General features: G+C 68.6%; 46 protein-coding genes and 1 pseudogene (1 of these 47 running past the window's edge). 28 read left to right on the top strand and 19 right to left on the bottom strand.

Annotated elements, in window-relative coordinates:
- Positions 1–701: 701 nt before the first annotated feature.
- Positions 702–2,735, bottom strand: coding sequence for a cellulase family glycosylhydrolase (locus ACFO8M_RS14390; RefSeq protein WP_387976514.1), 2,034 nt, complete (start codon positions 2,733–2,735; stop codon positions 702–704).
- Between the two features lie 278 nt (positions 2,736–3,013).
- Positions 3,014–3,787, bottom strand: a complete 774-nt coding sequence (locus ACFO8M_RS14395) for an AraC family transcriptional regulator (protein ID WP_387976517.1) — start codon at positions 3,785–3,787, stop codon at positions 3,014–3,016.
- Between the two features lie 243 nt (positions 3,788–4,030).
- Here ACFO8M_RS14395 and ACFO8M_RS14400 point away from each other — a divergent pair, with 243 nt between their 5' ends.
- From ACFO8M_RS14400 to ACFO8M_RS14450, 11 genes are all read left to right on the top strand, one after another.
- Positions 4,031–4,996, top strand: a complete 966-nt coding sequence (locus ACFO8M_RS14400) for a glycoside hydrolase family 43 protein (RefSeq protein WP_387976520.1) — start codon at positions 4,031–4,033, stop codon at positions 4,994–4,996.
- A gap of 162 nt (positions 4,997–5,158) precedes the next feature.
- The gene (locus ACFO8M_RS14405) at positions 5,159–6,148 is read left to right on the top strand and encodes a LacI family DNA-binding transcriptional regulator (protein WP_387976522.1); all 990 of its coding nucleotides are present in this window, start codon (positions 5,159–5,161) and stop codon (positions 6,146–6,148) included.
- A gap of 169 nt (positions 6,149–6,317) precedes the next feature.
- Entirely contained in the window at positions 6,318–7,271 is a 954-nt protein-coding gene (locus ACFO8M_RS14410; protein WP_387976525.1) for an ABC transporter permease, read from the top strand.
- Positions 7,272–7,285: 14 nt separating this feature from the next.
- On the top strand, positions 7,286–8,245 hold the full coding sequence (locus ACFO8M_RS14415) for a carbohydrate ABC transporter permease (protein WP_387976528.1): 960 nt from the start codon (positions 7,286–7,288) through the stop codon (positions 8,243–8,245).
- Positions 8,246–8,342: 97 nt separating this feature from the next.
- The gene (locus tag ACFO8M_RS14420; RefSeq protein ID WP_387976531.1) at positions 8,343–9,986 is read left to right on the top strand and encodes an ABC transporter substrate-binding protein; all 1,644 of its coding nucleotides are present in this window, start codon (positions 8,343–8,345) and stop codon (positions 9,984–9,986) included.
- Positions 9,987–10,067: 81 nt separating this feature from the next.
- The gene (locus ACFO8M_RS14425; RefSeq protein WP_387976534.1) at positions 10,068–12,494 is read left to right on the top strand and encodes a glycoside hydrolase family 2 protein; all 2,427 of its coding nucleotides are present in this window, start codon (positions 10,068–10,070) and stop codon (positions 12,492–12,494) included.
- 207 nt (positions 12,495–12,701) lie between these two features.
- A complete protein-coding gene (locus tag ACFO8M_RS14430; RefSeq protein ID WP_387976537.1) occupies positions 12,702–13,931 on the top strand; it encodes an alginate lyase family protein in 1,230 nt (409 codons plus the stop codon).
- A gap of 96 nt (positions 13,932–14,027) precedes the next feature.
- Positions 14,028–15,794 carry a glycosyl hydrolase family 28 protein gene (locus tag ACFO8M_RS14435; protein ID WP_387976540.1) on the top strand — a complete coding sequence of 589 codons (1,767 nt, stop codon included), beginning with the start codon at positions 14,028–14,030 and terminating at the stop codon, positions 15,792–15,794.
- Between the two features lie 241 nt (positions 15,795–16,035).
- Positions 16,036–16,344: a twin-arginine translocation signal domain-containing protein gene (locus tag ACFO8M_RS14440; RefSeq protein WP_387976543.1), complete on the top strand. Its 309-nt coding sequence runs from the start codon at positions 16,036–16,038 to the stop codon at positions 16,342–16,344.
- A 104-nt stretch (positions 16,345–16,448) separates the two neighbouring features.
- Complete coding sequence (locus tag ACFO8M_RS14445; RefSeq protein ID WP_387976545.1) at positions 16,449–18,218, top strand: glycosyl hydrolase family 28 protein; 1,770 nt, start codon at positions 16,449–16,451, stop codon at positions 18,216–18,218.
- A 5-nt stretch (positions 18,219–18,223) separates the two neighbouring features.
- A complete protein-coding gene (locus ACFO8M_RS14450) occupies positions 18,224–21,619 on the top strand; it encodes an alginate lyase family protein (protein WP_387976548.1) in 3,396 nt (1,131 codons plus the stop codon).
- A 94-nt stretch (positions 21,620–21,713) separates the two neighbouring features.
- On the opposite strand, the gene ACFO8M_RS14455 is transcribed toward ACFO8M_RS14450, so the two are convergent.
- A complete protein-coding gene (locus tag ACFO8M_RS14455; protein ID WP_387976551.1) occupies positions 21,714–23,408 on the bottom strand; it encodes a hypothetical protein in 1,695 nt (564 codons plus the stop codon).
- 286 nt (positions 23,409–23,694) lie between these two features.
- The gene (locus tag ACFO8M_RS14460; RefSeq protein WP_387976553.1) at positions 23,695–24,426 is read right to left on the bottom strand and encodes a FadR/GntR family transcriptional regulator; all 732 of its coding nucleotides are present in this window, start codon (positions 24,424–24,426) and stop codon (positions 23,695–23,697) included.
- A gap of 428 nt (positions 24,427–24,854) precedes the next feature.
- Between ACFO8M_RS14460 and ACFO8M_RS14465 the strand changes: the two genes are divergently transcribed.
- Positions 24,855–26,513: a cellulase family glycosylhydrolase gene (locus ACFO8M_RS14465; RefSeq protein ID WP_387976555.1), complete on the top strand. Its 1,659-nt coding sequence runs from the start codon at positions 24,855–24,857 to the stop codon at positions 26,511–26,513.
- Here ACFO8M_RS14465 and ACFO8M_RS14470 read toward each other — a convergent pair.
- The gene (locus tag ACFO8M_RS14470; RefSeq protein ID WP_387977446.1) at positions 26,510–27,049 is read right to left on the bottom strand and encodes an HAD-IA family hydrolase; all 540 of its coding nucleotides are present in this window, start codon (positions 27,047–27,049) and stop codon (positions 26,510–26,512) included. The genes ACFO8M_RS14465 and ACFO8M_RS14470 overlap by 4 nt on opposite strands.
- Before the next feature lie 207 nt (positions 27,050–27,256).
- On the opposite strand from ACFO8M_RS14470, the gene ACFO8M_RS14475 reads away from it, so the two are divergent.
- A complete protein-coding gene (locus ACFO8M_RS14475) occupies positions 27,257–30,070 on the top strand; it encodes an FtsX-like permease family protein (RefSeq protein WP_387976557.1) in 2,814 nt (937 codons plus the stop codon).
- A gap of 66 nt (positions 30,071–30,136) precedes the next feature.
- Entirely contained in the window at positions 30,137–32,101 is a 1,965-nt protein-coding gene (locus ACFO8M_RS14480) for a hypothetical protein (protein WP_387976560.1), read from the top strand.
- A gap of 66 nt (positions 32,102–32,167) precedes the next feature.
- On the opposite strand, the gene ACFO8M_RS14485 is transcribed toward ACFO8M_RS14480, so the two are convergent.
- Together ACFO8M_RS14485 and ACFO8M_RS14490 are read right to left on the bottom strand one after the other, a co-directional pair.
- The gene (locus ACFO8M_RS14485) at positions 32,168–34,219 is read right to left on the bottom strand and encodes a beta-galactosidase (RefSeq protein WP_387976562.1); all 2,052 of its coding nucleotides are present in this window, start codon (positions 34,217–34,219) and stop codon (positions 32,168–32,170) included.
- An 87-nt stretch (positions 34,220–34,306) separates the two neighbouring features.
- Positions 34,307–35,701 carry an FAD-binding oxidoreductase gene (locus tag ACFO8M_RS14490; protein WP_387976564.1) on the bottom strand — a complete coding sequence of 465 codons (1,395 nt, stop codon included), beginning with the start codon at positions 35,699–35,701 and terminating at the stop codon, positions 34,307–34,309.
- A gap of 279 nt (positions 35,702–35,980) precedes the next feature.
- On the opposite strand from ACFO8M_RS14490, the gene ACFO8M_RS14495 reads away from it, so the two are divergent.
- Both ACFO8M_RS14495 and ACFO8M_RS14500 read left to right on the top strand, forming a co-directional pair.
- On the top strand, positions 35,981–36,484 hold the full coding sequence (locus tag ACFO8M_RS14495) for a hypothetical protein (RefSeq protein WP_387976566.1): 504 nt from the start codon (positions 35,981–35,983) through the stop codon (positions 36,482–36,484).
- Positions 36,485–36,559: 75 nt separating this feature from the next.
- On the top strand, positions 36,560–37,729 hold the full coding sequence (locus tag ACFO8M_RS14500) for a thiolase family protein (RefSeq protein ID WP_387976569.1): 1,170 nt from the start codon (positions 36,560–36,562) through the stop codon (positions 37,727–37,729).
- Here the strand turns inward: ACFO8M_RS14500 and ACFO8M_RS14505 are convergent, their stop codons facing one another.
- The 8 genes from ACFO8M_RS14505 to ACFO8M_RS14540 are packed head-to-tail and all read right to left on the bottom strand — an operon-like array spanning position 37,730 to position 43,527.
- Entirely contained in the window at positions 37,730–38,545 is an 816-nt protein-coding gene (locus ACFO8M_RS14505; RefSeq protein ID WP_387976572.1) for an IclR family transcriptional regulator domain-containing protein, read from the bottom strand. It lies immediately after the preceding gene.
- A gap of 9 nt (positions 38,546–38,554) precedes the next feature.
- Positions 38,555–38,935, bottom strand: coding sequence for a 4-carboxymuconolactone decarboxylase (gene pcaC, locus ACFO8M_RS14510; protein ID WP_387976575.1), 381 nt, complete (start codon positions 38,933–38,935; stop codon positions 38,555–38,557).
- Positions 38,936–38,945: 10 nt separating this feature from the next.
- On the bottom strand, positions 38,946–39,704 hold the full coding sequence (pcaD, locus tag ACFO8M_RS14515; protein ID WP_387976578.1) for a 3-oxoadipate enol-lactonase: 759 nt from the start codon (positions 39,702–39,704) through the stop codon (positions 38,946–38,948).
- A complete protein-coding gene (locus ACFO8M_RS14520) occupies positions 39,701–40,759 on the bottom strand; it encodes a lyase family protein (protein WP_387976581.1) in 1,059 nt (352 codons plus the stop codon). The genes pcaD and ACFO8M_RS14520 overlap by 4 nt, the downstream gene beginning before the upstream one ends.
- The gene (gene pcaG / locus ACFO8M_RS14525) at positions 40,752–41,255 is read right to left on the bottom strand and encodes a protocatechuate 3,4-dioxygenase subunit alpha (RefSeq protein ID WP_387976584.1); all 504 of its coding nucleotides are present in this window, start codon (positions 41,253–41,255) and stop codon (positions 40,752–40,754) included. Before pcaG ends, ACFO8M_RS14520 begins: the two co-directional genes overlap by 8 nt.
- Complete coding sequence (gene pcaH, locus ACFO8M_RS14530) at positions 41,252–41,962, bottom strand: protocatechuate 3,4-dioxygenase subunit beta (RefSeq protein WP_387976587.1); 711 nt, start codon at positions 41,960–41,962, stop codon at positions 41,252–41,254. The genes pcaG and pcaH overlap by 4 nt, the downstream gene beginning before the upstream one ends.
- Before the next feature lie 15 nt (positions 41,963–41,977).
- Positions 41,978–42,721, bottom strand: coding sequence for a CoA-transferase subunit beta (locus ACFO8M_RS14535; protein WP_387976590.1), 744 nt, complete (start codon positions 42,719–42,721; stop codon positions 41,978–41,980).
- Positions 42,718–43,527, bottom strand: coding sequence for a CoA transferase subunit A (locus ACFO8M_RS14540; RefSeq protein WP_387976592.1), 810 nt, complete (start codon positions 43,525–43,527; stop codon positions 42,718–42,720). Before ACFO8M_RS14540 ends, ACFO8M_RS14535 begins: the two co-directional genes overlap by 4 nt.
- 249 nt (positions 43,528–43,776) lie before the next feature.
- On the opposite strand from ACFO8M_RS14540, the gene ACFO8M_RS14545 reads away from it, so the two are divergent.
- From ACFO8M_RS14545 to ACFO8M_RS14585, 9 genes are all read left to right on the top strand, one after another.
- Positions 43,777–45,222 carry an aldehyde dehydrogenase family protein gene (locus ACFO8M_RS14545; RefSeq protein WP_387976595.1) on the top strand — a complete coding sequence of 482 codons (1,446 nt, stop codon included), beginning with the start codon at positions 43,777–43,779 and terminating at the stop codon, positions 45,220–45,222.
- A gap of 31 nt (positions 45,223–45,253) precedes the next feature.
- The gene (locus ACFO8M_RS14550; RefSeq protein WP_387976598.1) at positions 45,254–46,243 is read left to right on the top strand and encodes an ABC transporter substrate-binding protein; all 990 of its coding nucleotides are present in this window, start codon (positions 45,254–45,256) and stop codon (positions 46,241–46,243) included.
- Entirely contained in the window at positions 46,240–47,043 is an 804-nt protein-coding gene (locus ACFO8M_RS14555) for an ABC transporter permease (protein WP_387976601.1), read from the top strand. The genes ACFO8M_RS14550 and ACFO8M_RS14555 overlap by 4 nt, the downstream gene beginning before the upstream one ends.
- The gene (locus ACFO8M_RS14560) at positions 47,040–47,801 is read left to right on the top strand and encodes an ABC transporter permease (RefSeq protein WP_387976604.1); all 762 of its coding nucleotides are present in this window, start codon (positions 47,040–47,042) and stop codon (positions 47,799–47,801) included. Before ACFO8M_RS14555 ends, ACFO8M_RS14560 begins: the two co-directional genes overlap by 4 nt.
- Positions 47,798–48,604, top strand: coding sequence for an ABC transporter ATP-binding protein (locus ACFO8M_RS14565; RefSeq protein WP_387976607.1), 807 nt, complete (start codon positions 47,798–47,800; stop codon positions 48,602–48,604). The genes ACFO8M_RS14560 and ACFO8M_RS14565 overlap by 4 nt, the downstream gene beginning before the upstream one ends.
- Positions 48,605–48,609: 5 nt before the next feature.
- The gene (locus tag ACFO8M_RS14570; protein ID WP_387976609.1) at positions 48,610–49,788 is read left to right on the top strand and encodes a 4-hydroxybenzoate 3-monooxygenase; all 1,179 of its coding nucleotides are present in this window, start codon (positions 48,610–48,612) and stop codon (positions 49,786–49,788) included.
- Positions 49,789–49,945: 157 nt separating this feature from the next.
- Complete coding sequence (locus tag ACFO8M_RS14575; protein WP_387976612.1) at positions 49,946–50,845, top strand: O-methyltransferase; 900 nt, start codon at positions 49,946–49,948, stop codon at positions 50,843–50,845.
- A 428-nt stretch (positions 50,846–51,273) separates the two neighbouring features.
- Positions 51,274–51,798, top strand: coding sequence for a hypothetical protein (locus tag ACFO8M_RS14580; RefSeq protein WP_387976614.1), 525 nt, complete (start codon positions 51,274–51,276; stop codon positions 51,796–51,798).
- Between the two features lie 227 nt (positions 51,799–52,025).
- Positions 52,026–52,472: a VOC family protein gene (locus ACFO8M_RS14585; RefSeq protein WP_387976617.1), complete on the top strand. Its 447-nt coding sequence runs from the start codon at positions 52,026–52,028 to the stop codon at positions 52,470–52,472.
- A gap of 52 nt (positions 52,473–52,524) precedes the next feature.
- Here the strand turns inward: ACFO8M_RS14585 and ACFO8M_RS14590 are convergent.
- Both ACFO8M_RS14590 and ACFO8M_RS14595 read right to left on the bottom strand, forming a co-directional pair.
- Positions 52,525–52,647 (bottom strand): annotated as a pseudogene (locus tag ACFO8M_RS14590) (IMP dehydrogenase); the annotation flags it as partial.
- A gap of 13 nt (positions 52,648–52,660) precedes the next feature.
- Positions 52,661–53,542 carry an aldo/keto reductase gene (locus ACFO8M_RS14595; RefSeq protein WP_387976620.1) on the bottom strand — a complete coding sequence of 294 codons (882 nt, stop codon included), beginning with the start codon at positions 53,540–53,542 and terminating at the stop codon, positions 52,661–52,663.
- Positions 53,543–53,720: 178 nt separating this feature from the next.
- On the opposite strand from ACFO8M_RS14595, the gene ACFO8M_RS14600 reads away from it, so the two are divergent.
- Together ACFO8M_RS14600 and ACFO8M_RS14605 are read left to right on the top strand one after the other, a co-directional pair.
- Positions 53,721–53,903, top strand: a complete 183-nt coding sequence (locus ACFO8M_RS14600) for a hypothetical protein (RefSeq protein ID WP_387976623.1) — start codon at positions 53,721–53,723, stop codon at positions 53,901–53,903.
- 207 nt (positions 53,904–54,110) lie between these two features.
- Positions 54,111–54,569 (top strand): hypothetical protein, encoded by a 459-nt coding sequence (locus tag ACFO8M_RS14605; protein WP_387976625.1) that lies wholly within the window; start codon positions 54,111–54,113, stop codon positions 54,567–54,569.
- 7 nt (positions 54,570–54,576) lie between these two features.
- Here the strand turns inward: ACFO8M_RS14605 and ACFO8M_RS14610 are convergent, their stop codons facing one another.
- Positions 54,577–55,821 (bottom strand): endo-1,4-beta-xylanase, encoded by a 1,245-nt coding sequence (locus ACFO8M_RS14610; protein ID WP_387976628.1) that lies wholly within the window; start codon positions 55,819–55,821, stop codon positions 54,577–54,579.
- 168 nt (positions 55,822–55,989) lie between these two features.
- Here ACFO8M_RS14610 and ACFO8M_RS14615 point away from each other — a divergent pair, with 168 nt between their 5' ends.
- Positions 55,990–57,540, top strand: a complete 1,551-nt coding sequence (locus ACFO8M_RS14615) for a hypothetical protein (RefSeq protein WP_387976631.1) — start codon at positions 55,990–55,992, stop codon at positions 57,538–57,540.
- Between the two features lie 11 nt (positions 57,541–57,551).
- Here ACFO8M_RS14615 and ACFO8M_RS14620 read toward each other — a convergent pair whose 3' ends face one another.
- Positions 57,552–57,671: the 3' end of an AraC family transcriptional regulator gene (locus ACFO8M_RS14620; protein WP_387976634.1), read on the bottom strand. Its footprint extends 825 nt past the window's final position; only the last 120 of its 945 coding nucleotides appear in the window; the start codon falls outside the window, past its right edge; its stop codon occupies positions 57,552–57,554.

Genomic DNA, 57,671 nt, shown 5'->3' on the forward strand with positions numbered 1-57,671 from the left:
ATGCGCCGCGGCGTTCAACAGCGGCACGCCAGGGCCGTGCATGAGACGGGCCCTGCCCGGGGCGGCCTGCGCGGTATCAGCCCCCGGGGAGCGAGCAGCCCGACAACCCGAAGCCGTGAAGGCCGAAGCCGGAAGCCGGAAGCCGGAAGCCGGAGGGCTGGGGTTGGAGAGCAGCAGCCGGGAAGTGGAGGTCGGCAGAGCGAAGCCGCAGGACCGAGACCGGAAGGAGATACGAAGGCCATGACGAACCCGCCGCGCCCGCCGCGCTCCAACCCGGTCGATGCCGACCGGCAGGCGCCGCGAGCCGCCAAGCACCCCACCACAAGGCACTCGGCGCGCTCCGAGACGACCGGTGCGGCCGAGCCGAGCCGAGCGCCCACCGCGGGCCGGAGCCTGACCGAACCGACCGTCGCCGACCGCCCGAGCCTCGACCCGAGCCAACCCGGCCACGGTCACGCCCCCGACACGGCCGCCCCGCTTCCCGTCGCTGACCGCCCGAACCCCCACCCGAGCCAACCCGGCCACGTCTCCGTACCGCTGTTCCGCCAAGCGCCCCACGCCTACCAGCCGGGGCAGGGGCCGGGGCCGGACTCGACAACCCGCCCACAGCCCGAACCGAACGCCATTGCGGCTAGGCCCGGCAGCGCGGGCAGCGGCCCCGACACCGTCCTGGGTCGGGGCCGCATCCCCCTGAGTGCAGATCAGCCAGTGGTACCGGTGACGGTGCCTCCGGATTCGGTCACGTAGTAGGTGTGGGTCGCCCCGCTCCAGTAGTAGAGCGTGAGCTTCACCTGCCTGTCTTCCTGGACGTCATTGAAGAACTTGCTGCCGAGGTCGAGCTTGTTCGCCGCGTAGTCCGGCTTGAAGCCCTCGCCCCACTCCTTCCAGGAGGTCCATTCGATCGGTCCGGCATTGCTCCCGTCGTCGGTGTAGACCGCCTGCATGGTCTTCATCGTGTCGCCCTTCCACTCGGTCGGGATCGCGAAGGTGTCCGCAGCGCCGGTGGCGTTCGCGATCGTCGGAGTGTCGTAGCTGATCAGGCTGATCCGCCACGGCTGGCCCGCCGAGAAGTCCGCGTGCAGGTCGGCCTTCTTGCCGTACTCGCGGTCACCGAGCAGCAACGTCAGCAGCGAGGCCTTGATGGTGAGCTCGCTGCCCGAGATGGTGTAGTCGGTGCCCTCGGTCAGCTGCGTGTCACCGTGCCGCAGGCCCTCGAACTCGAGACCGTTGAGCTCCAGCGTGACCGTCTCGTCCGTGATCTCACCGGACTTCTCGATGAACACCTGGTCGGTCTCGGCCGTGCCCGAACGCGTGGTCCAGGCCGCTTGGTACATGCCCCAGTACTCCGCGTCCCGGAACTGGAGGCCTGGGCGGTCGTAGCCGGGGACGCAGTCCCACAGCATGGTCGTGAGGCCCGCTTCCCGCGCGTAGTAGCCGGCGTACTCCAAGAACTTGAGGATCTCGCCGCGTTCGACCTTGCCTTCGACGTTCCCGCCGAGGAGGCTGTACTCGCCGATGATCACCGGGATGTCGTTCTCCACGAACGCCTCGTGCACGTTGTCGAACGTTTCGTGGATGTTGTCCTTGGTCACCTGGTCGAACGTGGGACTCCCGGCGAGGTTCATCGCGAACGGCCAGAACCCGTAGAAGTGGATGGTCGCGGCCACGTTCGGGTCGTTCAGGTCGGTGAACGTCTGCGTCAGCTCCTCGACCGGGACCTGGTCGCCGCTGGTGTGCAGCGTAGGCAGGACCACCAGGCGCTCGGCGTTGCCGCCGCCCGAGGCGCGGATGACCCCGTGGACCTGCTTGTTCAGCTCGTCGAGGTACTGGTACTTCTCCTCGTCCGTGGCGTCGTAGAACTGCGGCTCGTTGATGCCTTCGAACACGAGCTCCGGCGGGTAGTCCTTGAAGCGCTCGGCGATCGCGGTCCACACCGCCTCGTTGCGGGCGAGGATCTCCTCCCGGTTGGTCTTCATGTCCGCCTGCCAGATCCACGAGTCGTGGTGGGTGTTCACCATGACGTACAGGTCCGCTTCGAGCGCCCAGTTCACCACTTCCTCGACACGGTCGAGGTATGCCGGGTCAATGGCGTAGTCAGGGCCTTCGCCCTGGTGCTCGTCCCAGGTGACGGGGAGGCGGAGGCTGTTGAAGCCCTCGTTCTTGACTTCCTGAACGAGTTCCTGGTCGATCGGGGCGTTGCCCCACGAGGTCTCGTCGGGGATCGCGTCGAGCGAGTTGCCGAGGTTGAAGCCCGGCTGCATCGCGGCGACGGTCTCCATCGCAGTGAGCTCCGCGCTCGGTTCGTCGGAGGCGACGGTGCATGCCTCCCCGTTGAGGGTGAACTCGGTCGGGACGGTGTTGCCGTCCGAAGTGGTGCCGGTGAACCCGAACCGGGTGGTCTCCCCGGCGGCGATCGTCTTGTTGTGCTTGACGTTCTTGGCGGTGGCCTGGCCGTCCGAGGCCTTCACGCTGGCGTTCCAGGCGTGGGTGAAGTCCTGCTCGGCGGGGATGCTCCACTTGAGCTTCCAGCCCTTGACGTCCTCGCCGAGGTTGGTCACGTCGACGTCGGCGGTGAAGCCGCCGTCCCATTCGCTCTTGACCTGGTAGTCGACTTCGCAGCTCTCGGCCGATTGCGCGACCGCGGGCAGGACGACGCCGAGTCCGGCAGCCAGGGCGGCGACGGCGGTGGTGATCAAGGCGATCCGCCGTCGATTTCGATGTTCGGTGACTTGCATGGCAAACCTTTCTAACCATGTAAATAAATAGATATGTACAAACAAACCCGGGCTCTGTCGCCTCCCGAACGAGGCGGGGGCGCCGTGGTACGGGTTCGTTTTCGACCGGAGTCCAGTCGCTGATGTGCCGCTGAAAGGTCTGATGACCTACGGCAGCGCAAAGCATGGCAGACGACGGAAACCGTCGCAAGAGGCCAGGCTCGCCGGAACCACGCCGTGCCGACCGTCGAGGGGCCGCAAGTCGGTCTGATGAAAATGGGCAACGCAAGCGTCGGCGGTCAACGCCTGGCCGCCTCGCGCAAGGCCCGGGGCGAGGCGCCGAACTCGCGGTGGCACGCCTTGTTGAACGCCTGGAGGGCCGGGATGCCGACCGACGCGGCGATCGCGGGGATCGAGAGCGTCGACTCGCGCAGCAGGTGGCCGGCCCGCGCCATCCTGCGATGGCGGATGTACGCGACCAATGTGGATCCGGTGGCCTCCTTGACCAGCAGGGTGAGGTGGTTGTGGGAGACGCCTGCGGCGGCCGCGACCTCGGGGACCGTGATCGGCCGCGGCAGGCGCTGCTCGATGTAGGCGAAGGCCGCGGCCACCGCGGGGTGGTCGCCGTCCCCGGGTTCGTTCGGCTGCAGGCGAACCGTCCGCCACAGCGCGGTCCACACTTCGGCGGCCGCCTGGGCGGGGGACTCCGCGACGGTCGCGATCGCCTGCCAGAACATCTCGGCGAGCGCAGGGCCGGCGGAGCCCGAGTCCTGGATGAGCGGCAGGGTGTGCGGCGTTCCCCGCGGCGAGGGCCGAAGGTGCACGTAGAGGTGCTCGGAGCGGCCCCGGTGGTGATAGTGCACCTCGGTGGCGGCGGGTATGAGGCTGACGCGGCCGGGCGTGATGCGATGGGCGGACCCGTCGACCTCGAGATCCGCCTCGTATTGATAGAGGTGGAATTGCCACAGGTCGGGCAGCCGGAAAGGATCGTCGGGGCCGTTCAGTCCGTGGATGGCGAAGCCCGCGTTCACCACTTCCGGAGGCTCGTCGAGGCAGATGGTCACGTTGCGCATCCTGAAAATCAACCACCAATATAGGAGAGAGTCCACCTGAATTCGGCCTCAAAACCGGTTCGCCGGCCAGTCGATCATCGTGAAAACAAACAACAAGTCAGTGAATTTCGACAAGGGTGACGGCCGGGTGGGCCGCATCCTGAGGGGCCGCTCGCCCGCTTGCGATCGGGCGGTCACCACAGTACCGTGAACCTTCACGGAAATCGAGACCGACGAACCTCATGGAAGACCTGGTGCAGACCGATGAACTCCAGCCGATCGCCGCGACCCGAATACGCGGGATACCTCTACGTCCACTTCAAACGCGAATCGGCCGACGGCGAGCAGATCCACTTCGCCCTGAGCGCCGGGAACGACCCGTTGCGCTTCGACGACCTCAACGGCGGCAAGCCGATCCTCCACTCCACCAAGGGGGAACGGGGCGTCCGCGATCCGCACATCGTCCGCTCCCCGGCCGGCGACCGGTGCTTCCTCATCGCCACCGACCTGCGGGTGCACGCCAACGGCGACTGGGATCAGATGCAGCGCCGAGGCAGCCGCTCGATCATGGTCTGGGAGTCCCAGGACCTCGTGGACTGGGGGGAGGGCCGACTCGTCGAGGTCGCACCGCCCGAAGCGGGGAACACCTGGGCACCGGAGGCGGTCTGGGATCCCGAGCAGGACGCGTACCTCGTCCACTGGTCGTCGAAGCTCTACGGCGATGCCGAGCACGGTGGCGAGAGCTACAACCGGATCATGTACGCCACCACGAAAGACTTCCGCGAGTTCTCCGAGCCGCGGATCTGGGTCGATCGAGGCTGGAACACCATCGACGCCACGGTGATCGGGCACGAGGGCGTCTACTACCGCTTCCTCAAGGACGAACGCAGCCGCGGTGGCCAAGCGCCGCAAGGCAAGTCGGTCTTCTCCGAGACCGCGGGATCGCTCACCGCGGACGACTGGAAGCCGCTGGCCGAAGGCATCGGCCTCGACGCGATCTCCCAGGGCGAAGGGCCCCTCGTCTACAAGTCGAACACCGAGGAGCGGTGGTACCTCTGGATCGACGAGTTCACCTCGGAACGTCGCTACGTGCCGTTCGAGACGACCGACCTCGCCGCCGGACGGTGGACGCAATGTGAGGAATACCGACTCCCGAAGGACCCCTGCCACGGCGTCGTGCTGCCCGTCACTTCCGAGGAGTATGCGCGGCTCAGCACCGCTTGGGATTGAGCGGCACCGGAAAGGACCTTGTCATATGCGGCTGGTATCGATACCGTGAACCTTCACGAATTCGGAGTCCCGCCTATCGCGGTGCGGCGCGTCCACGACGTCACGTTCGCCCGCGCCGCAGGCGGCCAATAGCATGAGCGTGTGCAAGGGAATGGTGGCCCAGTGGGCAAGCGCGTGACGATCCTCGATGTCGCTGCAGCAGCCGGAGTCTCGCGGCAGACGGTGACGCGGGCGATGAACGACATGGGGGACATCAGCGAGTCGACGCGGCGGAAAGTCCTCGATGCCGCCGAGCGGCTCGGCTACCGGCCGAGCCGGCACGCCCGGAGCCTGGTCAACCGGCAGAAGACCCACGCGCTGGGGCTCGTGGTGGCCTCCCTGCGCAACCCCTACTTCACCGACATCGCCGCGGACATGCTCTCGGAGGCGGCCGCTCGGGGATGGCAGTTGATGATCGCCGCCTCGGAAGGCGACGCCGTCGAAGCCCTCCAACTGCTCTCCAGCCAGGTCGATGTGGTCGCCGGCCACTTCGGGCAATCCGATGCCGAACTTCGCGATGCCGCCCACGGGCTGCCGATCGTCCGCCTCGAGACGCGGAGCGAGCTGCCCGGCGTCCACTCGGTCGAGATCGACATCGAGTCCGGGATCGTCGACGCGGTCCGCGCCCTTCGTGAGCGCGGTGCCAAGCGGTTCGGCATGGTGGACTCGGCCTATACCGAACGTATTCACGGGGCCTATGAGCCCACGCCCAAACGGGAGTGGTTCGAGGCGGCGGTCGGCGACCAGATCGCCGGCGTCGTCGTGGGGGAGGAGTCGATCTCCGGCGGCGGCCGCGCGTTCGCGGAGCTCATGCGCCTGCACCCGGACGTCGACGCGGTGCTCATGTTCAACGACCTGATGGCGCTCGGCGCGGTGCAGAGCGCGCACGCGATCGGTGTCGCCGTTCCCGGCCGGGTGCGCATCATCGGCGTCGACGGTCTCGCGCTCGGCGACGCGGTCGACCCGCCGCTCACCACGATCTCCCTCGACCAGCAGAGTCTGGCGTCGAACACCCTCGACATCGTCGAGGTCCTCGCTAAGGCGGATTTCGGCCGGATCGCCCCGATTCATCGCAGCGTCCGCTCGAAGATCCTGTGGCGCGAGTCCGCCTGACCTTAAAAAACCTCGCTTCAGGCGCTTGACAAGATCGAGCTCGATCTCTACCGTGAACCTTCACGGGCATTCCCGTGAAGGTTCACGGAACGGTTCGCGAAGGAGCGATGGTGCAGTTCATGAACGGGAAGCGCCGCCATACGGCGAGCAGGACGACGGAGGCGGACCGGTGACCGCGGCAGTGGAAGCGGGAACCGCGGCGGCCCTTCGTGAGCGGCGCCGGAAGACGCGGAAGCGGAACCTGCGGCGGCATTGGCAGCTCTACGTGCTGCTGGTTCTTCCGGTGGCGTACTTCGTGATCTTCCAGTACATCCCGATGGCCAACAACGTGATCGCGTTCAAGGACTACAACGTGGTCGACGGGATCTGGGGTTCGCCGTGGGCCGGGTTGGACCACTTTGAGCGGTTCTTCGCGAACCCGGTCGCGTGGGACCTGATCCGGAACACGCTGATGCTGAGCCTCTACGGCTTTCTGGCCGGGTTCCCGATCCCGATCATCATCGCCTTGGCGCTCAACGAGGTTCGGGCGCGGTTCTTCAAGCGGACCGTCCAGATGGTCACCTACGCACCGCATTTCATCTCGACGGTCATCGTCGTGTCGATGTTGATCCTGATCTTCTCGCCCCGGATCGGGTTCATGGCCAACGTTCTCGGCTTCTTCGGCATGGACTCGAACCTCCTCGCCGACCCTGACGCGTTCCGCAGTGTCTATGTGTGGAGCGACATCTGGCAGACCGCCGGGTACTCCGCGATCATCTACATGGCCGCGCTCGCCGGGATCGATCCGACCCTGTACGAGGCCGCCCGCCTCGACGGAGCCAGTCGCCTGCAGAAGATCTGGCATGTCGACTTGCCGGGCATCGCGCCGACGGTCGTCGTGGTGATGGTCCTCAGCGTCGGCAGTGTCATGGCGATCGGGTTCGAGAAGGCGTTCCTCCTGCAGAACCCGCTCAACCTCTCCACCTCCGAGATCATCGCGACCTACACGTACAAGATCGGCCTGCTCAACGCCGACTTCAGCCTCGCGACGGCGATCGGGCTCTTCAACTCCGTCATCAATCTCATCCTGCTCCTGGCCGTCAACACCGTGTCCAAGCGCGTGACCGGCAACGGCCTGTGGTGAAAGGAGCCCCTGCAATGACACTCACAACCGCTACTCGGGCCGAGCCCGAGGCCGCTCCCAAGACCAAGGCCCGCAAGCCGAAACGCCGCCGCGCCACCCAGGTGCAGGACACCCCCGTGGACCGGATCTTCATGGTCGGCGTCTACATCCTCCTGACGACCTTCCTGTTGATCGTCCTGATCCCGCTCATCAACATCGTGGCCAGCTCGTTCTCGAGCCCGGCGGCGGTGTCGGGCGGGCGGGTGTTCCTGTGGCCGGTCGACTTCAGCCTCTTGGGTTATGAGGCGGTGCTGGGCAACGATGCGATTCTCACGGGCTTCGGGAACTCGCTGTTCTACGCCGTGGTCGGGACGCTCGTCAGCGTCACCCTCACGGTGATGATCGCGTATCCGCTCTCGCGCGTTGAACTGGTGGGCCGCAAGGTGCTCATCGGCGGCGTGCTGTTCACGATGCTGTTCTCGGGCGGGCTGATCCCGTCCTACATGGTCGTCCGTGCCCTCGGCCTGCTGGACACGCGCTGGGCGATGATCCTGCCTGCCGCGATCGGTGCTTGGCAGGTGCTGATCGCGATGACCTTCTTCCGTTCCTCGATCCCGGGGGAGCTGTACGAGGCGGCCCAGCTCGACGGCGCCTCAGACCTGCGCTTCCTGTGGACGGTGGTGCTGCCGCTGTCGAAGCCGCTGCTGGCGGTCATCGCGCTCATGTACGGCATCGGGCAGTGGAACTCGTACTTCTCCGCCTTGATCTACCTGCGCAGCGAGGAGCTCTATCCACTCCAGCTGGTGCTGCGGAACATCCTGGTCCTCAACAACAGCGGCGGAGCGGACCTCGCGAACCAGATGGAGGCCAAGCAGGTCGCCGACCTGATGAAGTTCTCGCTCATCGTCGTCTCGACGGTGCCCGTCATGCTCGTCTATCCGTTCGTGGCCCGGCACTTCACCAAGGGCGTGATGCTCGGCTCCGTCAAAGGCTGATTTACGGCTCGCAAGCTCCGCCGAGGCCGGCTAGAGCGCCGCCCCCATAGTTCTCCCCTCAAGCCCATCAACTCCTCACATTGAAAGGCAGTCAACGATGACCAGCAGATTCGCCCGAGCGGCGGCGGCCGGAGCGGCATTGGCCGTGTCGGCCAGCGCGTTCGCCGCGTGCTCCTCGGAACCGGAGACCACTCCGGACGACGTGATCACCATCTTCGCCCCGCAGGGTGCCGACGGGGATATGGACGACAACGCGTTCACGAAGGTGATCGAGGAGAAGTTCGACGTCGACCTCCAGTTCGAGACGACCACCTACGACGGCGCCGCGGCCGGTGAGAAGCGGCAGATCTCCCTCGCCAGCGGCGACTACCCGGACGCCTACATGCTCGTCCCGTGGGTCGACCAGTTCACCAACGAAGAGCTCATCAAGCTCGGCGGCCAAGGCGTCCTCGTGCAGCTCGACGACCTGATCGGCGAGGACACGCCCAACATCGCCGCCGCGTTCGAGGATGAGCCCGACTACAAGAGGTCGGCGACGGCCTCGGACGGGAACATCTGGGGGCTGCCCCAGTGGAACGAGTGCTTCCACTGCTCGTACGGCGTGAAGCTGTGGATGAACTCGGCCTGGCTCGACACCTTGGGACTCCAGCAGCCGACCACGCCTGAAGAGATGCGGACGGTCCTCGAGGCGTTCAAGACCCAGGACCCCAACGGGAACGGCAAGGCCGACGAGATCCCCCTCTCCGGGGACCTCGGCGGCACGGTCCTCCAGTACCTGATGAACCCGTTCGTCTACACGTCGGGCCTCAGCGCTGACGGCACCTCTCCGGTTTCGCTCGCGGCCGTCGACGGCAAGGTCGCGCTGCAGCCGACCCGCGATGAGTGGCGGACCGCCATGGAATATGTCAGCTCCCTGTACGCGGACGGCCTGATCGACGAGGGCACGTTCACGCAGAACGGCGAGGCGCTCTACGCCAAGGGCAACAGCGCGGAGGGCGTGATCCTCGGATCGGTCGCCACGCTGCACCCTGCGGTCTTCGTCGACCTCGCCGCTCCTGACGGGCGCGGCGCGCAGTACGACGCGGTCCCGCCGCTGACCGGACCGAACGGCAGCGACACGTCCTGGAACGGTTCCGGTGCCGCCGGCGGCGCGTCCTTCGTGATCACCAACCGCGCCAGCGAGGCCAAGCAGCAGAAGCTCATGCAGATCATGGACTTCATCTACTCGTATGAAGGCCACATCCAGGGCGAGTTCGGCGTCGAAGGCGTCAACTGGGCTCCGCCTGCGGAGGGCGACGTGCCCCTCGACGAGACCGTGGAGCCGCTCTACGAGATGCTCACGCCGCCGGAAGGCGAGGGCTTGAACAACTCCTGGGGCGCGATGACGCAGTACTTCAGCGACGAAACGTTCCGCGGCGGCCAGATCGTCTCGACCGACATCTACGACCCGTCCGGCTACGAGCGCCGCCTGTTCGAGGCCACGAAGCTCTATGAGGGCCACGAGTCCGATGAGGCGTTCCCGCACTGGGACGTCTCGGTCACCGGTGACACCCGGTCGGAGCTGGCGACCATCCAGACCAATGTGGAGAGTTTCATCGTCCAGGCGGGCGCGGAGTTCGCTACCGGCGTCCGCGACATCGAGAGCGACGAGGACTGGGCCGAGTTCCAGCAGAACCTCACCGACCTCGGCGCCGACCGGTACGTCGAGATCTACCAACAGGCCTGGGACGAAACCAAGTAGTCCCGCCGCATTCCGAGGCGGGCCGCTTCTGAGAGGGCGGCCCGCCTCTTGAACACCCATGTGCTGAGAGGTCCCGACCGTATGATCCGCGAGCAGCGCTTCATCAACGACGACTGGACGTTCGCCTACGGCGAACATCCCGGGGCGGAGGACGAACTCCCCGGCCCCGACTGGTACGACATCGGTCTGCCGCACTCCTTCGACCTGCCCGACTTCCGCGAGCAGCGGTTCTACGTCGGCCACGGCTGCTACCGCAGGCGCGTCGACGTGCCGGAAGCGTGGCTCGGCCAGTGGATCGCCCTGGAATTCCTCGGCGTCTTCCAGGTTTGCGAGGTCTTCGTGAACGGCCGCCTGGTCGGCCGCCACGAGGGCGGGTACACGCCCTTCACTGTGGACATCTCGGACGCGGTCGTCGCCGGGGCGAACGAGGTCTTCGTCCGGGTCGACAACATCTGGAACCCGCGCCTGGCACCGCGTGCCGGCGACTACAGCTTCGCGGGCGGCATCTACCGCGACGTGAGCCTGATCGTCGCCGACCGCGTGCGAATCGACTGGTACGGCATCGATGTCACCACCCCCGAAGTGAGCCGCGAACGCGCCACCGTCGCCGCAGCCATCGAGGTCGTCAACGACGAGCCGGAGCCGGTCCACGTCAATGTGGCGGCGGTGCTCTCCGATCCCGAGCGCACGGTCGCCTCGCTGCCAACCGTGCGCCGAGTGATCCCGGCCAGGTCGCGCGCGGTGGTCGAACTCGAAGGGGCCGTTGCATATCCGCTGCTGTGGCACCCCGACCAGCCGCACCGCTACAAGGTGACGGCCTCGATCTCGGTCGACGGGATCGCGCGGGATTCGCAGAAGGCCTCGTTCGGTGTGCGCTGGTTCGAGTTCACCGCCGATCGCGGGTTCTTCCTCAACGGCGAGCACCTCGACCTTCACGGCGCCAACGTGCACCAGAACCGCGGCGGTTGGGGCGACGCCGGGACGCGCGCGTCGATCCGCCGCGACGTCGGGATGATCAAGGACCTGGGGATGAACATCATCCGCGGTTCCCACTACCCCCACCACCCCTACTTCGCTGAAGAGTGCGACCGCCAGGGCCTCCTGTTCTGGTCCGAGCTGCATTTCTGGGGCATCGGCGGTGAGAACGTCGAAGGTTACTGGTTCGCCAGCGCCTACCCCGTGAACGAAGCCGACGAGCCGGAGTTCGAGGAGAGCCTGCGCAGGGCCTTGCGGGAGATGATCCGCACCCAGCGCAACCACCCGAGCATCGTCACCTGGAGCATCGGGAACGAGGCGTTCTTCAGCGACGACCGAGTGATCGGCAAGGCGAAGGCGCTCACGAGCGAACTCGTGGAGCTTGCGCACGAACTGGATCCGACCCGTCCCGCGGCAGTCGGTGGCGCGCAGCGCAAGGGTTTCGACGTCCTGGGCGACATCGCCGGGTACAACGGCGACGGTGCGGAGCTCTTCCTCGACCCGGGCATTCCGAACCTCGTGGCGGAGTACCACGGCGTCCGCGGACAGGGGCCGGGGGAGTACGAGGTGCAGTGGGAGCACGGCGTCGAGACCGACTATCCCTGGCGCTCCGGCAAGATCTTCTGGTGCGCCTTCCACTACAAGTCGGTGGCGGACGGCGCCGGCCTCCAGGGCTTGGCCGACTACTGGCGGATGCCCCGGCGTTCGTACCACTGGTACCGGGAGCGCCTGCGCGGCATCGCGCCGCCCGCCTTCCCGGAACCGGGGACCGCGGTCGCGCTGCGGCTGACCTCCGACACCGAGATGATCCCGACCGACGGCACCGGAGATGCCCGGCTGCTGGTCGAGCTGGTCGACGGGCACGGCGTGCGCGTCGTCGACGACCGGGCCGTGCAATTGACGGTGCTCGAAGGGGAGGGCGTGTTCCCTTCGGGGCGAAGCATCACGCTGTCGCCCGAGACCCACAGCCTGTGGGACGGAGCGGGAGCGATGGAGCTGCGCTCGTATGCGCCTGGGCCGCAGCGGATCCTGGCGACCGCCGAGGGGCTGGCCGCGGCCGAGCTCGTCGTCGTGGCGACCGGTCCGCGCAAGGCGCGGCGCGCGAGGCGGCTGCCGCCGCCCGCGCCGTGGGTGACCGAGCCGCCGAGCGGGCAGGGGGAGACCTCATTGGCCGCTTACCGGCCCGTCTCGGTGAGCAGCGCCGAGCCGCTCCATGAAGGCGGGAGTGCCACCGCCACCGGCAGCGGTACGTATTGGCGGGCGGCGAACCGCGAGCCGGGCGAGTGGCTCTGCGCGAATCTCGAGTTCCCTTATGAGATCAGCCGTATCGAGGTGGTCTTCGCGGAGCCGCCGGCGCAGCCGTGGCTGCTCGAGACGAGCGCGGACGGGCACCTGTTCGCGTCGCTGCACGCCGCCGAACCCGAGGCCGACGAGCTCGGGGCGTACCTCGAATTTCCGCTCCGGACCGCGCGTTTGGTCCGGATCTCGTTCCCGGAGAAGCCGATCGACATCGAGGAGATCCGCGTGTACTGAGTTCGCAGCGACTCCGACCAGGGGCGGGGCAGGTCTCGGACCCTGCCTCTGGTCGGCTGTGCGGAAATGTCCACTATCGTATTCTTTTATTGAAATATGTAGATATTGCATGTTATGATTCAGATGAAGGAACACGCTTCACCGTGAACCTTCACGAACTCGCGGTCGCATTCCCCGGCATCGCACCGCATGGCGCAAAGGAGCACCATGTCCGACAACCACAGGAACGAATCGCGCCGAGGCGCGGCACTCGGGCGGCGAAACCTCTTGCGAGGAGCCGTCGTCGCGGGAGGCCTCGCGGTCGCCGGCGTCGCCGGCCTCGGCATCGCCCAGGCCCAGAACGGCGCCCACCCCGGACTCCTCCACACCCAGGCCGATCTCGACCGTATGCACCAGAAGGTCTACGCCAACGCCGAGCCCTGGATCTCGGGCTGGAACAAGCTGATCGCCAACAAGCACTCCTGGCCGGACTGGAACCCCAACCCGCAGACGGGCATCTACCGCGGGTCCGGGTGGTCGGAGAACTACCACCTCTTCTACAACGACATCCACGCCGCTTACCAGAACGCGCTGCGGTGGCGGATCACCGGCACCACCACCCACCGCGACTGCGCCGTGCGGATCCTCAACGCCTGGTCGGGGACGCTCCAGGAGATCAACGGCTCGGCCGACCGCTGGCTGGCCGCCGGCATCTACGGTTACCAGGCGGCCAACGCGGCCGAGCTGGTCCGTGACGCCCCCGGCTTCGACCGCGGGCGGTTCCAGTCGATGCTGCGCAACATCTTCTACCCGATGAACGAGGACTTCCTCGTCCGGCACAACGGCGCCTGCATCACCAACTACTGGGCCAACTGGGACCTGTGCAGCATGGCCTCGATCATGGCGATCGGCGTCTTCAACGATGACGACGCGCTGTTCGACCGCGCCGTCGACTACTTCTGGAACGGCGCCGGCAACGGGTCGATCAACAAAGCGATCCCCTTCATCCACGGCGCCCTCGCCCAGTGGCAGGAGTCGGGCCGCGACCAGGGGCACACCATCATGGGCATGGGCCTGATGGGCTCGATCATGGAGATGGCCTGGAACCAGGGCGTCGACCTGTACTCGGCGCGCGACCACGCCTTCGCCAGGACCGCCGACTACGTGGCCCGCTACAACCTCGGCTACGACGACCTGCCGTTCACCAAGTACACGTGGGGTTCCGGTGTCAACTGCAGCTACAACGAGCACACGGTGATGGGCGCGGGCGGCCGCGGCCAGGTCCGGCCGGTGTGGGCGCGGGTCTACGGCCACTACATCTCTCGGTGGGGCTTCACCCTGCCGAACCTGAAGCGGATGGTCGAGCAGAGCGCCGCCGAAGGCGGTGGCGGCGACTACGGCACCACCTCCGGCGGCTTCGACGATCTCGGATTCGGCACGCTCACGCACAGGCGCTGACCTCCGATCCACAGTGGCCTTCGGCCGCGATCACAAGCGGGGCCGGATCCGGTCCGGCCCCGCACCCTTCAATCCCCTTGCAACGAATGAGGAATCATGACTGAGAACCCTGCAAACCCCATCCTGTCCCGCCGCACCGTGCTCCAGGCGACCGGCGCCGCCGCCGTTGCCGGCTATCTGGCGACCGCCGGCAGTCCCGCTTCGGCCCAGGAGGCGCCCGCGAACGCGATCGTCACCTACCCGGTCCCGGAGGGGATCGCGCAGAACGGCAGCTTCGAGGTGAGCGTCCGCAACGGCCAGAGTGACTGGCAGCGGCTCGGCGTCTACAACACCCGCCTGAAGATGATCGACGCCACGACCGGCGCCGGCCCCCTCCACAACTCCGCTGTGGCCTACTTCGACTTCTCGGGCGAGGTCGAGGTGAAGGTGCGATACACCAAGGGCGCCATCGAGGAGGCGCGGATCCGCCCCCTCTCCTACGGCATCGAACCGGTCGAGGAGGACGACACCCTCGAGTTCACGCTCACCGAACCCCGCAAGATCGTCGTCGAAGTCAACGGCGAACCGTACGACTGCCTGCACCTCATCGCGCACCCCATCGAGACCGACGTGCCCGACCCCGAGGACCCATCCGTCGTCTACTTCGGACCCGGCGTGCACACGGGCGAGGCCGTCGCGGTCGCGAGCGGCCAGACCGTCTACATCGCCGGCGGCGCGGTCGTCAAGCGCAACATCACCTTCGACAACGTGGAGAACGCGACGCTGCGCGGCCACGGCATGATCTACGGGGTCCAGTGGGGCGCGGCCCCCGTCAGGAACTCGAAGAACATCCTGATCGACGGCATCACCATCATGAACAACCCCACGGGCAACGCGCTCGACATCGACGAGTCCGAGCAGGTCACGGTCCGCAACCTGAGCTACTTCAGCTCCGGCAGATGGGGCGACGGCATCGACGTCTTCTGCAGCAGCGAAGTGCTCCTTGAAGGCCTCTTCATGCGCAGCTCGGACGACTGCATCGCCCTCTACGCCCACCGCAACGAGTGGTACGGCGACGTCCGGAACATCACGATCAGGGACTCCTCGCTCTGGGCGGACGTGGCGCACCCGATCAACGTCGGAACGCACGGCAACACCGACGCGCCGGAGGTGCTGGAGAACATCACCATCAGCAACATCGACATCCTCGACCACCGCGAGCCGCAACTGAACTACCAGGGCTGCATCGCGCTCAACCCGGGTGACAGCAACCTGATCCGCAACATGCGCATCCAGGACGTCCGCATCGAGGACTTCCGGTGGGGCCAGATCATCCACATGCGCGTCGCCTACAACAAGACCTACAACACCTCTGCCGGCCGCGGCATCGAGTCGGTCTTCATCAAGAACCTCAGCTACGACGGGGACAACGCCGGGACCGCGATGATGCTGGGCTACGACGCCGACCACGGCATCAAGGACATCGTCTTCCAGAACTTCACCGTCAACGGCAAGCTCATCGCCGACAACATGCGCAAGCCCGGATGGTTCAAGACCTGGGACATGATCCCCATGCACGTGAACGAGCACGTGACCGGCCTGCGCTTCCTCGACTCGGCCACCGCCCCGTCCACGACGGCGCCGACCCTCGTCGCCGCCGACGCCCTGGTGACCACCGCGGGAGCGCCGACGCTCTACACGATCAGCGCGACCGGCTTCCCCGAGTCGTTCGCCGCCTCGGGCCTGCCCGACGGGCTCGCGGTCGACCCGACCACCGGCGTCGTCTTCGGGGCCCCGACCAAGGCCGGCACGTACGAGGCGGTCGTCAGCGCCGCCAACGCGAGCGGGACCGCCGACAAGACCGTCACCATCACAGTGCAGTAAGTGGAGCATCGATTACACGGTAAGGCGATGCGCCGCAGGATCGTCCGTCCAGGGGCGGGTCGAGTTTCGGGCCCAGCTCCTGGACGGCCTGTGCGCAATTGTTGAGTATCGGAATTTCTCATTGAACTATGCTCGTGAATCCGGTACGATCTCCCTCGGCGGAACGTGTTCCAACACGATCCGTCGCAGGTACGCGGTGGCATTCCCCGGCATCGCTCGCCGCATGGCGCAGGGACGCACCATGCCATTCGATCAGCACCACGAGCCGCGCCTCCGCGCGGGCCTCGACCGACGCGACCTCTTCAAGGGATCGACCGTCACGGGCGGCCTCGCCGCGATCGGTACCTCCGGTATCGGTGCCGCGCACGCGCAATCCGGCGCCCACTCAGGGATGCTGCGTGCCCATGCCGGCCTCGACCGCATGGGACAGCAGGCTCTCGCCAAGGAAGAGCCCTGGATCTCGGGCTCGAACAAGCTCATCGCCGACTACGGCACCACGTCAGGCGGATTCGACGATCTCGGATTCGGGACGCTCACCCATACGCGCTGACTTCCGGCACCCATCTCCAGCGACCTTGCGCCGCAACGTCAGGCGGGGCCGGACCCGATCCGGTCCCGTGCATCTCCACTCCCCGAATTGAAGAATGAGGAACGATGACACACAACCCTTCCAGCCCCGCTCTGTCCCGGCGCACCGTCCTCGCGGCGAGCGGTGCCGCCGCCGTCGCCGGATACCTGGCGACCGCGGCGGGCCCCGCCTCGGCCCAGGGTGCGACCGCCGAGGAAACCCTCGTCACCTACCCCGTCCCGGACGGCATCGCGCAGAACGACAGCTTCGAGGTGCGCGTGCGCACCGGGAACGGTGATTGGCAGCGGCTCGGCGTCTACAACACCGTCCTGAAGATGATCGACGCGAACACCGGTGCCAGTCCCCTGCACGACTCCGCTGTGGCCTACTTCGACTTCTCCGGCGAGGTCGAGGTGAAGGTGCGATACACCAAGGGCGCCATCGAGAAGGCGCGGATCCGCCCGCTCTCATACGAGGTCGAGCCGACAGTGGACGACGACACGCTCAAGTTCACGATCAGCGAGCCCCGCAAGCTGGTCATCGAGGTCAACGACGAGGTCTTCGACTGCCTGCACTTGATCGCCAACCCCATCGAGACCGACGTGCCCGACCCCGAGGACCCGTCCGTCGTCTACTTCGGACCCGGCGTGCACACCGGTGAGGGGGTCGCGGTCGCGAGCGGCCAGACCGTCTACATCGCCGGCGGCGCGGTCGTCAAGCGCAACATCCGCTTCAACGGCGTCGAGAACGCCACGCTGCGCGGCCGCGGCATGATCTACGGGGTCGACTGGGGTGCGGCCCCGGTCGAGAGCTCGAAGAACATCCTGATCGACGGCATCACCATCATGAACAACCCGACCGGCAACGCGTTCAACATCGCCGAGTCGCAGCAGGTGACGGTCAAGAACCTGAACTACTTCAGCTCCGCCCGGTGGGGCGACGGCATCGACATCTACAGCAGCAGTGAGGTGCTGATCGACGGCGCCTTCATGCGCAGCTCCGACGACTGCATCGCGATCTACGCGCACCGGTGGGACTACTACGGCGACGTCCGCAACGTCACCATCCAGAACTCGGTGCTGTGGGCGGACGTGGCGCACCCGATCAACATCGCCACGCACGGCAACTCCGACGAGCCGGAGGTGCTGGAGAACATCACCATCAGCAACCTCGACATCCTCGACCACCGTGAGCCGCAGTTGAACTACCAGGGCTGCATCGCGCTGAACCCGGGCGACAGCAACCTCGTGCGCAACGTCCGGATCCAGGACGTCCGCATCGAAGACTTCCGGTGGGGCCAGATCATCCACTTCCGGGTGACCTACAACAAGACCTACAACACCTCGATCGGCCGCGGCATCGAGTCGGTCTTCGTCAAGAACCTGAGCTACGACGGGAACAACGCCAGTACCGCGATGATGCTCGGGTACGACGCGGAGCACGCCATCAAGGACGTGACCTTCCAGAACTTCTCCGTCAACGGCAAGGTCATCTCCGACACCGGGGGCAAACCCCGCTGGTACAACACCACGGACATGGTTCCCATGCACGTGAACGAGCACGTGACCGGCCTGCGCTTCCTCGACGCCGCCACCGCCCCGACTTCCTCGGCGCCGATCCTCGTCGCCGCCGACGCCGTTGAGACCAAGGCCGGCGCGCCGACGCTCTACACGATCAGCGCGACCGGCTTCCCCGAGACGTTCGCCGCCTCGGGCCTGCCCGAGGGGCTCGCGGTCGACCCGACCACCGGCGTCGTCTTCGGGGCCCCGACCAAGGCCGGCACGTACGAGGCGGTCGTCAGCGCCGCCAACGCGAGCGGGACCGCCGACAAGACCGTCACGATCACGGTGCAGTGACTGAGATGAACCGACACAAGACGACCCGCCGCACCCTCCTGCGGGGTGCGGCGGGCACCCTCATCGCGGTGACCGGCGCGAGCGCCCTTCCCACCGGCGCGGCGCAAGCCGCCCCCGCGAGCCCGCTCGCCGCCGACGCGGGCTTCGCCCACCCGGGCCTGCTCCACAGCGCGGCGGACTTGGAGCGCATGCGCACTGCCGTTGCGGCGCAGGAGGCGCCGATGCACCAGGGCTTCGCGGCGATGGCCGCGCACGCCCGCTCCAAACACGACTACCGGATCCGCAACACCGGCCAGGTCACGTCGTGGGGCCGCGGCCCCACCGACCACACCGCCGAGGCGGCCGAGGACGCCGGGGCCGCCTACCAGAACGCCCTGATGTGGGCGATCACCGGCGACGAGCGGCACGCGGACAAGGCCCGCGACATCCTCAACGCCTGGTCGTCCAGTCTGGAGGCCATCACCGGCGCTGACGGCCAACTCGGCGCCGGAGTCCAGGGCTTCAAGCTCGTCAACGCGGCGGAGATCCTGCGGCACAGCGAGTACGACGGCTGGGCCGAGGCCGACATCGTCCGGTGCGAGCGGTCCTTCAAGGACGTCTGGTACCCGTCGATCTCGGGGTATGCCCTGTTCGCCAACGGCAACTGGGATGTCGCCGCGCTCCAGCTGGTCATCGCGATCGCGGTGTTCTGCGACGACCGCGTCATGTTCGAGGACGCGGTGCGCTACGCCGCGGACGGGGCCGGGAACGGCTCCATCACCGGCATCGTCGTCGACGAGTCCGGCCAAGGGCAGGAGAGCGGCCGCACCCAGGCCTATGCGCAACTCGCGATCGGCCTGCTCGCCGACGTCGCCGAGATCGCCTGGAACCAGGGCGCGGACCTCTACGGCTACAAAGGCAACCGAATCCTCGCCGGGTACGAGTACACCTCGCGCTACAACCTCGGCGAGGAGGTGCCGTTCACCGCCGACCTGGACCGGACCGGCAAGTACCTCAAGACCGCCATCGCCGCGAGCAACCGCGGCCAGTACCGGCCCATCCACGAACTCGCCTACGGCCACTACGCGAGCCGGATGGGGCTCCCAGCCCTGTACACCGAGCGCGTGGTCTTTCGGGGGGCCGGCGGCACCCGCATCATCGAGGGGCACAACGACGACCACCCCTCCTGGGGCACACTCACGTTCGCCCGCCCGCAGGCCGACGCCTCGGCACCGACGGTGCCGCCGCCCGCGCCCGCCGGGCTCACCGCCCACGGCACCCCGGACGGCATCACCGTCGGCTGGGTGGCCTCGGTCGAACCGGCCAGCATGGCACCGGCCGACGGCTACACCGTCAAACGCGCGGCCATCGACGAAGACGAGTACAAGGAGATCGCCACCGGCATCGTGTCCACCTCGTACACCGATGCGGCGGCCGAACCCGGCAAGACCTACATCTATGTCGTCGCCGCCGCGAACGAGGCGGGCACGAGCGCGGACTCGCTCGGCATCGCCGTCACCGCGGGACTGCCCGCGGACTGGGAAGCCGCCGACATCGGCGGCGCCGCCCCGACAGGCACGACCGACTTCGACGGGCAGGCGTTCCGCATCGAGGCCGGCGGCAAGGACATCGCCGGTGCGGAGGACCGGTTCCGCTTCACGTACATGCCGCTGAACGGCGACGGCACCCTCACCGCGAGGGTCGCCTACCCCGTCAGCTCCCAGTACGCGAAGGTCGGCCTGATGATGCGCGAGGGCCTGGAGCCCGGCGCCGCGCACGCGGCGATGCTCATCCAGGGCCTGCCGCTCCACACCTGGAGCGGCGTCTGGACGACCCGCTCCGCGACCGGAGGCGCCACCTCCGGCACCGGCAGCACCCCGGTCCCGCCTACGCAGCAGACCGAGATCACCGTCAACGCCGGATTCCCGATCGCCGACCACGGATCCCTCCCGGCCTCCGCGACCCCGCTGCCCGCGCCCTACACCGAAGGCGCGAGCGACGGCTACCGCTGGCGCCGCCCCTACTGGGTCCGCCTGCGGCGCAAGGGCGCCAAGTTCACCGGGTGGATCTCGCCGAACGGCCGGGACTGGGAGCAAATCGGCTCCTCCGACCTCGACCTGGGCCGGGACCTCTACATCGGCCTGGCCGTCTGCTCCGCGCTCGGAGCGGACGAGGCCTACGCCGAGACCACCTCGGCGGTCTTCGACAACGTGTCCGCGCCGGGCTGGTCGGTCGACGCCCCCGCCGTCCCAGTGGGGGAGTTGCGGGCACGGTCGAGTGCAAGCGCCGTCGAACTCGCCTGGAGCGGCACGGATCTCTCCGGCCGCTACACCGTCAAGCGCGCCCCGGCGGACGGCGGCCAGTTCGCCGTCCTCGCCTGCGACGTCGGCCCGGTCGGGTTCGGCGTCCAGGCCCGCTACGCGGACGCGACCGGTGCGCCCGGAACCGAGTACCGCTACGTCGTCTGCGCCTCGAACGCCGACGGCGAGGGACCACCGTCACCGGAGGCCCGCGCGATCATGCCGACCCCGCCGAAACCGGAGATCACGGGACCGGAAACGGCTTTCGCCAACGCAGGCAAGCCCTTCCACCACCTGATCCGCGCCGCCAACGACCCCGCCGGGTTCACCGCGACCGGACTGCCCGAGGGACTCCGCCTCGACGCGACCACTGGGGCCATCACCGGAACCCCCACGGCCGCAGGCGAATACACCGTCGAAGTCGGCGCGGTCAACGCGACCGGGACCGCCACCGCGAGCCTCGCACTCGCGGTCGGCACCCCGCCGCCCGCGCCGTGGACCTACCGCGACATCGGCGACCGGGTACCTGACGAGCGGATGCTCGGCTCGCGCAGCGTCGTCGCGATCCGCGTGCCCGGCATCACCGGCCACGACGCGTCGACCGGCGCCTTCACGCTCCGCGGGGCGGGTACCGATCTCAACCTCATCAACCAGGGCATGACCGTGCACTTCGCGTCCAGGCCGCTGGAAGGAGACGGTGCCATCGTCGCCCGCCTCGCCGACTGGCAGGGCGCGGCGGCGAACGGCCGGGCGGGCCTGGTGATGGCCAAGTCGCTCAACCCGTTCGACCAGATGGCCGCAACCGTCTTGGGCGCCAACGGCAACGTCCAGTTCTTCCGACGCCCGAGAGTGGCCTTCCGTCCCGACACGACCAACGGCCCGACCGGCGTCGCCGCTCCGATCTGGCTGCGGCTCAGCAGAACAGCCGACGCCTTCGCGGCGGCCACCTCCGCTGACGGCGAGACCTGGACCCCGATCGGCGAGCCGCACTCGATCCCGGCCTTCGGCACCGCGCCCTACCTTGTCGGCCTGGCGGTCGTCTCCGGCGACCCGCTGGCGCTGAGCACCGCGGTCTTCGACCAGGTGACGGTCGCTGAATCGGCCACAGGGGACGAATCCTGATCGTACGAACAAGAACGCCTCGGCGCGGTTCGCGAACCGCGCCGAGGCGTTCTCTCCTATGGCGGCCGAGCTCAGTCGCGTCCCGGCCGAGAGATCACTTGTCGTGAACGCTCTTGTACGCCTGGGTGTAGTACTCGCGGGCGGCTTCGCCGCCGTTGTTCATGAACGTTTCGACCATGTCGGGGATCGAGGAGAGTTCGGCGCGCCCGTGGGCGATGTCCTGCTGCTGGTCCCAGAGGGTGGCGCCGGCGGCTTTGGATTCGGCCGGGCCTTCGACGCGGATGCCTTCGAACGGGTTGTCCATGGCGTATTCCTGGATCGAGGCGTTGTACTCGAACCGTTTCTGGACCATGTCGGGGTCGCCGGTGAGGAAGGTCTGGACCTTGCCGCACATCTGCTTGTAGTTGACCGGGCTCTGGATGATCTGGCTGCCCAGCGCGGTGTAGACGGGGGTGCCGTCCTCGCCGATGGTGAAGTGCTCGCCTTCGACGCCGTATTCGAGGAGTTCGAACTCTTTGGTGCCGTAGGGGGATGCGGCCCAGTTGGCGACGTCGAGGATCTCCTCGACCTGCTCCTTGGAGAGGTTCTTGTTGAGGAAGGTCCAGCCGTCGACGCCGGAGGCCATCGCGACCTGCGGGGTGCGGCCCTTGGCGGCCAGGGGCGGGAGCGGGGCGACTTCGCCTTCGGCTTCGCCGCGTTTGACTTGGAGCACGAAGTCGTTCCAGCGGATGAGGTTGTCCTGGGTGAACAGGACGGTCCCGGCTTTCTGCATCGCGGCGGCGTCGAGGGTGCCGGTGGGGGCGTCGGGGTGGATGAGCTTCTCGTCCCACAGGGTGCGGCGGAACTCGAGCATTTCGGTGAACTCGGGCCGTTCGATGTTGTTGATCATCTTCTTCTGGTCGGGGTCCCAGTTCCAGCCGTCGGTGCCGCCCAGGCCGAACCACTGCCCGATGAACCAGTCCAGGCCGGCGAACGCCCATGTGCCGGCCGCATCATCGGACCAGGCCCGGCAGACCTCCAGGAGCTCTTCGACGGTGGTGGGCATCGCGAGGTTCGCGGCTTCCATGAGGTCGGTGCGGGCGAGGATGCCGTTGCCTTGGCCGCCTGAGTAGTTCATGGGGATGGCGTAGATGGCGGCGCTGTCGGGGTCTTCGGGATCCTTGGACCACACGGATTGGCCCCAGGCTTCGGAGGGGAGGGCGGCCAGGAGCGGCCATCGGTCGGCGATGTCGCCGGTGACGATGTCGGTCAGGTCGTAGAAGTTGTTGACCACGGTTTCGCGGAAGTTCGCGTGGGAGCCGGTCATCCAGCTGAACAGTTGGATCGCGTCGCCGTATTCGCCGGCTTTGATCCATTGGACGGAGGTGTCGCCGTAGGTGTTGCCGTCGGCTTGGCGCAGGTTGATCCGGGTCCCGCCCCAGGCCTGGGTGACGGCGTCGAAGTAGGGGTCGTCTTGGGCGGGGGCGTCGCCCCAGACCGCGACGGTCATCTCGTAGGTGCCGCTGCCCGAGGGCAGGTCGGTGATGGCTTGGGCGGGTTCGGGGTAGGAGGTGAACGCGGAGGGGTGGTTGGGCGGTTCGCCGATCAGGTCGGGTTCGACCGGCAGCGGCCATTCCTCGCGGGTGGGCAGGAAGTCGAAGCCCTCGGTGACCTGTGTGGAGCCCTTGCCGGACTCGATGTCGGAGCAGGCGGCGATGACCGGGAGGCCCGCGGCCCCCGCGGCCCCGAGCCCCGCGGCCTTGAACAGAGAACGCCGCCTGAAGGGCGCGTTCGAGGAGTGAACGGGCATGGAGAGGTCCTTTCGGTGGTGCTCCCGGAGAAGGGGTGGAAGCATCCAGAGATCACTAAATTTGGATATGACTACAAACGAAAGGTAACCCAGCGTGCGTTCGCAACGCAAGACCTGGAGCGAAAAAGGTCAGATGAATCAAAGTTACTCACCCGGATTCGGCGGCAGCCGGTGGAACTATCGCAGAATATTCACGGAATTGTCCGATGTCGTCGGCTGAGGCGCTTCAGCGCGCCGCACGAGATCCGATGAATCGGCCATCGGAGGTATTGAGAGTCGTGGGCGCTCAGTCCGACGCCTCCGGCGAAGAGTCCACCAGCGGCGCGTCGTCGTCCACCGCATCGGGCAGCGACTCCTCCACGCCCAGAAGGTGGTTGGCCATGCGGATCCTGGCGACGTCGGAGTCGTGGGCGCGCAGTGCCCGCAGGATGGCCATGTGCTCCTCGTGGGTGCGGCGGTCCGCGCTCTCCTGCCGGAGGCTGCGCCAGAGGCGTTCGCGCACAGTGCGACTGGCCAGCGCTTCGATCATGCCGGCCAGTACCGGGTTGCCGGTGTGCTCGGCGATGATCCGGTGGAAGGCGATGTCGATCTCGATGATCCGCTCGTGCTCGTCGGGCTGGGTGTCGAGGATCGTCCTGGCCTCGTCGAGCAGCTTCGCGGCCTCGTCCAGCGCGTCGTCGGTGATGAGGGGGGCGGCGAGCCGGGCCGCCTCGCATTCGAGCAGGCGCCGGATGGCGTGGACGTGCCGCGCCTGGCCTTCGCCCTGGAGGTCGACCACGAAGCCCATCGGCGCCAAGAGCCGGGAGAGGTCCAGGGCGGTGACGTAGGTGCCGTCGCCTTGGCGGGTGTTGAGGACGCCGAGTATCGACAGGGCCCGCACGCCTTCGCGCAGGGAGCCACGGGAGACGCCGAGGGTCTCGGCGAGCTCCTTCTCTACCGGCAGGCGCTCGCCCGGGTGCAGCTCGCCGCTGAGGATCATGCGCTTGATGCCGTTCACGACATCGTCGGTGCGGGACATGGTGGAAGTATCGCGCAACGCCCTTGACCTCGCGACGCGACCTCCGAAACGGACGCCTCCGCCACGTTGTGCGGAATTCGGCGGCCCGGGGTCGGTTTCCGAAAGATCGAATGAATATCGAACATTTCCGCACCGGGGTCTCGACGGACTGGGACAACAGGATCATTAGCTGCAGGAACACGCTTTCTCCGCCCGCCTTTTCGGGGGTCGAACGTGCCAAAGATCGAATCTTTAGTTGACATAGGTGTCTAAATATTGCAGTCTCTCTATGTGCCCGTTCGAGCCGTCCCGCTCGCGAGCGATCCGGCAATCACCTAGCGCGCCAACCGCGGCATCGCCGCGGCCCGTCCATGGCGCAGTGGAAGGAACGACATCCATTGATACGTAAAGCTTCGAAGCTGCTCCTCGTGACCTCACTTACCGTGGGCATGCTGACACTGCCGGCCACCTCGCAGGCCCAGGAGGAGACCGACGCCGCCCAGCTGTCCGCGCAGGAGATCGTCGCGGCCATGCAGCCGGGCTGGAACCTCGGCAACACCCTCGACGCCATGTGCTGCAGCCCTGGCGCCGACGAGACCGCCTGGGGCAACCCGCGCGTCGACGACACCTTCTTCGATGACATCAAGGCGGAAGGCTTCAATTCGGTCCGCATCCCCGTCAGCTGGGGCACCCGCACCGGCCCCGCGCCCGACTACACGATCGAGCCCGCGACCATGGACCGGGTGCAGGAGATCGTCGACTACGCCCTCGACGCGGACCTCTACGTCATGATCAACACGCACCACGACTCATGGCAGTGGATCGAGCACATCGCCGAGCCTGAGCAGCACGACGCGGTCATGGCCCAGTACACCGCGACCTGGACCCAGATCGCGGACACGTTCAAGGATTATCCGCAGGAACTGATGTTCGAGCCGGTCAACGAGGTGGGCTTCGGGGGCTGGGGCCCTGGGACGGACAGGGACCACGAGCTCATTGCGGAGCTGAACAGCTCCTTCCACGAGATCGTGCGCGCCTCCGGCGGCGACAACCCCGACCGCCTTCTGGTCCTGCCGACGATCCGCACCGGATCGGACCCGGGCGACATGGACGCCCTCGCCGCCGAGATCGAGGCGCTCGACGACCCGATGCTCGCGGCCACCACGCACAACTACGGCTTCTTTCCCTTCAGTGCCAACCTCGCCGGATACCCCTCCTACAACGAAGAGGTCCAGAGCTTCCTGGAGGAGGACTTCCAGCGACAGGTCGACACCTTCGTCTCCCAGGGCATTCCGGTCATCATCGGTGAGTACAGCCTGCACGACAACTACGAGAACAGGGTCGAGCGCGGCGAGGCGCTGAAGTTCTTCGAGCACTTCGGCTACCTGGCCCGCACCTCGGGCATCACGACCATGTGGTGGGACAACGGAAGGCACTACGACCGCTACAAGCGTGAGTGGCGCGACCAGGAGCAGTTCGACTACATCTCGACGGCCTGGACCACCCGCTCCGGCACCGCCTCTTCGGACAACGTGTTCGTCGACGCCTCGGAGAAGATCCAGGACCAGTCGGTCACGTTGAACCTCAACGGCCTCGAGTTCTCGAAGCTGAAGTACGGGAACACCACGCTGCAGGCCGGCAGGGACTACACGTTGGACGGCGCCACTTTGACGATCAAGGCGAAGCTGCTCAAGCTCATCCTCGACGACCGGGAGATCGGCACCAGCGGTCAGCTGAAGATCTACTTCTCCGACGGCATGCCCTGGAAGCTCAACTTCGTCAACTCCGAGGACGTCGTCATCGAGGACGCCACCGGAACCAACGCGGGGCTGACCATCCCGGCGGCGTTCAACGGCGACAAGCTGTCCATGATGGAATCGGTCTACGCCGACGGCACCCCGGCCGGCTCCATCGACTGGACCACGTTCCCGGGGTTCTGGGAGGACTACCGGCCCGACTACGAGAACGGGACCATCCTGCTGACCAAGCCGTACCTGGACAGCCTCAAGGACGGCGAGCAGGCCTTCCTGACGTTCCACTTCTGGAGCGGCCAGACCCTGGAGTACACGGTGACCCGTGACGGCTCTGTCGTCACCGGCGTCGCCTAGCACGTGAAAACCCTTGGGGCGGTGCGATGTTCGCACCGCCCCAAGGGCGTGTCCGGATAGCGGGCGATGTCGCGATGCCGGAGCGTTTCACGGAATCCCGGAACATCTCGGTACAGGTGCGTCTGGAAGCCGAGCGCCTGTGCGGCTTCGGCGTTCACCCTGGTGTCGTCGACGAACAGGCACCGCGCCGGGTCTGCGCCCGCTGCCCGGCTCGCGAGTAGGAACGCCTCGGGTTCGGGCTTCGCGAGGCCGAGGTCGCAGGACACGGGCAGCTTTGTGATGTCCTGGAGTTCCGGGTGCCGCTCCTGCACGGTCCGCCAGTAGCAATGATCGACATTGGACAGTAGAACGAGGCGGAACCGCTCGGACAGGGAACCGACGAGATCGGCCATGCCCGGCATGGGCACGACGTCGTCGTCGAAGGCGATGATCACGCCGAACAGTTCGAGGACGATGGCTTCGACGGGTGTCCGGTCCCTGCTCGCAGGTACTTCCCTTCTCGCCGAACCAGGGTCCGGCGCCCCGGCTTGCAGGATGACGAGCCTATCGAACTCCTCCGCACGGGATCCAGGTCAGACGAGGCAGGCGGATGCGGTGCCGAGAGGGCTCTCCTGTGGGCACATACTCGATATGGCATACTGCGTATCCAAGAGATCGGGGAACCGGCGCAGCTGCCGCACGACCTTCGAGAACCCCAGTCCCGCAATCGATCCGATGCCGCAGAAGAAAAACGGTGACCCCTGATGACCGTTCGATACCCATGGGCTGCAAGCCGCCTGGCCCTCCGCATCGCCCGCCGTGAGGCCATGCGGTACAAAGGCCGATCCGCCCTGTCGATCGCACTGCTCGGACTGCCGCTGCTGGGCGTCGCCGTCGCCGCGAGCGCCTACGACACCATGCAGCTCTCGCCCGAGGAGATCACCCGACAGCACGTGGGCGAGAACGACGCTTACGTCGAAGTCGCCTCAGACGGCACCCCTGTCAGCCAGTACACCTGGGACGCCCGCTGGCCCGTCTACGAGACCGAGGAGGCAGAGGCGGTGGCGGCCTCCGAGGCCGACCTGCTGGCCGCCCTCCCCGAAGGCTCCCATGTCGCGCCGTACAACCCCGACACCAGCGGCGAAACGCAGATCGACGTCGAGACCCCCGACGGCCTCGGCACGATCCGGTCCCTCGGCTACGACCTGACCGACGACGCGTACGAAGCCTCCGGGATGGCCTACCTCGAAGGCGGGATCCCGAGCGGCGACGAGGTCGCCCTCAGCGCGGCCGCGGCCGACTACCTCGAACTCGGCGTCGGCGACGACCTCGTCGTGGACCAGGACGAGACCACCGTGACATACAAAGTCAGCGGCATCGTCGAATTCCCCTGGGACCTCAACGGGCAGATCGCCATCGGCACCGTCTTCCCCGAGCCCACCAACAACGGCTGGCTCGTCGACGTCCCGGGCGCTATCACGCACGAACATGCCATGGCCGTCAACGAGATCGGCCTCACCGTCTGGGCGCCCTCGTTCGTGAACGACCCCCCGCCGCCGCCCGAAGGCGGCAGCTACCAGACCAGCGAATCGAGTGCGGTCGACACCGAGATGCTCACGGTCTACGGCCTGATCGCAGCGGTCGTCGTCATGGAGGTCGTGCTCCTCTCCGGGCCGGCCTTCGCCATCAGCGCCAAGCGCCGCACCCGCGAATTCGCGCTCATGAGCGCGAACGGCGCCACCCCCGCCCAGATCCGCGGCGTCGTCCTCGCCGGAGGCCTCCTCTTCGGCCTCATAGCGGCGGGCCTCGCCGTCCTCCTCGGCATCGGCGTCCTCGCCGCCGGCCTGCCCGCCCTGGAACGCTTCGTCGGACACCGCAGCGCGGGCATCCAGATCATGCCGTGGATCCAGGCCGTGCTCGCCGGAGTGGCCATCGGCACCGGACTGCTCTCGGCGCTCGCCGCCGCCGTCAGCGCCTCCCGCATCAACGTCGTCGCGGCCCTCACCGGCCGCACCCCCAGCCGCAAGGGCACCAAGCGCTGGATGGCGATCGGCCTCGCAGCGATCGGCCTCGGCATCGCCGCGGGCTTCGTCGGCGTCACGGCCGGGAGCCTCCTGCCCATGGTCGCCGCCCTCGTCCTGACCCAGATGGGCCTCGTCGCCTGCACGCCCACACTCCTGGGCCTGACGGCGCGACTGGGCCGCCGCCTGCGCCTGGCGCCGCGCATGGCGATGCGCGAGGCCGGACGCAACCGCGGCTCCGCGGCACCGGCGATCGCCGCCGTCCTCGGCGTCGTCGCCGGCGGCATCGCCTTCTCGATGACCGTGACCGCCAACGCGGTCCGCAACGAGGAGAACCAGGAGCACCTGCTGCCGCAGGGCGCCATGACGATCACCCTCCAGCACTTCAAGAACCAGGAGGAGACCCCCGACTGGGAGGGCGCGCTGGAGGAGACCCGGCGGATGCTCTCGGCCAGGCTGGACGACGTGGAGCTGACCGCGGTCACCAGGTACTCCGGCTGGGAGGGCTGCGGCTTCGAAGCGGGCGAAGGCGAGACCGTCGAGTGCCTCTGGACTCCGGTCAGGCCCGACGAGAACGCCTGCCCCTACTGGTCGGCCGACACCAGTACGCCCGAAGCCGAAGCCGCCGCGGTCGAAGCGGCCCGCGAGGACGAGCGCTGCGACGAGCGCGCCGACGCCGTCGGCATCGCCGACGGCACCGCGCCCGCCACGACCGACCCGAAGGTCGTCGCCGCCTACACCGATCTCGAAGGCGCCGAACTCGACGAGGCCGTGGCGATGCTCAAAGGCGGCGGCGTCCTCGTCGCCGACCCGTGGGCGCTCACCGACCAGGGCACCGTCGTCTTCCGACAGGAGATCACGACGTGGAACGAGAGCGGCGGCTCCCAGATCCCGCAGGAGACCTACCTCGAACTGCCGGCCATGGTCGTCGACAAGGGACAGTTGGGTCACCCGCAGACGTTCCTCAGCCCCGCCGCGGCCGAGCGGATGGGCTACACCGAACCCACCTACGACCGCCTGTACCTGCTGGAGACCAGCACCGAGGTCGACACCGGCGACGTCGAGGCGCTGGCGGCCGACTTCGACCGCGAGGTCGCCGGCGGCGAGATCTTCGCCCACTTCGCGATCACGGACTACCGTGACCCGTTCGCGTCCGTGCTCGTGCTCGGCGTGACCGGTCTCTGCGCGTTGATCGCCCTGGGCGCCACCGCGGTCTCCACCGGCCTCATCATCGCCGAGCAGCGCCGGGACATGACCACGCTCGCGGCGGTGGGCGCCGCACCGGGCCTGCGCCGGCGGTTCGCGATGTGGCAGATCGTCGTCATCGCCGTGTTCGGCACCGCGCTTGGCACCGCGGCCGGAACCATCGGGTACGCGCTCATCCGCTCGGCGCTCAACAGCTCGCTCCAGAAGCAGTACCCGTTCCACACCCTCTACGGCTGGGAGCTGCCGTGGCCCTCCATCGGCATCACCCTGCTGGCCGTCCCGATCCTCGCTGCGATCGGAGCACTCCTGTTCACCAGGGCGAACCTGCCCAGTGAACGCCGCCTTACCTGACGGCCGCCCGCAGACGCCGACCGATCACGGCACTGTCCGTCCACAACCAACCAGGAAGGATCCGTCATGTTGCGACGACGAACCATGGCCGCGGCAACCGCGGCAGTCGCCCTCTGCGGCACGATCGCCGCCGGAGTGACGGCCGCCGAGGCCGATGAGCACCCCCGTCCCGCCCTCACCGCATCCGAACCGACCACCGACACCGTCACCCTGCCGACCGGAGACCGGGTGCGGCTCCTACCCGGCGGCGCCCTCGGGCTCGAACCCGCAGCGGGCCGCGAGGACATCGCCTTCACGACCGTCCCGGCCGCTGACGGTGAGGGCACCATCGTCGTCCCCGCCGACAAGGCCGACGCACTCTTCGCGGGCACCGAGGACGCCCGCCGCTACAACGCCACCGAGCTCATCGAGGACGGCCGCGCCGACGCCGCCGCGCTGAGCGAAAGCGACCTCGAATCCTTCGTCGCCCTCCCGCCCGTCGGCGGCGCGGTGCAGGACCCGACGCTCACCGTCATCGTCCGCGACCACGCCGGAGAAGTCCCCGACAGCGGCTACATCACCTGGTACGACACCGCCGACCACGAGAACGGCGGCGAGCTCGATTTCGACGCGGACGGCGTCGCCACCGCCGACCTCGAGCCCGGCGACTACGTGCTCACCCACGCCGTCTGGAACCTGGGACCCGGCGACCAGTTCACCGAGTTCGTCTTCGGCATCTCCCACGTCACCGTCGGCGACGAGAACACCGAACTCGTCCTGGACGGCGCCGACGCAGAGCTCGTCTCCGTCGAGGTCGAACGGCCAGACGCCGAACCGGTCGACTTCGGCGCCAACATCGTCGCCGCGAAGACCGACGGCGGTCCCAGTGTCGGCGCCGGCGTCTTCGGCCCCTCGGGCACCGACGTCTACCTCATGCCCGAGACCGACATTCCCGGATACGACCTCGGATTCAGGTACCAGACCACCCTCGCCGGCCCGGACGGCGCCGCCGAGCCCTACCAGTACAACCTCGCGTTCGCCGAGACCGGCGGCTTCCCCGACGACACGTCGTACCTGGTGCACGACGACAAGCTCGCGAAGATCGCGACCGACTACACCGGCTTCGGCCCGCCTGTCGACGGCTACACCTGCGACTACGGCTACCACGTCAGCGGGGACATCGGCCCGGCGATGTGCTTCGCCGTCGACACGCCCTTCCCCTCGCAGCGCCTGAACCTCTACACCGCCGATCCCGAGATCGCCTGGGACACCGCCATCACCGGCGGCGTCTTCGACCCCGAGACCGGGGCGATGCTCGACGGTTTCGAGGAGAGTGTCAAGAACGCCGTGCTCACGCCCGGCCTGGTCGACCGGACCTTCCCGAACGGGCCACTGACGGCAGGAGCCGCCGAAGCGCTGGTCGCCAATGTCGACGGGCAAGTCGGTCTCGAAGCAGCCGTCCCCCTGGGCGCCAGCCGCAACGGCGAACAGGTCGTCCTCGTCGGCTACAGCGGCGACGTCGAGCTGAGCCGCGACGGGCAGCGGCTCGACTGGGTCTCTAGCATCGACCCGCTCGAAGGCTTCGGCCTCGATCTCGACGGGGCCGGCCGCTACAGCCTCTCCGTCGGCGGCTCCCGCGAGCCCGCCAGCGGGCCGTTCGCCTTCAAGTCCTTCATCGACTGGAGCTTCGACCTCGACCCGGCCGCGGTCGAGCCCGGACAGGAGCTGGAGCTCCTCCTCCCGGCCGTGGCCCTCACCGCCCCTGACATCGAAGGCGGGCTGACGGCGAACCGCGAGCAGCCGATCACCCTGGAGCTGGTGCGCGACACCGGCGAAGGAGTGCCGGCGGCTGAAATGGGGTTGGAGGTCTCCTATGACGACGGATTCACCTGGAGCGCGGTCGATCTCGTCTTCGACCCCGGCAGCGGCACCGCCACCGCCGTCCTCCGGCACCCCGAGGACGCGAAATACGTCGCGACCCGCATGACCGCCACCGACACCGCCGGCGCCGAGGTCGAGCACACCACCATCCGGGCCTACGGCCTGAGCTGACGGCGCTGGAACGCACGCCGCACCGGGTTACGGAACCCGGTGCGGCGGTGGCGGTCTCAGCGGAACCTAGGCTCCGTTTTTCGGGCGCGGCCGGTCGAGGACCGCGTTGCCGTAGGGGGCGAGTTCGAGCGTTTCGCCGTCGCCGAGGTCGACGCGCGCCTCGGTCGGGTTGCAGTTGAGGACGAACACGTGGTCGGTCTCGCCGTCACTGCGGACCTGCGCGGTCACGCCCGCCGGGAGGTCGGCGTCCAGCGCGCGTTCGACGCCGGTGTCGGCGATGACCTGCCGGTAGAAGTCGTCGAGGAAGTCCGCTCCGGTGCGCGCGGCGATGAAGTACGCCTTGCCCTCGCCGCGGTGGTTCACGGTGAGCGCCGGGCGGCCCGCGTAGAAGTCCGTGCCGTACGTGCCCAGCACTTCGGCGCCTTCGGCGTGGATGAGCTCGCACAGCCCGAACGCCTCGTACTCCTTGCCGTTCCAGGCGATCGCATTCCGGTCGTCCTCATAGAGCGCGTCGATCTCCTCTGCCCAGACGCCGAGCGTGCCCCGGAGCGGACCGGGGAAGCCGCCGAGGAACGTGCGGTCGTTCTCGTCGACGTATCCGGAGGCGTACGTGGCGACGAAGGTGCCGCCGCGCTCCACGAACGCGTTCACGGCCTCGGCCACGCCGGGACGGAGCATGTAGAGCATCGGCGCGACGAGCACGCGGTACCGGTCCAGCTCCCCAGGCGCGGCGATGAGCGAGCCGTCGATGACGTCGACGGGCACGCCCTGCTCCCAGAACGCCTGGTAGTGGTCGACCACCGTGTGCGCGTAGGCGGTCTGCTCCTGCAGCAGGCCTTTCATGTCGTCCAGGGCCCACCGGTTGTGCCAGTCGTAGACGAGCGCGACGTCGGCGGGCGTCGACGTGCCCACGACCGCGTCCAGTCCGGCGAGGCGCTCGCCGACCTCCGCCACGTCACGGAACACGCGGGTCTTCTCGGTGCCCTCGTGGTCCACGATCGCGCCGTGGAACTTCTCGGAACCGCCGCGGCCCTTGCGGAACTGGAAGTACTGCACGGTGTCCGCGCCGTGCGCGACGGCCTGCATCGACTGGAGCAAGTGGACGCCGGGCCGGTGGAGCTTGGCGACCGGCCGCCAGTTCGTGGCCGAAGGCGAGGACTCCATGAGCATGAACGGCTTGCCCTTGAGGCTGCGCGTCAGGTCGTGGTGGAACCCGGCCTCCACGCCGGTCCGCACGTCGCGGTCCGTGCCGCTCCACTGCGGGTAGGAGTCCCACGAGACCACGTCCAGGACCTGGGCGAGACGGTAGTAGTCGATGCCCGGGTAGGTGCCCATGAGGTTGGTCGTGCACGGGATCCCGGGCGTGATCGCCTTGAGCGGCGCGGCCTCGTGGAGGTAGAAGTCGACGAACTGCTCGGTGGTGAACCGCATCCAGTCCAGATGCAGCCCATGGATGTCCTGTTCGCCGCGCCCGTGCACGCCGGGCGACTCGATGTGCGACCAGTCGGAGTACGTCTTGGCCCAGAACGCCGACCACCAGGCCTCGTTCAGCTCGTCGAGCGAGCCGTACTTCTCCTGGAGGAACGAGCGGAACCGCTCCTGGCACAGGTCGCAGTGGCACTCGCCGCCGTACTCGTTGGAGAGGTGCCAGACGCCGAGCGCGGGGTGCTCGCCGTAGCGCTCGGCCAGGGCCGTGTTGATCGCGAGGGTCTTCTCGCGGTACACCGGCGAGGTGAGGCAGTGGTTGTGGCGGCCGCCGTGGCGGTTCTTGGTGCGGTCGCCGTTCACGCGCAGGACCTCGGGGTAGCGGTGACTCATCCAGCCTGGGCGCGCTCCGGAGGGGGTGGCGAGCACGGCGGTGATGCCGTTCTCGTGCATGAGGTCCATGATCTCGTCGAGCCAGCCGAACTCGTACCGGCCCTCTTCGGGTTCCAGTGCGGCCCAGGCGAAGATGCCCACCGAGAGGGTGTTGACCCCGGCGAGCCGGGCGAGGCGCATGTCCTCTTTCCAGATCGTGTCCTTGGACCTGATCCACTGGTCGGGGTTGTAGTCCCCGCCGTGCAGGAGGTGCGGGACGCCCTTGACGATGGGCGCGTGGCGGGTGATGTCGCGGCTCATGCCGTGGTCGCTCCTAGAGAAGGCAAGACTTTATCGGTCAATACCCTCCGGCCTGAAGCTCCGTTTGTCAAGCCGCAATCCAGCCGGCTAGGAAGCGGGCGGGATGTTCTGGTTGGCTTGGAAGAAGTTCTCGGGATCGTAGTCGCGCTTGATCGAGGCCAATCGGTCGTAGTGGCCGCGGTACGTCGCCTGCAGGCGCTCGGGGCTCTCCTTCGAGCCGAGGAAGTTGACGTACGAGCCGCCCATCGAATGCGGGTGCAGGTCGGTCGAGTAGTCGACGCACCATCGGCGGACCAGGTCGGCGTTGGCGGGGTCGGGATCGATCCCGCCGATCACCGCGGACCACATGGCGTCCCGGTAGGCCCAGGCCGTGTCGTCTGCGCCCACCCGGTGGGCGGCCCCGTCCACGGGGTAGAGGTGCATGGTCGACAGTTCGGTGGGCATGCCGTGGCCGTACCTGTCGTGCACTTCGATCGCCGCGTCGGTGATCTCGTCGAAGAAGGCGCCGCGCCAGTACCACTGCAGCCCCTTCGGGATCAGCTCGTCGAACATGGTCTGCAGCGCGGGGTAGGGCATCGACGTGGTGAAGTGGAAGGCCGGCGGCGCCGGGTCGTTCACCACGGACAGGGCCTCCTCGAGGCGGCCCTCCTCCAGGTCGCCGGTGTCGCACCAGATCACACCGCACATCTTCTGCCCGTGGATCGGCTCCGGGAACGGCGGTCCGGGCGGCACCGTCAAGAGTGCGAAGAACCCGTTGAGGTCTTCGGGCGCGGTGGGGAGGAACTCCCGGTACCAGCGCAGGATGTCCGGCGTGCGGTCGACGGGCCACACGGTCGCCCCGACCCCGACCGTGCTCACCGGGTGCAGGTTGAAGGTGAACGACGTGACGACGCCGAAGTTCCCGCCGCCGCCCCGCAGCGCCCAGAACAGGTCGGGGTGCTCCTGCTCCGAAGCGGTGACGAAGGCGCCGTCGGCGAGGACGACGTCGGCGGACTGCAGGCTGTCGATCGTCAGGCCGTACTTGCGGGTCAGGTGGCCGTGCCCGCCGCCCAGCGTGAGGCCGCCGATCCCCGTAGTGGACATGATGCCCGTCGGCATGCCGAGGCCGAACGCATGCGCCGCATGGTCGATCGCGCCGATCTGCGTGCCGCCGCCCACCTGCGCGATGCCCGCGGCCGGGTCCACCCGCACCCAGTTCATAGGGGACAGATCCAGCGTGAGGCCGTCATCGACCAGGCCCAGGCCGGGCCCGCTGTGGCCCCTGCCGGACACCGCGAGCTCGACCTCGATGTCGTGCGCGAAGGCGATCGCGGCCCGCACGTCGGCGACGTCGACGCACTGCGCGAAGGCGGCCGGACGCCGGTCGATCATGGCGTTGTAGATGTTGCGGGCCTCGTCGTAACCCGGATCGCCCGAGGCGATCACGGGTCCGCGCATCTCCTCGCGCAGCCTGTCGAGCGTCGGTCCGTTGATGATTCCCATGGTCGATGCCTCCATCGGGAGAACGGGTGCACCGCGGCCCGAACGGGCCGCGCACGCCCCGGCGAAAGGCGCCCGCGTGGCGAGGAGGTCTGATCGCCACAAGTGAAAGACCTGCACGGGTCCGGCGCTCCCGACCCGGCAATATTGACGCTACTTCACGTTCGTCGGGCGGGTCCTGCAAACCAGCACAATGCGCCCGCCCCTGGAGCGCCGGCCGGCGTCCGCAGGCGTGAGGAAGGCGTCGAGGAGCCGTGTCAGTGCCGTCTGCTGAACTAGTGCATGCCTGTTCACGATGCCGCCATTCTCGCCCGCGTCCTCACCGACGAGTTCGGGCTCGCCGACCGCGGGCACGGCCCGGTCGAGGCGGTGTACTCCGACGCCACCCAGGACTGGACGCTCGAGTGGACCGACGGGCCGACGGTGGAACAGGTGCAGCGGGCGGCTCGGGAAGCGGAACCGGAGGCGACCGACGTCCGCTGTCGCCGCAGGCTCTCCGAGAACTCGATCGCTCTCGGCGCCGTCCGGATCGCGCTGAGCGCCGCCGCGGGCGCCAGGGGCCGCTTCCACATCAGTACCGCTGCGGTCCATGACTTCTGGCGGTCCGTTCCCCTTCCCGCCACTGCCACGGATCACGAGCGCGAACTCGTCTACGCCGCGATCTACCAGGTCCGCGACAACCACCACTCCAACGTCGCCGACCATCAGGAGATCTGCGACGAGATCGCCCTGGGGCTCGCATCGCTCGCGCGTCGCTCCGGCGTCGCGCTGGACCCCCTCGAGTGAGGTCGCGAGTCGCGCTGAGATCCGGTACAGTTCGACCAGCGAACTTTTATTCGTCTTGCGAACAACGGGGCCCCTATGAGCCACAGCTACCTCCTCGACGCGGTCCGCACGCCCATTGGGCGGCATCGCGGCGCGCTCGCCACCGTCCGTCCTGACGACCTCGCGGCCACGGTCGTGGCCGCGATCGCCAGGCGTTCCGCGGCGCTCGACCCCGCCGACATCGACGACGTGATCCTCGGGAACGCCAACGGCGCGGGGGAGGAGAACCGCGACGTGGCGCGCATGGCCGTCCTGCTTGCGGGACTGCCGGAATCGGTGCCCGGCACGACCGTGAACCGCCTGTGCGGGTCGGGGCTGGAAGCCGTGGTGAGCGCCGCGCGGGCAGTGGAGACGGGGGACGCCTCGCTCGTCGTCGCCGGGGGCGTGGAGTCGATGAGCCGGGCGCCGTGGGTGCTGCCCAAGACCGAGAAGCCGCTCCAGCGCGGCGGTCTCGAACTCGCCGACACCGCGCTCGGGTGGCGGCTGGTCAATCCGGCCATGAAACCCGAATGGACCGTGGGCCTTGGCGAGGGCGCCGAGATCCTCGCCGACGAGTACGGCATCGGGCGCGAGGCGCAGGACGCGTTCGCGGTGCGCAGCCACCAGCGTGCGCAAGCCGCTTGGGACGCAAAGCGGTTCGACGATGAAATCGTGCCGCTGCCCGAACTCGTGCGCGACGAGGCCGTCCGCCCTGGGACGACTGCTGCGGCGCTGAGTGCGCTCCGGCCGGTGTTCCGGGCCGACGGCCGGGTCACCGCGGGCAACAGCAGTCCGCTCAGCGACGGCGCCGCCGCGCTGCTGATCGGCGATGAGGCCGCCGCGGAGGCGCACGGCCGTCCGCTGGCGCGGATCGTGTCGCGTGCGGTGGTGGGCGTCGAGCCGCGCCGGTTCGGGATCGGGCCGGTCGAGGCGGCACGAAAGGCGTTGCGGCGCGCGGGGATCGGCTGGGGCGACCTCGCCGCGGTCGAACTGAACGAGGCGTTCGCGGCGCAGAGCCTCGCGTGCCTGGCCGAATGGCCCGAACTCGACCCGGAACTCGTCAACCCGCTGGGCGGGGCGATCGCGCTCGGTCATCCGCTGGGCTGCTCGGGGGCCCGGCTGGCCGGAACCCTCGCCTGGCAGCTGCACCGGTCGGGCGGCTATGGCCTTGCGGCACTGTGCATCGGCGTCGGCCAGGGCATCGCGATGGTCCTCGAAGCGTGCTGATCAGCGGCCCATGGTCGACAGGTCGGCCTCGATGCGCGCCGCGGTCGCCAGGAGCGACGGCAGCAGCTTGCGCCGCGCCGAGTCCAATGTGGTGCGGCTCGTGGTCGAGGAGACGTTGAGCGCGGCCACCACTTTGCCTCCCGACTCGCGGATCGGGACGGCGATGGACCGCAGGCCCTCTTCGAGTTCCTGGTCGACGAACGCCCATCCCTGGGACCGGACGCGGTCGAGCTCGGCTCGCAGGCGCTTCTTGTCGGTGACGCTGTAGGTCGTGAACGGCTCGAGCCGCAGGCCCTCGATGCGTTCATCGAGCGCTTCGGGAGGCAGTCCCGCGAGCAGGATCCGGCCCATCGAGGTGTGGGCGGCGGGAAAGCGGGTCCCGATGTTGATGGCGACCCGCATGATCCTGGAGGTCGCCACGCGGGAGACGTAGACGACGTCGGTGCCGTCGAGGACCGCGACCGAGGCGGATTCCTGGACGTCGGCGACCAGGCGTTCGAGGTGCGGCTGCGCGATCTCGGGCAGGGTGAGGCTCGACAGGTACGCGAAACCCAGTTCCAGCACGCGCGGCGTGAGGGCGAAGTGGCGCCCGTCGGCGCGGACGTAGCCGAGGTCGGTCAGCGTCAGCAGGAACCGCCGGGACGCGGCCCTGGTCAGGCCGGTCTCCTTGGCGACTTCGCTCAGGGTCAGTTCGGGTCGTTCGGCGTTGAAGGCGCGGATCACCGCGAGACCGCGTGCGAGCGTCTGCACGTAGTCGGAGCCGCGTCCGGCGCCTTCCTTCGACGCCGCTTCGTTCTCCTGCCCGTCACCCTGCATTGGCACACCCTATCCTTCGGCGGTTTCACTGAGGACTTTGCGGGCGAGCGCGAACGCCCGGTTGGCGCGCGGCAGTCCGGAGTAGACCGCGGTGTGGAGCAGCACTTCCTTCAGCTCTTCGGGGGTGACGCCGTCGGCGAGCGCCGCGCGGACGTGCATCGTGAACTCGTCTTCGTTGCCCTGGTCGCAGAGGACCGCGATCGTCAGCAGCCGGCGGGTGTGCCGGGGGAGTCCGGGGCGGGACCACACGCCGCCCCAGGCGTACTCGGTGATGAAGGCGCCGAAGTCGCGGTCGAAGTCGGTGCGGGCGTTCTCGGTCCGGTCGACGTGCGCGTCACCGAGGACGGCGCGGCGGGTCCGCTCTCCTCGACTGGGCTCTCGGTCTGCCATGGGCCGCCTTTCAGACGCTGAAGTGTTCGAGCAGGTGGCGGTTGACGAAGTCCGCCTGCTCGGTGGAGGCGATGTGCTTGGCGCCGTTGACGGCGACGAGGCGGCAGTCGGGGATGCCCGCCTGGAGCTTCCGCGCGTCCGCTTCGGTGGTGATCTCGTCCTCGGTCCCGTAGAGGACCAGGGCGGGCGCAGCGATTGCGGCGAGGCGGTCGTGCAGGTCCATCTCGCCGATGGCCCGGCAGCAGGCGGTGTAGCCGAGCGGGTCGCAGGCGGCGAGGTCCGCGCGGAACCGCCGGACGATGTCGGGGTGCTCGCGGTGGAACCCGTCGGTGAACCACCGCCGCGTCGCGGTCTCGGCGAGCGCGTCCATGCCGCGGGTGCGGACGAGCCGGACGCGTTCGGCCCAGAACGCGGGAGTGGCGATCGCGGCGGCGGTGCAGAGCACGGCGATGCGGTCGGTCCGGTCGGCGTGGCGCGCGGCGAATTCGAGGACGGTGGCCCCGCCGAGGGAGATGCCGACGAGGTGGGCGCGTTCGATCTCGAGGTGGTCGAGCAGGTCGGCGATGTCGTCGGCGAGGTCGCCTATGCCGAAGTTCTGCCCGGTGGCGCGGGTGCGGCCGTGGCCGCGGGTGTCATGGCGGACCAGCCGGTACCGGTCGCCGAGGGCTTCGACCTGGGGGCGCCACATGTCGAGGGTGGTGCCGAGTGAGTTGGCGAAGACGATCGCCTCAACGTCGTCCGGACCATCGATGACGTGGTGCGGGATCATGCGGGACCGCCTTCGAGGTTCCGCTGCATGGCCTCGGGGTGGATCCGCAGGCCCTCAAGGGATTCGCGGAGCCACGCGGCGGCGGATCCGGTGAGGCGCAGCAGGTCCGTGAGGGCCTCCCATTCGCTGTGCCACAGGCCGGGCGAGCGTTGCAGCTCTTGGGGCATGGCCGCGTAGAGGGTCGAGACGAGGCCGGGCGTGCGGGTCGCGCATGCGCGGGCGGCGGTCGCTGCGACCGGGTTGTGCTTGTGCGGCATGGAGGTCGAGCCGCCGCCGCGGGCCTCGCCGACCTCGCCGATCTCGTTCTGGCTCAAGAGGATGATGTCCACGGCGATCTTGCCGCACGTACCCGCCGACTCCGCCGCCGCGGCGGCGATCCGGACCACGGGGCTGCGGACGGTGTGCCAGTCGAACGAGGGCGTCAGTTCGAGCGTTTGGGCGAAGGCCAGCATGACCCGGGGGTCGAGGCCGTCGTTGCCGACCGAGCCGACCGGGCCGCTGTACGACGCGAAGTATTCGAGGCCTTCGAGTTGGTCGCGTGCCAGTTGCAGGGCGTTGCGCCACTGGGCGAACAGTGCGGCGGACCGGACGGGGACCGCCTGCTGGAGGAGGGTCCGCCCGATCATGCGGGTCTCGCCGGCGCGATGGTGCAGGTCGATGCTCGCGCGTTCGCACGCGGCGAGGTCTTCGGCCACCGTGGTCACGGCGTCCCGTGCGACGAGCATCATCGCGGTGTCCAGGATGTCCTGGCTGGTGGCCCGGTGGTGCACGGCCGCAGCGTGTTCGGGGCCGACGAGTTCGCGGAGCCGGTCGACGACGCCGCCCACCGGGTTGCCGATGCGCGCGGTGGAGCGGGCGACTTCGCCGATGTCGAAGCGTTCGGGGTCGGCGGCTTTGCGGATGGCTTCGGCCGAGTCCGACGGTACGGCCTGCCAGCTCGCGGCCGCAGCGGCCAGCGCCACCTCGGCCTCGAGCATGGCCTGGAGCCAGGCCCGATCGGTTACGGTCTCGGCGGCTTTCCCGCGAGCGAACATGGGCCCGAACAACTCAGACATTGAAGAACACCGTCTCGTTCTCGCCTTGCAGGCGGATATCGAAGCGCACGCCGTTGTCGGCGGCCGCACCGATCAAGGTATGCCGTCGATGCACCGGCACGGCGTTGAGCACCGGGTCGGCCGCGTTGGCCTCCGCCTCGTCGGGGAAGTACATGCGGGTGTGCAGGTGCAGCAGGAGGCCGCGCGCGTGGACGATGAGCGCGAGGTGCGGGGCGCAGCCGTCGGCGGTGGCGCCCGGTTTGACGGTGGTGAACGCGTATCCGGCTTCGGGTCGGGTGCGGCAGCGCCCGAACCGGCCCGCGTCGAGGCCGCCGTCCGGATCGGCTTGCAGGACTTCGATGAGGGCGTCCGGCACCGGTTCGCCCGCGCCGTCGAACACCGTGCCGTGCACGCGCAGTCCGCCGCCTTCGACGATCACCGGTCCGCCCTCGTAAGGCAGGGCGAACCCGAAGAACGGGCCGATGGTCTGGGATGGCGTGAGTTCCTGGGCGCTCATGCGTCCTCCACGTCTTCGAACACGGTCTGCTCGGGGCCGCGCAGGACGATGTCCCAGCGGTAGCCCGTCGCCCACTGGTCCACGGTCGCGTCGAGGTCGAACGCGGCGACCATCCGCTGCCTGGCCCGCTCGTCGGTCACCGAGTTCATGACCGGATCGTAGGGGAACAGCGGGTCCCCGGGGAAGTACATCTGCGTGATCAGGCGGGAGACGAACGCGGTGCCGAAGAGGGAGAAGTGGATGTGGGCGGGACGCCAGGCCTTGTCGTGGTTGCGCCACGGGTACGGCCCCGGCTTGATCGTGGTGAACCGATAGCGGCCATGGTCGTCGGTGAGGCAGCGTCCGACGCCGGTGAAGTTCGGGTCCAGCGGCGCGTCGTGGGCGTCCTCGGCCTGCGTGTACCGTCCGGCTGCGTTGGCCTGCCAGATTTCTATCAGTTGATTGGAAAGCGGCGTGCCGTTGCCGTCGCGGACCTGGCCGGTGACGCTGATGCGCTCGCCGATCGGCTCGCCCGCGTGCTGGGCGGTGAGGTCGTCGTCGAGCGGGCCGATCGGCCCGGTGCCGAGGAAGGGCCGGGCCAGTTCGGTCTCGGGATCGGTGAGCGGCACCAGCGGCGACGTCGGGTGCCGTAGGCGCGTCGACTTGTAGTCGGGGAAGTCCCGGTCCGGATGGGCTTCCAGCCCGTCGCGTCGGTATGGGGTGGCCATCGCGGCTCCTCGCTTTCAGCTCGCGAGCCGACGCAGGGCGGCCAGTTCGGCCGCCGTCGGCTCAGGGGTCGTCGCAATGCGGTCGCTGACCTCGAGGGGCCAGCCGGTGGCCTCGCGCACCCGCTCGGGTTCGACGCCGGGATGGACCCGGGTGAGGACCAGTGCCATGGTGGCAGGGTCCGGTTCGAGGACGCCCAGGTCGGTGATCACCATGGTAGGGCCGGCGCCGCGCAGGCCGAGCAGTTCGCGCGAGCCCGGGCCGTCGCCGTGGCCGACCGAGGTGAGGAAGTCGAGCCGGTCGACGAAGACGCGCCGGGAGTGGCGGACGACGATGATCGTCGCTCCGCAGGAGGCGGCGATCTCCGGGGCGCCGCCCGCGCCGGGAAGGCGCACCTTCGGCCGCCGGTAGTCGCCGATGACCGTGGTGTTGATGTTCGCGTGCCGGTCGAGCTGTGCCGCACTGAGGAACCCGACGTCGATGCGGCCGGGCTGGAGCCAGTAGTTGAACATCTCGGCGCTGGAGACCACGGCGTCGGCGGTGTCGGCGAGGACGCCGTCACCGATGGACAGCGGCGGATGCGGCGGTTTGGAGCCGATGGTGCCGGACTCGTAGACGAGCACGATGTCCGGTGTCGTGGTGGCGCGGGCGAGGTTGGCGGCCAGCGAGGGGAGCCCGATCCCGACGAAACAGGTGCGGTGCCCTTCGAGTGCCCGGGCCGCGGCGACGGTCATCATCTCGTCGGCGCTGTACGCGTTCATGACCGCTCCTTGACGTTGGCCGTGATCCATTCGCCGAACCGCTCGCGGTCGCGGCTGACCGCGTCCCAGTCGCGGTAGAAGTCGTTGTCGCGGTCGGTGTATCCGGCCGCATAGGAGGGCGCGGCGCCGCCGGGGACCTCGCACACCCAGTCGATGACCCAGTGCGGCAACAGGATCGCGCCGGGGCGCGGGTCGAGTTCGTCGACGATCTCCTCGACGGTGACGATGGCGCGCTGCGCGGCCAGCACGGCCTCCTTCTGTGCGCCGAGGATGCCCCACAGCTGCACGTTGCCCTCGCGGTCGGCCCGCTGTGCGTGGATGACGGTGACGTCGGGGTTGAGCGCGGAGACGGCGGTGAGCCGTTCACCGGTGAACGGGCAGACCACGGGCGCGATCGAATCGGTGACCTTCGCGAGGTCGGTGCCCGCGTAGCCGCGCAGCACCGCGAACGGCAGCCCCGAAGCGCCTGCGACGTAGCGGTTGACCATGCCCGCGTGCGAATGCTCTTCGATCGAAAGCGGTGCGGGCCAGTCGTGTTCGACGGCGTCGCGGAGCCGGTGCAGGGAGCCCACTCCGGGATTGCCGCCCCAGGAGAACACCAGTTTCGCGGCGCAGCCCGCGCCGATGAGCTGGTCGTAGATGAGGTCCGGGGTCATACGGATGAGCGTGAGCTCGCGCCGACCCTGGCGGATCACCTCGTGGGCGGCGGCGTGGGGGATGAGGTGCGTGAACCCCTCCATGGCGATGCTGTCGCCGTCGCGGACTCCGGCCCGGACGGCTTCCTCCAGGGTGGCCGTCACGGCCATGGATCACCTCCGTTGATCGCGGGCATAATGAGTTCGATATGCGAACGAAGCGATAATACACGAACACATTGAGAAAGCTAGACACCTAAAATACGTTAGAACACGAGTTCATCACAGCCTTGACAGTGAAGAACTTCCATGATTAATTGACCTCAAGGACGTTCACACAACGAACAGAAATTCTCAGAACAGACCGACACGGCATCCGCAGACCCACCCCTGGACCCCCGGTGAGGAGCACCCGACACGATGGCACTGCTTGAATCAGGCACCTGGGAGGCCCGCCTCTTCGACGGCGAGTGGCGACCGGCGGCCGTGACCGCACCCGTGGTCGAACCCGCCACCGGCGCCACCCTCGCCACCGTCGGACTCGCGACGCCCGAGGGCGTGGGACCGGCGGCCCGAGCCGCCGCCGAGGCCGGGAAGGTTTGGGCCGCAACGCCCTTCACCGAACGCGCCGCCGTCCTCCGCCGCGCCGGGGCCCTGTTCGAGGCCCACGCCGAGGAGATCCAGACCTGGCTCGTCCGCGAGGCAGGATCCGTCCCCGCCAAGGCCGCCTTCGAGACCCACCTCGCCGTCGAGGAGTGCTTCGAGGCCGCCGCGCTCGCCTCCGCGCCGCTCGGCCAGCTCCTCCCCACGGAGAAACCGCGCCTGTCCATGGCCCGCCGCGTTCCCGTCGGCGTCGTCGGCGTCATCGCACCCTTCAACGCGCCCTTGGTACTCGCACTCCGCTCGGTCGCACCCGCGCTCGCCCTCGGCAATGCCGTGGTGTGCAAGCCCGACCCGCGCACCGCCGTGTGCGGCGGCGTCGTCATCGCCCGCGTCCTCGAAGCCGCCGGACTCCCGCCCGGCCTGTTCCACCTGCTGCCCGGAGGCGCCGACACCGGCTCCGCGATCTGCACCGACCCGAACATCCGCGTCGTCTCCTTCACCGGCTCGACCGCGGCTGGAAGGCGCGTCGGCGAACTCGCCGGGCGCCACCTCAAGCGGGCCCATCTCGAACTCGGCGGCAACTCCGCACTGCTGGTCCTCGACGACGCCGACCTCGAGCTGGCCGTCTCGGCCGCCGCCTTCGGGTCGTTCTTCCACCAAGGGCAGATCTGCATGACCACCGGCAGGCACCTCGTCCACGCCGACCTCCACGACGACTACGTCGAAGCCCTGGCCGCCAAGGCCGAAGGACTCGCCGTCGGCGACCCCCACACCAGCGAAGTCCACTTGGGACCAATCATCGACGCCGCCCAGCGCGACCGCGTCCACGCCCTCGTCACCGCCGGCGGCACCGTCGCCGCCGGAGGCGAATACACCGACCTCTTCTACCGCCCCACCGTCATCGCCGACGTCGGCGACGACACCCCCGCCTGGCGCGACGAGGTCTTCGGCCCCGTCGCCCCCGTCCGCGCCTTCCGCGACGCGGACGAGGCCGTCGCCCTCGCCTCCCAAGGCGAGTACGGCCTCTCACTGAGCATCATCGGCGCCGACGCCATGCGCGCCTTGGCGATCGCCGAGCGACTGCCCACCGGGATCGTCCACGTCAACGACCAGACCGTCGACGACGAGGCCAACGCGCCCTTCGGCGGCGTCGGCGCCTCCGGCACCGGCGCCCGCTTCGGCGGCAGGGAGGCCAACCTCGAGGCCTTCACCGAGACCCGCTGGATCACCCTCCGAGGACACGTCCAGCCCTATCCGTTCTGACCTCCCCTCAAGCGAAAGACACAGGTCCACCATGCGACGAGCCTTCGACATGAGCGACGCCCGCACCTCCAGAAGGACCCTCCTCACCGCCGCCGCCCTCGCCACCGCGGGCCTGACCGCCTGCGGCGGCGAGCCCGAGGACGACAGCGACGGCGACGGCCTCGACAACGTCACCGTCGGCCTCATCCCCATCGTCGACGTCGCCCCCCTCTACCTCGGCCAGGAACAGGGCTTCTTCGAGGACGAAGGCATCGAACTCGAACTCACCTTCGCCGACGGCGGCGCCGCCATCGTGCCCGGCGTCGCCTCCGGCGAATTCGACTTCGGCTTCAGCAACGTCACGTCCCTCCTACTGGCCCAGTCCAGCGGGCTCCCCGTCCAGATCGTCGCCAACGGCGTCGCCTCCACCGGTGAAGCCGGGAACGACTTCGGCGCGGTCATGGTCGCCGCGGACAGCCCGATCCAGGACGCCGCCGGCCTCGCCGGCGCCACCGTCGCGGTCAACACCGTCAACAACATCGGCGACACCACCATCCGCGAATCCGTGCGCAAGGCGGGCGGCGATCCCTCCGCAGTGGAGTTCATCCCCTTCGGCTTCCCCGAGATGCCCGCCCAACTCGAGCAGGGCACCGTCGACGCGGTCTGGGTCGTCGAACCGTTCAAGTCCCAGATCGAGGCCGCCGGAGGCCGCGCCGTCGCCTGGAACTACGTCGACGCCGCCCCCGACCTCACCGTCGCCGCCTTCTTCACCACCACCGAGAAGACCGAAGCCGAAGCCGACCTGGTCGAGCGCTTCACCACCGCGGTCGAGCGATCCCTCCAGTACGCGACCGACAACCCCGACGAGGTCCGCCGCATCACCGGCACCTACACCGAGATCCCCGACGACGTCCGCGAAGCCATGACCCTCCCCGCGTGGCCGACCGAGATCAACCGCGACTCCATCGAGACACTCGCCGAACTCGGCACGACCGACGGCATCTTCGAGAACGCCCCCGACGTGAACGCACTGCTCCCGTGACCCGGCACCAGGCCGCGGCCCGCCGCGCCCGGACACGGGCCGCGGCACTCGGACTCACCGGCGTCGCCGCCGCACTCGCCGCCGGGCAGATCCTGCCCGCCACGGGGCTTGTCGATCCGCGCTACCTCCCGACCACCGGGGCCGTCCTCACCGCGCTCGCCGACGCCCTCACCCGCCCCGACTTCTGGCGCGCCCTCGCCGACACCCTGCTGGCCTGGGGCCTCGGGCTCGCCATCGCCGTCGCCGCCGGAACCGTCCTCGGCATCCTCATCGGCTCTCTCCCAAGGGTTCGCGCCGCCACCGCCTCCACAGTCGAATTCCTGCGGCCCATCCCGTCCGTCGCGCTCATCCCCCTGGCGATCCTCCTGTACGGGACGCAGCTGCGATCCGCGCTGCTGCTCATCGTCTACGCGGCCTTCTGGCAGGTCCTCGTGCAAGTCCTCGCCGGCGTCCGCGACGTCGACCCGGTCGCCGCCGACACCGCCAGAAGCCTCCGCCTCGGACCCGCAGCGCGGCTGCGCCACGTCACCTGGCCGACCGCCCTGCCCTACATGATGACCGGCGTGCGGCTCGCGGCCACGGTCGCGCTCGTCCTCGCCGTCACCGCCGGGCTCGTCATCGGCTCGCCCGGGATCGGCCTCGAGATCAAGGTCGCCCAGCAGTCCGGCGCGGTCGAGCGCATGTACGCGCTCATCATCGTCAGCGGCGCACTCGGCGTCCTCGTCAACCTCCTCGTCCGTGCCGTCGAACGCCGGACCCTGCGCTGGCACCCGTCGCTGCGCGGGGAGGCCGCCGCATGACCCGGCTCCTGCGAAACACGTTGCTGCTCTTCGGACTCCCCGCCGTCCTGTTCGGCGCGTGGTGGTTCGCCTCCGCCGGCTCGACGAGCTTCTACTTCCCGCCGCTGGAGCGGATCCTCGCCGAGTTCGGCCAGACCTGGACCGCCGACCGCTGGCGCGCGGACGTGCTCCCCAGCATCGGCCGCCTCGCCGTCGGCTACACCCTGTCCTGCCTCCTCGGCATCGGACTCGGCGTCCTCATCGGACGCCTCAGGTGGCTGCGCGACCTGACCGAACCGCTCCTGGAGTTCCTGCGGGCGATCCCGCCGCCGGTGCTCGTGCCCGTGATCATGCTGTTCGCCGGGATCGGCGACGGCATGAAGATCGTCGTCATCGTCTCCGGCTGCGTCTGGCCGATCCTGCTCAACACCGTCCAAGGCGTGCGCGGCATCGACGCGGTCCAGACCGACACCGCCGCCGTCTACCGCTTCAGCCGCTGGGACCGGTTCTGGCGGCTGCTCCTCCCGGCCGCGAGCCCGCAGATCGTCACCGGCATGCGTCAGTCGCTCTCGATCGGCGTCATTCTCATGGTCATCAGCGAGATGTTCGCCGCCACCTCAGGGCTCGGCTACGCGATCGTCGACTTCCAGACGAGCTACCGCATCCCCGCCATGTGGAGCGGCGTCCTCCTGCTCGGCCTGCTCGGCGTCGCGCTGGCCCTGCTGTTCCACCTGTTCGACCGGAGCGCCCTGCACTGGTACTACCGAATGAGGAGATGACCGCCCACATGCTGCGTGTCAACGGCATCGGAAAGGACTACCCCCGGGACGGGGGCGTCTTCACCGCCATCGACGAGCTCACGTTCGCCGTCGACGAGGGCGAGCTGCTCTGCCTCGTCGGCCCTTCCGGCTGCGGCAAGACCACGCTGTTGCGCTGCGTCGCAGGGCTGCTCGAGCCGACCCGCGGCGAGGCCGTCGTGGACGGCAAGCCCGTCTCGGGTCCGCCCGACGGCACCGCGGTCGTGTTCCAGGAGTACGGGCGCAGCCTCTTCCCGTGGATGCGGGTGGGCGCCAATGTGGACCTGCCGCTGCGCCGCCTCGGCCTCAGCCGCGCCCAGCGCGCCGAACGCGTCGCCGAAGCCCTCGCGATGGTCGACCTCGGCGGTTTCGCCCGCTCCTATCCCTGGCAGCTCTCCGGCGGCATGCAGCAGCGCGTCGCGATCGCCCGCGCCATCGCCTACCGGCCCCGGCTCCTGCTGATGGACGAGCCGTTCGCCGCGGTCGACGCCCAGACCCGCGCCGACCTCGAAGACCTCATCCGCGACCTGTGGGGCAAGCTCGGGATCACCATCGTCTTCATCACCCACGACATCGACGAATCGGTCTACCTCGGACAGCGCGTCATCGTGCTCTCCTCGCCGCCCACCACGACGCGCGCCGAGATCACCGTGGACCTCGGCGACGAACGCGACCAGATCGCCACCAGGTCCGACCCCGAGTTCGTGAAACTGCGCGCCCGGGTCTGGGGCGAGATCCAAGCCGCCAAACAGGCGAAGCCAACCGATACGACCGAGAAGGATTGAGGCGCATGCGGACCCGCATCGGCATCATCGGCGCCGGGCCGGCCGGCCTGCTGCTGGCCTGGCTGCTCCAGCGCCGCGGCATCGAGTCGGTGGTCCTGGAACGGCGCAGCCGCGAGCACTGCGAGCGGCGCGTCAGGGCCGGCGTCCTCGAACAGGGCACCGTCGACACGCTCGCCGAAGCGGGCCTCGGCGAGCGCCTGGCGGCCGAAGGCCATGTGCACCACGGCATCGAGCTGCGCTTCGGCGGTGCGGGGCACCGCATCCCGTTCGAGGAGCTCGTGCCCGGCCGCGCCATCACCGTCTACGGGCAGCAGGAGGTCGTCAAGGACCTCATCAAGGCGAACCTCGATGCGGGAGTGGATATCCGCTTCGAAGTCGAGGACGTCGCCATCGAAGACTTCGAGGACCGCCCCCGCCTGACGTTCGGCGGCGAACGCCTCGACTGCGACTTCATCGCGGGCTGCGACGGGTTCCACGGCATCGCGCGCGCTGCCGTCCCGCAGGACCGCGTCCGGATCTTCGAGAAGGCCTACCCGTTCGCCTGGCTCGGCGTCCTCGCGGACGTCCGGCCCTCAGCGAGCGAACTCGTCTACTCGGCCTCCGAACGCGGATTCTCGCTGCACAGCATGCGATCCGACACCGTCAGCCGCTTCTACCTCCAAGTGCCGCCCGAGACGAAGGCCGAAGACTGGACCCACGAGGCGATCTGGGCCGAGCTCAAGGCCCGGCACGAGACGGTGCCGGGCTTCACGCTCGACACCGACGGCCCCATCACCGCGGTGGACGTCGCGGTCATGCGCTCGTTCGTCGCCGAGCCGATGCGGTTCGGCAGGCTCTTCCTGGCGGGGGACGCGGCGCACATCGTCCCGCCCACGGGCGCAAAGGGCCTCAACCTCGCCGTGGCCGACATCCGCGTTCTGGCCCGGGCGCTGGGGGAGTACTACGCGAGCGGCAGCGAGGACCTCCTCGACCGCTACACCGAGATCTGCCTCCACCGGGTCTGGCGGGCGCAGCACTTCTCATGGTGGATGACGAACCTGCTGCACGCCTTCGCCGATGCGGACGCCTACGACCGCCGCCTCCAGCGGTCCAATCTGGAGTACGTGGTCCGATCGCGCGCCCAGGCGACGGCCCTCGCCGAGAACTACGTGGGGCTGCCCTACAGCACCGACGAGACCGGATAGGCAGAGCGGCGGCGGCGTTCCGGGTCGAACCGCGCAGTTCACCGCATGTTCAGGACTGCCTGTTAGCCTCGGCAATCGCCCCTGACCGGAGGTTGCCCGCGACGTCCGCGGGTACCTCGGTCTCCCGAACAGCACCTTCACGAGGCGGGCGATGAACATGAGGATTCCCTACCGAGCCATCGTCATCGGTGCCGCTGCCCTGGCAGTCGGCGCGTTGTGGCGGAACCAGCGACGGCGGGGCGCGGAGGTCTCCGAACTCACCGAGCGCTTCGCGCGGTTCCAGGAGATCCAGGAGGCCACCCGCGACGAGCTCGCATCGATGCCCAAGTCGAACCGGCTGCTGATGCGCGCATGGAGCCGTGTCGTCTACGCCGAAATCGAAGACCTCCTCGCCCTGTACCGGGACATCGGCCCTGACCAGGCGCTGCCTCCCATGCACGGGTGGGCGGCCGGACCGGATCTCGCCCGCTTCCTGTACCGGGAAGTGGTCGAGCACGGGCGCTCCGCGGTCCTCGAATGCGGTTCGGGGAGCACCACGGTGATCCTCGCCTACGCGTGCCGCACGATCGGCGCGGGACGGGTCGTCGCACTCGAGCACGATCCCAAGTTCGCTGCGGCCACAAGGAAAATGCTCGAGGAACGCGGGCTCACCAAGTGGGCCGAGGTCCGGGACGCCCCGCTCACCGAAGTGGGCGTGGGCGATGCGACCTGGCGCTGGTATGACCCGGCGAGCCTGGTAGACGGCCCGTTCGACCTGGTCCTGGTGGACGGACCGCCCGGCAGCACCGGGCCCGAGGCCCGCTATCCGGCCGTACCCGTGCTCTTGGACCGCCTCGCGGACGACGCGCTCGTGGTCCTCGACGACGCCAGGCGAGCCGACGAGCGCGCGATCGGCGACCGCTGGGTCGCCGAGTTCGACGGCTTCTCCCTCGAATGGCTCGACCACGACCACGGCACCCTACTGCTGCAACGAGGCACGGACGACACGGAGCCGTCCCGCCGGGCAGTGACGGCTCCCCGTCTTCCCCGAACCGAGCGGCCTGGTGAACGCCAATAGACTGCAGCTTCGAGCGCTGGTGACCGCACAGGCGATCGGCGGAGGAAGGTCGGGCCATGGTGAGTTTTCGCATCCTCGGAGTGCTCGAAGTCGGGACTCCCGAAGGCCCGGTGGCGATCCAGGGCCGCCACCCGCGGCTGCTGGCGATGCTGCTCGCCGAGGCGAACCATCTGGTGCCGACCGTACGGCTGGCCGCCGCGCTCTGGGACGACGGCCCGCCCTCGACCGCCGCGAGGCAGGTGCAGAACATCGCTGCGGCCCTTCGGCGTCAGCTCGGCCGGAGAGCGGCTGCGGAGCACCGGGTCCGGTTACCGGATCGATGTCGAGACGGACGAGCTCGACCTGCTCCGCTGCAAACGGGGCGAATACGCGGCGCTGGAGCACCGGGCGGCAGGGCGGCTGGCCGAAGCCGAAGGGGCGCTTGAACCATGCGCTCCGTACCACTCGTCACCGTGCCCACGACGCTCGCCGCACTGGCCTTCGCCTTGGCGGCGTGCAGCTTCGAAGCCACCGTCACCGGCGAAGAGGTGGCCGACGCCGCCGCGGACGCATTGGAGGAGCAGGTCGGCGATCAGCCTGAGATCGACTGCGGGGACGACTCGGTGACCGTCGCCGAAGGCAAAGAGGTCGACTCCGTGCTGACCGACCCGGCCACCGGTACGGAGTACGACGCGACCGTCACCATCACTGAGGCCGACGGTGCCGAGTGGAAGGCCGACGTCCAGGTCGCCGACGCCCCGATCGACGCCGAGGAGACCACCCCTGTCGAACCCAACCCGAGTCCAGCGCCGCGGAATCGCCGGAAGCGCACCAGACGGACCTCGTCACGGCGGATTCGATCGCCGAGGCGTCGGCCGATGCGTTGGAGAGCTCGTACGGGCAGCGCCCGGAGATCGACTGCGGCAAGTCCGAGTTCGAGCCCTACGAAGGCCGGATCATGTACTGCGATCTGACCGACGGTTCGACCTCAGGGGATTGAGGATCGCTGTCAATCGTCGATGAGCCCGGCATCAGTCGGGCACGGCTCGCACACGGCCGGTCCGTGCGACATGGACGGTGCGATGCGGCCTGTGCGGTGGTCTGCGTCACCTTCAGTGCGACGATGTCGAGAAGAGCCGGTCGGCTCCGTCCATCGGGTGAAGGGCCGCGAGAAGCGCAGCCCAGGAATGAGGAGGCAATCATGACGGTCTACCGGTTGGACCACACGGGCATCGTCGTCGAGGATCTCGCAGCCGCCATCGCGTTCTTCGTCGAGCTGGGCCTGGAACTGGAGGGCCAGGCGTCGGTCGAGGGCGCATGGGTGGACCGGCTCATCGCGCTGGACGACGCCAAGGCGGACATCGCGATGCTGCGAACCCCGGACGGCCACAGCCGGGTCGAGATCTCGACGTTCCAGCGGCCGGTGTCCACCGCCAAGGCGCCCTGGGCTCCGGTGAACGTCCCGGGCATCCCGCGCCTGACCTTCATGGTCGACAGCGTCGACGACACCTTCGACCGCCTGCGCCCCCACGGCGCCGAACTCGTGGGCGAGGTGACGGAGTACGAGGACATCTACCGGTACGGTTACTTCCGCGGCCCCGCCGGCGTCATCATCGGGCTGGTCCAGGAACTCCAGGCCAGTGCCTGACCGCCCGACAGTCAGCGGGCCGGGCCCGAGGCCCGGCCCGCGATTCGCGCGACTATGGAGCGATCATCACCTTGAGCGCCCGTCGGCTGTCCATGGCCGCGTAGCCCTCCGGCGTCTCGTCGTTGCCGATGGTGCGGTCGAAGACCTTGCCCGGGTTCACACTGCCGTCGAGCACCTTGATGATCCGGTCAGGCCTCGGGAATCGGGCGACCGAAGGTCTCGAGCGTGATGTCGGCGGGCTCGGGGCCGCCGCGGACGCCGGTGTCGAGCGCGTCGATCTCCCTGATCTGCGCGGCGGTGAGCTCGAAGTCGAAGACGTCGAAGTTCTCGGCGATGCGGTGCGCCTTGACCGACTTCGGGATCGCGGACCGTCCCTCTTGGAGGTGCCAGCGGAGCATGACCTGCGCCGGGCTCTTGCCGTGCGCCTCGGCGATCGCGGTGACGACCGGGTCGTCGAACGTGGACCCGGTACCGGTGTCGCGGTAGGAGGTGATGCCGCCTATCGGCGACCACGCCTGCGTCAGGACCCCGTTCGCCGCGTCGGCCTTCTGCACCTCGGGCTGGGTGAAGTACGGGTGGACCTCGACCTGGTTGACCGCCGGGACGACCCTTGCGCGATCCAGGAGCCGTTCGAGGTGGTCGGGCATGAAGTTCGAGACGCCGATCGCGCGGACCTTGCCGTCCGCGAGCAGCGTCTCCAGCGCCCGGTACGCGTCCAGGGTCTTGTCGAACGCGGTCGGCAGCGGCTGGTGCAGGATGAACAGGTCGATCTGCTCGACGCCGAGCTTCCCCGCGGACTTGTCGAAGGCGTGGAGGGTCTCGTGGTAGCCGTAGTCGGAGATCCAGACCTTCGTCTCGATGAAGACCTCGTCCCGGGCCAGACCGGAACTCAGGAGGGCCATGCCGACTTCGCGTTCGTTGCCGTACGCGGCGGCGGTGTCGATGTGGCGGTAGCCGACGCGCAGCGCCTCCTCCACCGATGCGACGGTCTCCTCGGGCGGGGTCTGGAAGACGCCGAAGCCCAAGGACGGCATGGTCACGTCGTTGTTCAACTGGATGTTCTCGTTCATGGAGCCGACGCTACCGACGATTTCGGCCGCTCGGGACGGACTGGCGTTACTTCCCTGCCCCGAGCCGGCCGGGTCGTTCGCGGCCCTGCCCAGCGGGGGTGTGGTCACTGCTCCAATCGTCCGCGGCGGTGGCGGCGAGGCTGCTTTCGGGGTGCATTCGCCCGATATTCTGTGGGGCGTGCCCCCCTCCTTTCTGCTCAGCGTCGACTTGGGAACCTCTCACGCGGTCGCCGTGCTCCGGTGGCCCGACGGCCGGACCCGGCCGCTCCTGTTCGACGGGCAGCCGGTCCTGCCCGTCGGCGTGTTCTGCGATGAAGCCGGGGAGCTCCACGTCGGCCGCGACGCGATCCGCCGAGCCTGAACACGCCGGACCTGGGAGGTCGACGGGGTCCCCGAGGCGGACTCGGTCCACGCCGCCGTCGTCGACGCCGAAGCGGCCGCATCGGTCGCGGTCACCGATGCCGAACGCACCCAGACGCTCGACCTCGCGTCCGGCGAGATCGCCGACCCGATTGCGGCCTATTACAACGGCGAGTCGGGCGAGCGGGTCTTCCACGTGTATGCCGAGATGAACCTGGAGTCGACCGACGGCGCATGGGAGATCATCGGCGCCAAAGTGGACGACGACTTCACCGTCACCAGATCGGCGTTCGACGAGGATGCCGGGTGGCAGTGCGAAGTGGAGGAGGCGGTCGTCACGGTCGTCTACGAGCACCTGCTGGAAGCGACCGAACGCGGGATCGACTGGCCCTCCGATCCGGAGCAGCAGCTCCGGATCGACCACTCCTCGGGGCTCATCGTCGCCCCGTCGGTCAGCTCCACTGAGGAACTGCGGGAGGAGGCCGACCCCAACGCGACGGGGGTGATCCAGACCTTCACCGTCACCTTCGTGGTCCCGGCCGACCTCCTCGAGATCCAGTTCTTCTTCGACATGCCCGACAGGATGTACGACCAGGCCCTGGACGTGTGGCTGTACGGCATCAGCGGCAACGAGGCCCAGTACAAGACGGTGGACTTCGCGGTCTAGCGACCGGTCAGGCGACGGCGACCGTCAGATGGACCTCCCCGGGTTCGTCGAGGCGGAACGCGACTTCGCGGCCTTCACAGGTGATGCGATAGTCGCCCAGGAAGCCGTTGAAGCGAAGGCGGCCTTCGGCATCGGTCGCGGTCGTCGTCGCGGGTGTGCCCCACTCCGTGTTGATGAGGTGGTGGAGGCGGTCGTAGGAGGGCTTCGGGCTGCCGTCGGCGCGGACGAAGCCGCCGGGCGCGCCGAGCCACATGCCGGCGTCGCCCATGCCCCAGTAGGTGACCGCTTCGACCGAGGGGTGCGCGAGCAGGGTCTTGTAGTGGCGTTCGATCTCGTCCGCTTGGCGGGCTTCGCCTTCGGGCGTGGAGGGCCAGGATTCGATCTGGTAGTCGTTGAGGTCCTCGATCTCGGACGGCATCGTGTGTCCTGAGAGGATGGTGGTCTCGGTGAAGTGGATCGGGAGACCATAGCGGGAGAAGCGTTCGAGGACGGCCTCGGTCTTCTCCTCGCCCCAGTAACCCTGGTGCATGTGGCTCTGCAGGCCCAGCACGTCGATCTTGATCCCGGCTTCGAGGACGCCTTCGATGAGGCATTCGTACGCCGCGGACATGTCGAAGTCGTTGAGCAGCAGGGTCGCGTTCGGGTTCGCTTCGCGCGCGGCGTCGAAGACCATGCGCACCATCGGGATGCGGCCGATGTCGCGGCACACGCGGGTGATGCCGTTGTCGTACTTGTCGAAGATCGGCATGATGACGACCTCGTTGATGACGTCCCACATGTCGATGGCGCCGGCGAAGTCGCCGACCTCGCGGGTGATGCGCTCGACCTGGGTCCGGGCGATCTCCTCGTTGTCGAGGTCGAGCAGCCAGGGCGCGGTGACGGTGTGCCAGGCGAGCGGGTGGCCCTTGACGGGGTGGCCGCGGTCGGCGAACCAGCGCGCCGTCTGGAGGAGCCGTTCGGTGTCGGGCTTGCCGCGCTCGGGTTCGAAACGGCCCCAATAGAAGGGGAGCGTGGCGAAGTTGAACAGGCCTTCCCATTGCGCGGCGGTGCGGGCCTCCTGCTCGGGGTCGGCGGCGGTGCCGTTGGCGAGGTCGATGAGCTCGAATCCGGTGCAGCCGAAGAGGAACTTGTGGCGGGTCTGCTCCAGCTCGACCTCGCGGCCGATGAGGGGCTCGCCGTCGAGGATGAGCGTGACCGTCGCGTCGGCGGAGCGGTGCCGCTCGATCCGAGCGTCAATGGAAGTTTCGGTCATTTGAGGTTCTCTTTTCATGAAAGTTTCGATGCGCTCTGTATTCCAGCAGTCCATCGACCTCAGGTCAAGAGCGGCGATCAGTCGCCTTCGCCGCCAAGGTCGGCCGGGACCGGTCCCGACCGACCACTGGTTCACTGCGGGAAGCAGATTGCACCGAGGAGGCCGCTCGTGAGGGACCTTGACGCCGACCGCAGGCCGGACGCGGTGACCGTGCTGCTCGGCAACCTCGCGTTGCCCGGCATCGGTTACCTGCTGCTGCGTCGCCACGTGTTCGCCGCCGTCGCGATCGTCGGCACGGCACTGGTCGCGCTGGCCGTGTTCCTCTCGCCGGGCAGCGGGTTCGTGCCGGTCCTGCTGGTGGTCTGGTGGTCGGGCATCGCGATCCACACGGTGGTCGCGGCGCGCGGTCGGTCGGCCCTCCGTTCGGCACCAGGGCGGCGTGCTTCCGCGTGGCTGTCGCGGTCGGGAGCGCTCGGGTTGATGGTGGTCGTGCTCGTCATGATCTCGGCGGTGCGGTCGGACGCCACGTCCATTCTGGAGAGTGCGACTGATGCGCATCGGAGCGGCGACTGCGAAGCGGCGCAGTCGATCCTGGACCGACTCGACAATGCCCACACGCTGGTCGCCGGGCAGACCGTCGTGGACGCCTCCGTGCAATGGGAGGCCTGCGAGGTCCTGCGCGAAGCGCTGGGAGAGGAGGAGCCACTGGGAGTCGTCGGAGGGCTGGACGACTACATCGTCGAGCCCGGCGCCGTCTGGGAGGAGGCCTGGCTCGAGCGCGCGCGGCTCCTGCTCGACCTGGCCGTGCAGATCCCCATGGACCGCGAGGACTACGCCGGGCCGGGCTTCGCGTATCTGTCGCAGGCCCTCGCGGCAGTTCCGTCGCAGTCGGAGCGGGTGCGGGCGGCGGCCACCGAATTCCTGGCCGCGATCGACGCCCTCGGCGTCAGCTGCTGGTCCGCGGACATGTACGTCTTCCTCTCGGACAGGGGCGATACCGAACCGGAACTCGCCGAGCCGCTCGCGGCCTTCGGGGAGCTCGTGCCCGAACGGCTCCTGGCCTGCGCGCGGGAGCAGACCGAGGGCGAGGACCCCGCCTCTGCGTTCTACGAGGACGACCTCGCCGACGCCATTGCGCGCTACGAGGAGTTCCTGACCGCCTATCCCGACCACGAGCTCTTCGCCACGGCTGAGCAGGAACTCGCCGACGTGGAGTCCGAACTCACCGCCTTCCTGGCCGAGAAGGCGAGCCAAGAGGTCCGGGCCCGCGTCGAGTCGGGGAGCTACTGCGGCAGCGGCGGCGCGTACCTCGACGCCGAACCCTACGACGGCGACGCTTCGGACTCGATGTTCGTCGAAGGCGGCGACAATGTGGAGGCGGCGCTGCCTTCGAGTCTCGCCGCCGACAACGTCGATGAAGTGTCGCTGGTGATGTGCGTGGACGGCCAGGGGCAGGGCGCGGTGATCGACACGTGCGAGTACGACGTCATCGGGTCTCCGGGCACCGAGACGATCGACCTGCTCGGCCACGAGTACTCGGTCGAGGTCTACGAGCTCGCGACGGGGGAGTTGATCGAGGAGTACACCGCGAAGACCGGTGGGGACTGCCCGTTCAGTGTCGAGTGCACCTCGTACAACTACACGGTGGTGACCTGCCCGGACACGGTCGACGCCACCAACGAACGAAACGATTTCGGCGACATCTTCGACCGGTGGTGACCGCGCGGTCGCTAAGGCGACACGAACGCTGCGCCCACTGAGGACTCGGCGCGCACCCGGTTCCGGTAGCGCAGTGGGGACTCGCCCACCTCGCGCTTGAACGCGGTGCTGAACGCGCTCTCCGAGCCGTA

The sequence above is a fragment of the Glycomyces rhizosphaerae genome (assembly GCF_042647865.1).
Lineage (GTDB): Bacteria > Actinomycetota > Actinomycetes > Mycobacteriales > Micromonosporaceae > Glycomyces > Glycomyces rhizosphaerae.

What these genes read in the sequence shown, in the direction of transcription:
- pcaD (WP_387976578.1), bottom strand. Translation starts at nt 39,704, where the DNA reads ATGATCCCGCACCACGTCATCGATGGTCCGGACGACGTTGAGGCGATC.
- ACFO8M_RS14480 (WP_387976560.1), top strand. Translation starts at nt 30,137, where the DNA reads ATGTTGCGACGACGAACCATGGCCGCGGCAACCGCGGCAGTCGCCCTC.
- ACFO8M_RS14505 (WP_387976572.1), bottom strand. Translation starts at nt 38,545, where the DNA reads ATGCAGGGTGACGGGCAGGAGAACGAAGCGGCGTCGAAGGAAGGCGCC.
- ACFO8M_RS14390 (WP_387976514.1), bottom strand. Translation starts at nt 2,735, where the DNA reads ATGCAAGTCACCGAACATCGAAATCGACGGCGGATCGCCTTGATCACC.
- ACFO8M_RS14540 (WP_387976592.1), bottom strand. Translation starts at nt 43,527, where the DNA reads ATGGCCGTGACGGCCACCCTGGAGGAAGCCGTCCGGGCCGGAGTCCGC.
- ACFO8M_RS14550 (WP_387976598.1), top strand. Translation starts at nt 45,254, where the DNA reads ATGCGACGAGCCTTCGACATGAGCGACGCCCGCACCTCCAGAAGGACC.
- ACFO8M_RS14395 (WP_387976517.1), bottom strand. Translation starts at nt 3,787, where the DNA reads ATGCGCAACGTGACCATCTGCCTCGACGAGCCTCCGGAAGTGGTGAAC.
- pcaG (WP_387976584.1), bottom strand. Translation starts at nt 41,255, where the DNA reads ATGAGCGCCCAGGAACTCACGCCATCCCAGACCATCGGCCCGTTCTTC.
- ACFO8M_RS14535 (WP_387976590.1), bottom strand. Translation starts at nt 42,721, where the DNA reads ATGAACGCGTACAGCGCCGACGAGATGATGACCGTCGCCGCGGCCCGG.
- ACFO8M_RS14495 (WP_387976566.1), top strand. Translation starts at nt 35,981, where the DNA reads ATGCCTGTTCACGATGCCGCCATTCTCGCCCGCGTCCTCACCGACGAG.
- ACFO8M_RS14490 (WP_387976564.1), bottom strand. Translation starts at nt 35,701, where the DNA reads ATGGGAATCATCAACGGACCGACGCTCGACAGGCTGCGCGAGGAGATG.
- pcaC (WP_387976575.1), bottom strand. Translation starts at nt 38,935, where the DNA reads ATGGCAGACCGAGAGCCCAGTCGAGGAGAGCGGACCCGCCGCGCCGTC.
- ACFO8M_RS14415 (WP_387976528.1), top strand. Translation starts at nt 7,286, where the DNA reads ATGACACTCACAACCGCTACTCGGGCCGAGCCCGAGGCCGCTCCCAAG.
- ACFO8M_RS14475 (WP_387976557.1), top strand. Translation starts at nt 27,257, where the DNA reads ATGACCGTTCGATACCCATGGGCTGCAAGCCGCCTGGCCCTCCGCATC.
- ACFO8M_RS14570 (WP_387976609.1), top strand. Translation starts at nt 48,610, where the DNA reads ATGCGGACCCGCATCGGCATCATCGGCGCCGGGCCGGCCGGCCTGCTG.
- ACFO8M_RS14430 (WP_387976537.1), top strand. Translation starts at nt 12,702, where the DNA reads ATGTCCGACAACCACAGGAACGAATCGCGCCGAGGCGCGGCACTCGGG.
- ACFO8M_RS14500 (WP_387976569.1), top strand. Translation starts at nt 36,560, where the DNA reads ATGAGCCACAGCTACCTCCTCGACGCGGTCCGCACGCCCATTGGGCGG.
- ACFO8M_RS14455 (WP_387976551.1), bottom strand. Translation starts at nt 23,408, where the DNA reads ATGCCCGTTCACTCCTCGAACGCGCCCTTCAGGCGGCGTTCTCTGTTC.
- ACFO8M_RS14460 (WP_387976553.1), bottom strand. Translation starts at nt 24,426, where the DNA reads ATGTCCCGCACCGACGATGTCGTGAACGGCATCAAGCGCATGATCCTC.
- ACFO8M_RS14585 (WP_387976617.1), top strand. Translation starts at nt 52,026, where the DNA reads ATGACGGTCTACCGGTTGGACCACACGGGCATCGTCGTCGAGGATCTC.
- ACFO8M_RS14400 (WP_387976520.1), top strand. Translation starts at nt 4,031, where the DNA reads ATGAACTCCAGCCGATCGCCGCGACCCGAATACGCGGGATACCTCTAC.
- ACFO8M_RS14420 (WP_387976531.1), top strand. Translation starts at nt 8,343, where the DNA reads ATGACCAGCAGATTCGCCCGAGCGGCGGCGGCCGGAGCGGCATTGGCC.
- ACFO8M_RS14610 (WP_387976628.1), bottom strand. Translation starts at nt 55,821, where the DNA reads ATGACCGAAACTTCCATTGACGCTCGGATCGAGCGGCACCGCTCCGCC.
- ACFO8M_RS14520 (WP_387976581.1), bottom strand. Translation starts at nt 40,759, where the DNA reads ATGTCTGAGTTGTTCGGGCCCATGTTCGCTCGCGGGAAAGCCGCCGAG.
- ACFO8M_RS14445 (WP_387976545.1), top strand. Translation starts at nt 16,449, where the DNA reads ATGACACACAACCCTTCCAGCCCCGCTCTGTCCCGGCGCACCGTCCTC.
- ACFO8M_RS14605 (WP_387976625.1), top strand. Translation starts at nt 54,111, where the DNA reads ATGAACCTGGAGTCGACCGACGGCGCATGGGAGATCATCGGCGCCAAA.
- ACFO8M_RS14435 (WP_387976540.1), top strand. Translation starts at nt 14,028, where the DNA reads ATGACTGAGAACCCTGCAAACCCCATCCTGTCCCGCCGCACCGTGCTC.
- ACFO8M_RS14595 (WP_387976620.1), bottom strand. Translation starts at nt 53,542, where the DNA reads ATGAACGAGAACATCCAGTTGAACAACGACGTGACCATGCCGTCCTTG.
- ACFO8M_RS14440 (WP_387976543.1), top strand. Translation starts at nt 16,036, where the DNA reads ATGCCATTCGATCAGCACCACGAGCCGCGCCTCCGCGCGGGCCTCGAC.
- pcaH (WP_387976587.1), bottom strand. Translation starts at nt 41,962, where the DNA reads ATGGCCACCCCATACCGACGCGACGGGCTGGAAGCCCATCCGGACCGG.
- ACFO8M_RS14565 (WP_387976607.1), top strand. Translation starts at nt 47,798, where the DNA reads ATGACCGCCCACATGCTGCGTGTCAACGGCATCGGAAAGGACTACCCC.
- ACFO8M_RS14450 (WP_387976548.1), top strand. Translation starts at nt 18,224, where the DNA reads ATGAACCGACACAAGACGACCCGCCGCACCCTCCTGCGGGGTGCGGCG.
- ACFO8M_RS14425 (WP_387976534.1), top strand. Translation starts at nt 10,068, where the DNA reads ATGATCCGCGAGCAGCGCTTCATCAACGACGACTGGACGTTCGCCTAC.
- ACFO8M_RS14560 (WP_387976604.1), top strand. Translation starts at nt 47,040, where the DNA reads ATGACCCGGCTCCTGCGAAACACGTTGCTGCTCTTCGGACTCCCCGCC.
- ACFO8M_RS14580 (WP_387976614.1), top strand. Translation starts at nt 51,274, where the DNA reads ATGCGCTCCGTACCACTCGTCACCGTGCCCACGACGCTCGCCGCACTG.
- ACFO8M_RS14545 (WP_387976595.1), top strand. Translation starts at nt 43,777, where the DNA reads ATGGCACTGCTTGAATCAGGCACCTGGGAGGCCCGCCTCTTCGACGGC.
- ACFO8M_RS14465 (WP_387976555.1), top strand. Translation starts at nt 24,855, where the DNA reads ATGCTGACACTGCCGGCCACCTCGCAGGCCCAGGAGGAGACCGACGCC.
- ACFO8M_RS14485 (WP_387976562.1), bottom strand. Translation starts at nt 34,219, where the DNA reads ATGAGCCGCGACATCACCCGCCACGCGCCCATCGTCAAGGGCGTCCCG.
- ACFO8M_RS14575 (WP_387976612.1), top strand. Translation starts at nt 49,946, where the DNA reads ATGAGGATTCCCTACCGAGCCATCGTCATCGGTGCCGCTGCCCTGGCA.